At 66.7% G+C, this 53,012-nt stretch carries 48 protein-coding genes and 2 pseudogenes; 30 read left to right on the top strand and 20 right to left on the bottom strand.

Annotated elements, in window-relative coordinates:
- Both AC1DKV_RS27240 and ppnP read left to right on the top strand, forming a co-directional pair.
- The coding region (locus tag AC1DKV_RS27240; RefSeq protein ID WP_477138389.1) for an adenine nucleotide alpha hydrolase family protein at positions 1 to 460 on the top strand (460 nt) is incomplete at its 5' end.
- A gap of 138 nt (positions 461 to 598) precedes the next feature.
- On the top strand, positions 599 to 910 hold the full coding sequence (gene ppnP, locus AC1DKV_RS27245; protein WP_441618515.1) for a pyrimidine/purine nucleoside phosphorylase: 312 nt from the start codon (positions 599 to 601) through the stop codon (positions 908 to 910).
- Between the two features lie 36 nt (positions 911 to 946).
- On the opposite strand, the gene murB is transcribed toward ppnP, so the two are convergent.
- Positions 947 to 1,963 carry a UDP-N-acetylmuramate dehydrogenase gene (murB, locus tag AC1DKV_RS27250; RefSeq protein ID WP_441618517.1) on the bottom strand — a complete coding sequence of 339 codons (1,017 nt, stop codon included), beginning with the start codon at positions 1,961 to 1,963 and terminating at the stop codon, positions 947 to 949.
- Between the two features lie 156 nt (positions 1,964 to 2,119).
- On the opposite strand from murB, the gene AC1DKV_RS27255 reads away from it, so the two are divergent.
- The gene (locus AC1DKV_RS27255; RefSeq protein WP_441618519.1) at positions 2,120 to 2,605 is read left to right on the top strand and encodes a YajQ family cyclic di-GMP-binding protein; all 486 of its coding nucleotides are present in this window, start codon (positions 2,120 to 2,122) and stop codon (positions 2,603 to 2,605) included.
- 44 nt (positions 2,606 to 2,649) lie between these two features.
- On the opposite strand, the gene AC1DKV_RS27260 is transcribed toward AC1DKV_RS27255, so the two are convergent.
- From AC1DKV_RS27260 to AC1DKV_RS27270, 3 genes are all read right to left on the bottom strand, one after another.
- On the bottom strand, positions 2,650 to 3,099 hold the full coding sequence (locus tag AC1DKV_RS27260) for a DUF192 domain-containing protein (RefSeq protein ID WP_441618521.1): 450 nt from the start codon (positions 3,097 to 3,099) through the stop codon (positions 2,650 to 2,652).
- Between the two features lie 207 nt (positions 3,100 to 3,306).
- Positions 3,307 to 3,528, bottom strand: coding sequence for a hypothetical protein (locus AC1DKV_RS27265; protein WP_441618523.1), 222 nt, complete (start codon positions 3,526 to 3,528; stop codon positions 3,307 to 3,309).
- Between the two features lie 104 nt (positions 3,529 to 3,632).
- Entirely contained in the window at positions 3,633 to 4,289 is a 657-nt protein-coding gene (locus AC1DKV_RS27270; RefSeq protein WP_441618525.1) for a pseudouridine synthase, read from the bottom strand.
- Positions 4,290 to 4,639: 350 nt separating this feature from the next.
- On the opposite strand from AC1DKV_RS27270, the gene icd reads away from it, so the two are divergent.
- Entirely contained in the window at positions 4,640 to 5,890 is a 1,251-nt protein-coding gene (gene icd, locus AC1DKV_RS27275) for an NADP-dependent isocitrate dehydrogenase (protein WP_441618527.1), read from the top strand.
- A gap of 168 nt (positions 5,891 to 6,058) precedes the next feature.
- The gene (locus AC1DKV_RS27280; RefSeq protein WP_441618724.1) at positions 6,059 to 6,520 is read left to right on the top strand and encodes a VOC family protein; all 462 of its coding nucleotides are present in this window, start codon (positions 6,059 to 6,061) and stop codon (positions 6,518 to 6,520) included.
- A 225-nt stretch (positions 6,521 to 6,745) separates the two neighbouring features.
- Here AC1DKV_RS27280 and AC1DKV_RS27285 read toward each other — a convergent pair whose 3' ends face one another.
- Complete coding sequence (locus AC1DKV_RS27285) at positions 6,746 to 6,952, bottom strand: cold-shock protein (protein WP_441618726.1); 207 nt, start codon at positions 6,950 to 6,952, stop codon at positions 6,746 to 6,748.
- A 499-nt stretch (positions 6,953 to 7,451) separates the two neighbouring features.
- Here AC1DKV_RS27285 and clpS point away from each other — a divergent pair, with 499 nt between their 5' ends.
- The 4 genes from clpS (at position 7,452) to AC1DKV_RS27305 (ending at position 12,115) form a co-directional block, all read left to right on the top strand.
- Entirely contained in the window at positions 7,452 to 7,778 is a 327-nt protein-coding gene (gene clpS / locus AC1DKV_RS27290; RefSeq protein ID WP_006157525.1) for an ATP-dependent Clp protease adapter ClpS, read from the top strand.
- Positions 7,775 to 10,078 carry an ATP-dependent Clp protease ATP-binding subunit ClpA gene (gene clpA / locus AC1DKV_RS27295; RefSeq protein ID WP_441618529.1) on the top strand — a complete coding sequence of 768 codons (2,304 nt, stop codon included), beginning with the start codon at positions 7,775 to 7,777 and terminating at the stop codon, positions 10,076 to 10,078. The genes clpS and clpA overlap by 4 nt, the downstream gene beginning before the upstream one ends.
- 146 nt (positions 10,079 to 10,224) lie before the next feature.
- Positions 10,225 to 11,238 (top strand): Bug family tripartite tricarboxylate transporter substrate binding protein, encoded by a 1,014-nt coding sequence (locus AC1DKV_RS27300; protein ID WP_441618531.1) that lies wholly within the window; start codon positions 10,225 to 10,227, stop codon positions 11,236 to 11,238.
- Positions 11,239 to 11,272: 34 nt separating this feature from the next.
- A complete protein-coding gene (locus AC1DKV_RS27305) occupies positions 11,273 to 12,115 on the top strand; it encodes a VOC family protein (protein WP_441618533.1) in 843 nt (280 codons plus the stop codon).
- A 25-nt stretch (positions 12,116 to 12,140) separates the two neighbouring features.
- Here the strand turns inward: AC1DKV_RS27305 and dut are convergent, their stop codons facing one another.
- The 3 genes from dut to coaBC form a co-directional block, all read right to left on the bottom strand.
- Complete coding sequence (gene dut / locus AC1DKV_RS27310) at positions 12,141 to 12,641, bottom strand: dUTP diphosphatase (protein ID WP_441618535.1); 501 nt, start codon at positions 12,639 to 12,641, stop codon at positions 12,141 to 12,143.
- Positions 12,642 to 12,717: 76 nt separating this feature from the next.
- Positions 12,718 to 13,740: an LLM class flavin-dependent oxidoreductase gene (locus tag AC1DKV_RS27315; protein WP_441618537.1), complete on the bottom strand. Its 1,023-nt coding sequence runs from the start codon at positions 13,738 to 13,740 to the stop codon at positions 12,718 to 12,720.
- A gap of 23 nt (positions 13,741 to 13,763) precedes the next feature.
- Positions 13,764 to 14,960 carry a bifunctional phosphopantothenoylcysteine decarboxylase/phosphopantothenate--cysteine ligase CoaBC gene (gene coaBC / locus AC1DKV_RS27320; RefSeq protein ID WP_441618539.1) on the bottom strand — a complete coding sequence of 399 codons (1,197 nt, stop codon included), beginning with the start codon at positions 14,958 to 14,960 and terminating at the stop codon, positions 13,764 to 13,766.
- 185 nt (positions 14,961 to 15,145) lie between these two features.
- On the opposite strand from coaBC, the gene AC1DKV_RS27325 reads away from it, so the two are divergent.
- Entirely contained in the window at positions 15,146 to 15,739 is a 594-nt protein-coding gene (locus AC1DKV_RS27325) for a YdcF family protein (RefSeq protein ID WP_441618541.1), read from the top strand.
- A gap of 32 nt (positions 15,740 to 15,771) precedes the next feature.
- On the opposite strand, the gene lspA is transcribed toward AC1DKV_RS27325, so the two are convergent.
- From lspA to AC1DKV_RS27340, 3 genes are all read right to left on the bottom strand, one after another.
- Entirely contained in the window at positions 15,772 to 16,299 is a 528-nt protein-coding gene (gene lspA / locus AC1DKV_RS27330) for a signal peptidase II (RefSeq protein ID WP_441618543.1), read from the bottom strand.
- The gene (gene ileS, locus AC1DKV_RS27335) at positions 16,299 to 19,178 is read right to left on the bottom strand and encodes an isoleucine--tRNA ligase (RefSeq protein ID WP_441618545.1); all 2,880 of its coding nucleotides are present in this window, start codon (positions 19,176 to 19,178) and stop codon (positions 16,299 to 16,301) included. The genes lspA and ileS overlap by 1 nt, the downstream gene beginning before the upstream one ends.
- A gap of 142 nt (positions 19,179 to 19,320) precedes the next feature.
- Complete coding sequence (locus AC1DKV_RS27340; protein WP_441618547.1) at positions 19,321 to 20,328, bottom strand: bifunctional riboflavin kinase/FAD synthetase; 1,008 nt, start codon at positions 20,326 to 20,328, stop codon at positions 19,321 to 19,323.
- A 148-nt stretch (positions 20,329 to 20,476) separates the two neighbouring features.
- Between AC1DKV_RS27340 and AC1DKV_RS27345 the strand changes: the two genes are divergently transcribed.
- The gene (locus AC1DKV_RS27345; RefSeq protein WP_441618549.1) at positions 20,477 to 22,306 is read left to right on the top strand and encodes a sensor histidine kinase; all 1,830 of its coding nucleotides are present in this window, start codon (positions 20,477 to 20,479) and stop codon (positions 22,304 to 22,306) included.
- A 181-nt stretch (positions 22,307 to 22,487) separates the two neighbouring features.
- Here the strand turns inward: AC1DKV_RS27345 and AC1DKV_RS27350 are convergent, their stop codons facing one another.
- Positions 22,488 to 23,147 (bottom strand): response regulator, encoded by a 660-nt coding sequence (locus AC1DKV_RS27350; protein ID WP_441618551.1) that lies wholly within the window; start codon positions 23,145 to 23,147, stop codon positions 22,488 to 22,490.
- 241 nt (positions 23,148 to 23,388) lie between these two features.
- Between AC1DKV_RS27350 and purN the strand changes: the two genes are divergently transcribed.
- Positions 23,389 to 24,045, top strand: a complete 657-nt coding sequence (gene purN / locus AC1DKV_RS27355) for a phosphoribosylglycinamide formyltransferase (protein ID WP_441618553.1) — start codon at positions 23,389 to 23,391, stop codon at positions 24,043 to 24,045.
- Positions 24,042 to 25,442, top strand: coding sequence for an RsmB/NOP family class I SAM-dependent RNA methyltransferase (locus AC1DKV_RS27360; protein ID WP_441618555.1), 1,401 nt, complete (start codon positions 24,042 to 24,044; stop codon positions 25,440 to 25,442). Before purN ends, AC1DKV_RS27360 begins: the two co-directional genes overlap by 4 nt.
- A gap of 108 nt (positions 25,443 to 25,550) precedes the next feature.
- Here AC1DKV_RS27360 and AC1DKV_RS27365 read toward each other — a convergent pair whose 3' ends face one another.
- Together AC1DKV_RS27365 and AC1DKV_RS27370 are read right to left on the bottom strand one after the other, a co-directional pair.
- Positions 25,551 to 26,345, bottom strand: a complete 795-nt coding sequence (locus tag AC1DKV_RS27365; protein ID WP_441618557.1) for an IclR family transcriptional regulator — start codon at positions 26,343 to 26,345, stop codon at positions 25,551 to 25,553.
- On the bottom strand, positions 26,342 to 27,124 hold the full coding sequence (locus AC1DKV_RS27370; protein WP_441618559.1) for an IclR family transcriptional regulator: 783 nt from the start codon (positions 27,122 to 27,124) through the stop codon (positions 26,342 to 26,344). The genes AC1DKV_RS27365 and AC1DKV_RS27370 overlap by 4 nt, the downstream gene beginning before the upstream one ends.
- 170 nt (positions 27,125 to 27,294) lie before the next feature.
- On the opposite strand from AC1DKV_RS27370, the gene AC1DKV_RS27375 reads away from it, so the two are divergent.
- From AC1DKV_RS27375 to nadC, 9 genes and pseudogenes are all read left to right on the top strand, one after another.
- Positions 27,295 to 28,455 carry an acyl-CoA dehydrogenase family protein gene (locus AC1DKV_RS27375; RefSeq protein ID WP_441618561.1) on the top strand — a complete coding sequence of 387 codons (1,161 nt, stop codon included), beginning with the start codon at positions 27,295 to 27,297 and terminating at the stop codon, positions 28,453 to 28,455.
- Between the two features lie 39 nt (positions 28,456 to 28,494).
- Positions 28,495 to 29,472 carry a Bug family tripartite tricarboxylate transporter substrate binding protein gene (locus AC1DKV_RS27380; RefSeq protein ID WP_441618563.1) on the top strand — a complete coding sequence of 326 codons (978 nt, stop codon included), beginning with the start codon at positions 28,495 to 28,497 and terminating at the stop codon, positions 29,470 to 29,472.
- A 95-nt stretch (positions 29,473 to 29,567) separates the two neighbouring features.
- Positions 29,568 to 30,250 (top strand): annotated as a pseudogene (locus AC1DKV_RS27385) (CoA transferase).
- Between the two features lie 479 nt (positions 30,251 to 30,729).
- Positions 30,730 to 32,379 (top strand): amino acid adenylation domain-containing protein, encoded by a 1,650-nt coding sequence (locus AC1DKV_RS27390; protein ID WP_441618565.1) that lies wholly within the window; start codon positions 30,730 to 30,732, stop codon positions 32,377 to 32,379.
- 54 nt (positions 32,380 to 32,433) lie between these two features.
- Positions 32,434 to 34,179: an alpha/beta hydrolase gene (locus tag AC1DKV_RS27395; protein WP_441618566.1), complete on the top strand. Its 1,746-nt coding sequence runs from the start codon at positions 32,434 to 32,436 to the stop codon at positions 34,177 to 34,179.
- 141 nt (positions 34,180 to 34,320) lie between these two features.
- Positions 34,321 to 35,724, top strand: a complete 1,404-nt coding sequence (locus AC1DKV_RS27400; RefSeq protein WP_441643501.1) for a mechanosensitive ion channel family protein — start codon at positions 34,321 to 34,323, stop codon at positions 35,722 to 35,724.
- 369 nt (positions 35,725 to 36,093) lie between these two features.
- Positions 36,094 to 37,284 carry a DesA family fatty acid desaturase gene (locus AC1DKV_RS27405; protein ID WP_441618570.1) on the top strand — a complete coding sequence of 397 codons (1,191 nt, stop codon included), beginning with the start codon at positions 36,094 to 36,096 and terminating at the stop codon, positions 37,282 to 37,284.
- A gap of 150 nt (positions 37,285 to 37,434) precedes the next feature.
- The gene (gene nadA, locus AC1DKV_RS27410) at positions 37,435 to 38,586 is read left to right on the top strand and encodes a quinolinate synthase NadA (RefSeq protein ID WP_441618572.1); all 1,152 of its coding nucleotides are present in this window, start codon (positions 37,435 to 37,437) and stop codon (positions 38,584 to 38,586) included.
- A 32-nt stretch (positions 38,587 to 38,618) separates the two neighbouring features.
- Entirely contained in the window at positions 38,619 to 39,482 is an 864-nt protein-coding gene (gene nadC, locus AC1DKV_RS27415; protein WP_441618574.1) for a carboxylating nicotinate-nucleotide diphosphorylase, read from the top strand.
- A gap of 111 nt (positions 39,483 to 39,593) precedes the next feature.
- Here the strand turns inward: nadC and nadB are convergent, their stop codons facing one another.
- The 4 genes from nadB to radC form a co-directional block, all read right to left on the bottom strand.
- Complete coding sequence (gene nadB / locus AC1DKV_RS27420; protein ID WP_441618576.1) at positions 39,594 to 41,192, bottom strand: L-aspartate oxidase; 1,599 nt, start codon at positions 41,190 to 41,192, stop codon at positions 39,594 to 39,596.
- Between the two features lie 198 nt (positions 41,193 to 41,390).
- The gene (gene rpmG / locus AC1DKV_RS27425; protein ID WP_006157508.1) at positions 41,391 to 41,561 is read right to left on the bottom strand and encodes a 50S ribosomal protein L33; all 171 of its coding nucleotides are present in this window, start codon (positions 41,559 to 41,561) and stop codon (positions 41,391 to 41,393) included.
- A 13-nt stretch (positions 41,562 to 41,574) separates the two neighbouring features.
- Positions 41,575 to 41,808, bottom strand: coding sequence for a 50S ribosomal protein L28 (gene rpmB, locus AC1DKV_RS27430; RefSeq protein ID WP_006575661.1), 234 nt, complete (start codon positions 41,806 to 41,808; stop codon positions 41,575 to 41,577).
- A gap of 212 nt (positions 41,809 to 42,020) precedes the next feature.
- Complete coding sequence (gene radC, locus AC1DKV_RS27435; protein WP_441618578.1) at positions 42,021 to 42,695, bottom strand: RadC family protein; 675 nt, start codon at positions 42,693 to 42,695, stop codon at positions 42,021 to 42,023.
- Positions 42,696 to 42,806: 111 nt separating this feature from the next.
- On the opposite strand from radC, the gene AC1DKV_RS27440 reads away from it, so the two are divergent.
- The 7 genes from AC1DKV_RS27440 to AC1DKV_RS27470 all read left to right on the top strand — a co-directional run bounded on the left by AC1DKV_RS27440 (position 42,807) and on the right by AC1DKV_RS27470 (position 50,065).
- The gene (locus AC1DKV_RS27440) at positions 42,807 to 43,298 is read left to right on the top strand and encodes an FKBP-type peptidyl-prolyl cis-trans isomerase (RefSeq protein WP_441618580.1); all 492 of its coding nucleotides are present in this window, start codon (positions 42,807 to 42,809) and stop codon (positions 43,296 to 43,298) included.
- A 49-nt stretch (positions 43,299 to 43,347) separates the two neighbouring features.
- Positions 43,348 to 44,304 carry a 4-hydroxy-3-methylbut-2-enyl diphosphate reductase gene (ispH, locus tag AC1DKV_RS27445; RefSeq protein ID WP_441618582.1) on the top strand — a complete coding sequence of 319 codons (957 nt, stop codon included), beginning with the start codon at positions 43,348 to 43,350 and terminating at the stop codon, positions 44,302 to 44,304.
- 726 nt (positions 44,305 to 45,030) lie between these two features.
- The gene (locus AC1DKV_RS27450) at positions 45,031 to 46,236 is read left to right on the top strand and encodes a branched-chain amino acid ABC transporter substrate-binding protein (protein WP_441618584.1); all 1,206 of its coding nucleotides are present in this window, start codon (positions 45,031 to 45,033) and stop codon (positions 46,234 to 46,236) included.
- A 207-nt stretch (positions 46,237 to 46,443) separates the two neighbouring features.
- Positions 46,444 to 47,379: a branched-chain amino acid ABC transporter permease gene (locus AC1DKV_RS27455; RefSeq protein ID WP_441618586.1), complete on the top strand. Its 936-nt coding sequence runs from the start codon at positions 46,444 to 46,446 to the stop codon at positions 47,377 to 47,379.
- Between the two features lie 11 nt (positions 47,380 to 47,390).
- The gene (locus tag AC1DKV_RS27460) at positions 47,391 to 48,548 is read left to right on the top strand and encodes an ABC transporter permease subunit (RefSeq protein WP_441643502.1); all 1,158 of its coding nucleotides are present in this window, start codon (positions 47,391 to 47,393) and stop codon (positions 48,546 to 48,548) included.
- A 13-nt stretch (positions 48,549 to 48,561) separates the two neighbouring features.
- On the top strand, positions 48,562 to 49,338 hold the full coding sequence (locus AC1DKV_RS27465) for an ABC transporter ATP-binding protein (RefSeq protein ID WP_441618590.1): 777 nt from the start codon (positions 48,562 to 48,564) through the stop codon (positions 49,336 to 49,338).
- 10 nt (positions 49,339 to 49,348) lie between these two features.
- Positions 49,349 to 50,065, top strand: coding sequence for an ABC transporter ATP-binding protein (locus tag AC1DKV_RS27470; RefSeq protein WP_441618592.1), 717 nt, complete (start codon positions 49,349 to 49,351; stop codon positions 50,063 to 50,065).
- Positions 50,066 to 50,172: 107 nt separating this feature from the next.
- Here the strand turns inward: AC1DKV_RS27470 and AC1DKV_RS27475 are convergent, their stop codons facing one another.
- Both AC1DKV_RS27475 and AC1DKV_RS27480 read right to left on the bottom strand, forming a co-directional pair.
- Positions 50,173 to 51,360 carry an acetylornithine transaminase gene (locus AC1DKV_RS27475; RefSeq protein WP_441618594.1) on the bottom strand — a complete coding sequence of 396 codons (1,188 nt, stop codon included), beginning with the start codon at positions 51,358 to 51,360 and terminating at the stop codon, positions 50,173 to 50,175.
- A 288-nt stretch (positions 51,361 to 51,648) separates the two neighbouring features.
- The gene (locus tag AC1DKV_RS27480; RefSeq protein WP_441618596.1) at positions 51,649 to 52,704 is read right to left on the bottom strand and encodes a CDP-6-deoxy-delta-3,4-glucoseen reductase; all 1,056 of its coding nucleotides are present in this window, start codon (positions 52,702 to 52,704) and stop codon (positions 51,649 to 51,651) included.
- A 9-nt stretch (positions 52,705 to 52,713) separates the two neighbouring features.
- On the opposite strand from AC1DKV_RS27480, the pseudogene AC1DKV_RS27485 reads away from it, so the two are divergent.
- Positions 52,714 to 53,012: pseudogene (locus AC1DKV_RS27485) on the top strand (SDR family NAD(P)-dependent oxidoreductase); the annotation flags it as partial.

Genomic DNA, 53,012 nt, shown 5'->3' on the forward strand with positions numbered 1-53,012 from the left:
GCACGGCATCGGCCGCCTGGACCTGGTGGAAAACCGCTACGTCGGCATGAAGAGCCGCGGCTGCTACGAAACCCCCGGCGGCACCATCATCCTGAAGGCCCACCGCGCCATCGAGTCGATCACGCTCGACCGCGAAGTCGCGCACCTGAAGGACGACCTGATGCCGCGCTACGCCAGCCTGATCTACAACGGCTACTGGTGGAGCCCGGAGCGCCGCGCGCTGCAGGTCCTGATCGACCATACCCAGGCCAAGGTCAACGGCTGGGTTCGCGTGAAGCTGTACAAGGGCAACGTGATCGTGGTCGCGCGCGATTCGAAGGACACGCTGTTCGACAAGACCATCGCGACCTTCGACGACGACGGCGGCGCCTACAACCAGGCCGACGCCGGCGGCTTCATCAAGCTCAATGCGCTGCGCATGCGCATCGCTGAAAACGCCCGTCGCCAGCGTGGCGAATAAGGCGAGTTGATCCCGCCCCGGCACGGTCCGGGCGTGGCAGCAAGGAAGAGGGGCCGTCACGGCCCCTTTTTTGCGCCGCGCCCGCGTCGCCGTGCCGCCCATCCAGACACCCAGAACCCGCATCAAAGGAGAAAAAGCATGAGCCAGTTCGACAACGTTTCCGTCGTCAAGAAAGCCAACCTCTACTTCGACGGCAAGTGCGTCAGCCACACCGTGCTGTTCCCGGATGGCACCCGCAAGACGCTGGGCGTGATCTTCCCCGCCACGCTGACCTTCGGCACGGGCGCGCCGGAAATCATGGAAATCAACGCGGGCAGCTGCCGCGTGCGCCTGGCGGGCGAGGAGCAATGGAACACGTACGGCGCAGGCCAGCAGTTCAATGTGCCGGGCAACAGCAGCTTCGACATCGACGTGCAGGAAACCCTGGACTACGTCTGCCACTTCGCCTGAAGAACGGCAGCGCAGCCGGGCCCGGCTGCGCCGCTCTTACAGGACGACCGGCTCGGGCTCGATGCGCACGCCAAAGCGCGCCGCCACGGTATCGGCGATGCGGCTTGCCAGCGCCAGCAGTTCCTGCCCGCTGCCGCCGCCGTGGTGCACCAGCACCAGGGCCTGTTTGCCGTAGACGCCGACCGCGCCGTCGCTCAGGCCCTTGAACCCGCACTGGTCGATCAGCCAGCCGGCTGCCAGCTTGTAGCTGCCGTCCGGCTGGGCATGGCTGACCAGGCCGGGGTGCTGCGCCAGCAGCGCATCGCGTTGCCCGGCGCCGACCACCGGATTCTTGAAGAAGCTGCCCGCGTTGCCGATTTCGGCCGGGTCGGGCAGCTTGCGCGAGCGGATGGCGATGACGGCATCGCGGATGCGGCTGGCCGTGGCCGGCGCGGCCGGATCCTGCGCGACTTCCCGCGCGAGCTCCGCGTAGCCGAGCACCGGCTGCCACGGTCGCGGCAGGCGCAGCGTGACGGCGGTGATGATGTAGCGGTCGCGGCCCTCGCCCTTGAACAGGCTGTCGCGATAGGCGAAACGGCACTGGTCCAGCGTCAGGTCGACGAATTCGCCGGCGCGGCGGTCCCATGCGCGCAGGCGCTCGAAGCGCTCGCGCAGTTCCACGCCGTAGGCGCCGATGTTCTGGATCGGCGCGGCGCCCGCCGTGCCGGGAATCAGCGCCAGGTTTTCCAGGCCGGGCATGCCGTCGGCGACCGTGCGGCAGACCAGCGCGTGCCAGTTCTCGCCGGCGCCGGCGGTCACCAGGAAGGTATCGTCGGCCGCGCTCACGGTGTAGCCGGGGATTTCCATCAGCAGGACCAGGGCATCCAGGTCCTGCGTCAGCACCACATTGCTGCCGCCGCCCAGCACCACCAGCGGCAAGCCATGCGCGCGGGGATCCGCCAGCGCATGCAGCAGGTCGGCTTCGCTGCGCACATGGACGGCGAAGCGCGCGCGCACGTCGAATCCGAATGTATTGTGGCGGCGCAGGGGATAAAATTCGTGGAAATCTGCCATGCAAGGGAAAGGTGAAGCGGCGGCCGCGCGGCGGCGCCGGACTGCAGGGTAGGCTGGATTATACGTAAGCGCCGCCATCGGCCTGCCGCTGCGGGCGAACGGCGCTACACCGCAACATCAGCAACATCAGCAACACGCAAGACAAAGGAGAATGCAATGCCGTCGTTTGACGTAGTGTGCGAAGCGAATATGGTCGAGGTGAAGAACTCGGTCGAACAGGCCAACAAGGAGATCACCACCCGTTTCGACTTCAAGGGATCGGACGCCCGGGTCGAGCACAAGGAAAACGAGCTGACCGCCTTCGCCGATGACGATTTCAAGCTCGGCCAGGTCAAGGACGTGCTCATCAGCAAGATGGCCAAGCGCAATGTGGACGTGCGCTTCCTCGACTACGGCAAGACCGACAAGATCAGTGGCGACAAGGTCAAGCAGGTCATCACCATCAAGAAGGGCGTCACCGGCGACCTGGCCAAGAAGATCGTGCGGATGATCAAGGACAGCAAGATCAAGGTGCAGGCCAGCATCCAGGGCGATGCGGTGCGCGTGTCCGGCACCAAGCGCGACGACCTGCAGAGCGTGATCGCCCTGCTGCGCAAGGACGTTCCCGAGGCGCCGCTGGACTTCAACAACTTCCGCGACTGATCTCGTCGCAGGGCGCGGCGGCCGGACCGCCGCGCCCTGCGCCTTCAGCGCGGCTGCGGCAGGCCGCCGATCTTCGCGCCGGCCTTCAGGCCCTTCTGCGCAAACCATCCCTTGTTCATTTCCAGCGCATAGCGCACGGCTGCGCGCGGGCAATGGTTGTCTTCCGTCTGCGGCGCCATGTCCTCGATATTGACGATGGCGCCATCATCGGCGAGGAAGGCGATCGACAGCGGCAGGTCGGTGTTCTTCATCCAGAAGCAATGCCCTGCCTTCTCCTCGAAGACAAAGAGCATGCCCTCGTTGGCGGGCATGGTCTTGCGGTACATCAGCCCGAGTTCGCGGGATTCCGGCGTGGCGGCAATCTCCGCCTTGATCGCGTACATGCCTGCGGTGAGCTGCCTGACCGGCAGGCTGGCCTGCGCCTGGGCAAACGCGGAAGTCAGGGCGGCAACGGCGCAGCCGCCGGCGAGAAGTAACGGGAGGACAGGGCGCATGAAAGGGAGGCGGCGTATGACGGGTTCAGGACAGCCGCCAGCATAACGCAGCTGCGAGGCGGGCGGCTGGCTCGCATATTTCGCCGCGTTGCACGGGCGTGCCACGCGCGCGGCACGCCGGGGCGGACAACAAAAAAGGCAGGCACCCGACGGGCAGCCTGCCTCTCTCATGCCGGACCCAAAGGACCCGGCGTGCCAGCAATGCGCTTACTGGGGAGCAGCTTCGGTCTTGGCAGCCGGAGCAGCCTTGGTCTTGTTGTGAGCGTGCTTCTTGTGGGTCTTCTTGGTGCTCTTGGTCGCGGGCTTTGCGGCCGGAGCTTCAGCTGCCGGTGCTGCGGCAGCCGGTGCTGCCGGTGCGGGAGCGGCGGCTTGGGCGAAAGCGCCGGTGGCGAACAGGCCGGCAACCAGAGCAGCGATCAGTTTGTTCATGCTATCTACCTTGGAAGGTTGAATTCGATTCGAAAGAGTGACTCGTATGCGACGCGTCAGTGTCAAAAACGAAACCGAGTGGTGAGTCGTTGACCTTCTCTCTGTTAATTTTTGTAACTTCCTGGGCGGGGGCGCGCGGGGCGCCGTCCCTGAGGGGCGGCGGACCCGCCTGGTGCGCCTGCGCGTGGCGAGCCCGGGGTGTCGAGGCCAAGGTCCGCGGGCGCGATTTCGCGCCATTGTCCCGGCGCCAGCCCGAGCGTGCGCAGGTCGAGCGCGCCGATCTTCAGCCGCACCAGCCGCAGGGTGGGAAAGCCCACCGCCGCCGTCATGCGCCGCACCTGCCGGTTTTTCCCTTCGCGGATCTCCAGCTCCAGCCACTGCGTCGGGATGGCGGCGCGAAACCGCACCGGCGGATTGCGCGGCCACAGGAAGACGGGCTCCTCGATGCAGCGCGCCCGTGCCGGCAGCGTGCGGAAATCGCCAAGATCGACGCCCTCGCGCAGGCGCGCGAGCGCTTGGTCTTGCGGAATGTTCTCCACCTGGGCCAGGTAGGTCTTCGGCAACTTATGGTGTGGATCCGCGATACGCGCCTGCAGGGCGCCATCATCGGTCAGTAGCAGCAGGCCCTCGCTGTCGGCGTCGAGCCGGCCCGCCGGATACACGCCGGGCAGCGCCACGCAGTCGGCCAGCGTCGGCCGCGTGGGGTGGGCGGAAAACTGGCTCATGGTGCCGAAGGGCTTGTTCAGGGCAATCAGGGTCATGCGGATACGAGGAAACGGTGCAGGCCGGGCGCCCGCCGGCGCCAGTATGCCGCAGCCGGGCGCCCGGTTGCGGGGCGGTGGCAGGATTCGGGGGTGCCGCGGAGATGGCGGATCATGAAATTTTGCTGCATAATACAAAACGGTCTTATGTCTTATATAAGACCAAATTTTGCACATAGGGATAGAGGATTTGCGCGCACCGGGGTGCGCGCGGACGCTCCGTCGTGATGCGACGCAGCATCGTGGCCATGCCGTTCCCCGTTAAAATGCCCCCGCGCGTCACCCACATCTCGCCGTCCGGTCACGGGCCTGGCGGCAGTTTCAATCCCCCGTTCCGCACTGGAGACGTCATGTATCAACACATCAAGGTTCCGGCCGGCGAAAAGATCACGGTCAACCAGGATTTTTCGCTGAATGTTCCGGACAATCCGATCATTCCCTTTATCGAGGGTGACGGGACGGGCCTGGACATCACCCCGGTGATGATCAAGGTGGTTGACGCTGCCGTGGCCAAGGCCTACGCAGGCAAGCGCAAGATTTCCTGGATGGAGATCTACGCCGGCGAGAAGTCCACCAAGGTGTACGGTCCCGATGTCTGGCTGCCGGAAGAAACCCTCGCGGCCCTGAAGGAATACGTGGTGTCGATCAAGGGCCCGCTGACAACGCCGGTCGGCGGCGGCATCCGTTCGCTGAACGTAGCGCTGCGCCAGCAACTGGACCTGTACGTCTGTCTGCGCCCGGTCGCCTATTTCAAGGGCGTGCCTTCGCCGGTGCGCGAGCCGCAGAAGATCGACATGGTCATCTTCCGCGAGAACTCGGAAGACATCTACGCCGGCATCGAATGGGAAGCCGAAAGCGACCAGGCCAAGAAGCTGATCGCCTTCCTGCAGAATGAAATGGGCGTCAAGAAGATCCGTTTCCCGGACACCTCCGGGATCGGCGTCAAGCCGGTTTCCCGCCAGGGCACCCAGCGCCTGGTGCGCAAGGCGATCCAGTACGCGATCGACAACGACAAGCCGTCGGTGACCATCGTGCACAAGGGCAACATCATGAAGTTCACCGAAGGTGGCTTCCGTGACTGGGCCTACGAACTGGCGCAGAAGGAGTTCGGTGCGGAACTGATCGACGGCGGCCCGTGGTGCAAGTTCAAGAACCCGAAGACCGGCCGCGAGATCGTGATCAAGGACGCCATTGCCGACGCCTTCCTGCAGCAGATCCTGCTGCGCCCGGCCGAGTACTCGGTGATCGCCACGCTGAACCTGAACGGCGACTACATCTCCGACGCGCTGGCCGCGCAGGTCGGCGGCATCGGCATTGCCCCCGGCGCCAATCTGTCGGACTCCGTGGCCATGTTCGAAGCGACCCACGGCACCGCGCCGAAGTATGCCGGCAAGGACTACGTGAACCCGGGTTCCGAAATCCTTTCCGCCGAAATGATGCTGCGCCACATGGGCTGGACCGAAGCTGCCGACCTGATCATCGCGTCGATGGAGAAATCGATCCTGTCGAAAAAGGTCACTTATGACTTCGCCCGCCTGCTGGAAGGCGCGACCCAGGTGTCGTGCTCGGGCTTTGGCCAGGTCTTGATCGACAATATGTAAGCGGCTGCCGGCCTCCGCGCCGCCCAGGCGCCGCCGCACACCGACCAACCCCGGTCCCGCGCAAGCAGGCCCGGGGTTTTTTCATGAGGCCGCGCCGGGCCGCCTTGCAATCGGGCAGGGCGTTACCTAGCTTGTTCAGTGTCGAGGGAAACTGCCCGGGGAGGCATGATGGAAGATCCGTTCCGGCGCGCGGCCTTCGGCTCCGCGCTCTATTACCGCGACCCGCTCGCGGCCCTGGACTGGCTGGAAAAGGCGTTCGGCTTCGAGCGCGCCATGGTCATCACCGACCGCGAAGGCAAGCTGGTCCATTCCGAGATGCGCTTCGGCGGCGGCTATATCATGATCGGCAGCGCCTGGACGGATTACACCGCCAGTCCCGCCGCGGCAGGCGGCATGAACACGCAGTCGGTCCATGTTCACTTGCTGGAGGGGATCGATGCCCACTGCGAGCGGGCGCGGGCCGCCGGCGCGGAAATCGTCAGGGAACCGGCAGACCAGTTCTACGGCGACCGGGTCTATGGCGCGCGGGATCCCGAAGGCCATGTCTGGACCTTTGGCCAGACCGTGCGCGCGGTCACGCGGGAGGCGGCCGAGCAGGCCAGCGGGCTGCACATCGAGGGCTGGGTGTAGCGCGGCGCATGGCAAACAAAAAGCCCGGCATTGACCTGACCGGGCTTTTTGACGGATGCGTTGCGTACTGCTGTTCAGCCTGCTTTTCCGTCCATGGCGCGCTGGCTGTCTAGGCCAGGCGATGTCCGGGGGGCGCGGACCGATCCCGTTCCGGGGAGAGCTTCCCCCGCATCCTTTCGTGGCCGCCTCGCGCTCTGTCGGCGGGTGCGGCCGCGCACAGAGGCCTCAGGCGCCGTCCTGGATATTGGTGGCTTGTTTGCCCTTGGGCCCCTGGATGACTTCGAAGGACACGCGCTGACCCTCTTTCAGGGTCTTGAAGCCACTCATCTGGATGGCCGAAAAGTGCGCAAACAGTTCCTCTTCGCCGTCGTCCGGCTTGATGAACCCAAAGCCCTTGGCGTCATTGAACCATTTGACGATACCGCTTGCCATAAACTCCCCCAACAGAAAAAGCAGGATACGAGCGGGGGAAAGCGCCGCGGCCAGCCGGGCACCCGGCATGCGGCCTCGCGCTCGGACCGGTCAGACCGGGCCGGGCACGATGGCACGACTTGCGGGTACCGCGTGGCGGCCAGTTTCTGTATCTGACTCGCCGCCGCCGGATTCGTGGGCCTCCCTGCTCACGGATCACCCAGGTCCGGCTTGTTGCTTTGGCTCGCGTAACCAGACGTGAATGTGCGAACGATTCTTCTGTCAAACCTGACCCCTGTCAAGTTGGCAGATTCCCCACTCCCCGTAGGGTGTGGCGGGAAAGGAACGGCGGTCGGTGGTATTTTGGAGGGGACTGGAGCCCGGCAGCGCCGCGGCTCCCGCGAGGTGTACCCGGATGCATTCGGCATCTCCGGAATTTCGACGGTCGCTGCATCGGCCTCTTGAATCCGGCGTCTTTTCCCCAAATTGCAGAGTTGTGCGTAAGGGTTAGAATAAAGCCATGGCTACACGGCTGGCAAATGTCCCACAACGCGAAGCAGGCACCGTACTGGAGCGGAAAGAGCAGGCGCTCAAGCCGCCCGCGATGTACAAGGTCCTGCTGCTGAATGACGACTTCACCCCGATGGAGTTCGTCGTGATGATCCTGCAGCAGTATTTCAGCAGGGACCGGGAGACGGCGACGCAGATCATGCTGACCGTCCACCGGGAAGGCAAGGGGGTTTGCGGTATCTATACCAGGGATATCGCGGCGACGAAGGTCGAGCTGGTGTCAACGCACGCGCGGCAGGCGGGTCATCCGTTGCAGTGCGTGATGGAGGAAGCATGATTGCGCAAGAATTGGAAGTCAGCCTGCACATGGCGTTTGTTGAAGCGCGGCAGGCACGCCACGAGTTCATTACCGTGGAGCACCTGCTATTGGCGTTGCTTGACAACCCCACGGCAGCGGAAGTCTTGCGCGCCTGCGCAGCCAATATCGAGGATCTGCGCACCAGTCTGAAGAATTTCATCGCGGACAACACCCCGGTGGTGCCCGGCACCGACGAGGTGGATACCCAGCCCACGCTGGGTTTCCAGCGCGTGATCCAGCGCGCCATCATGCACGTTCAGTCCACTTCGAACGGCAAGAAGGAAGTGACCGGCGCCAATGTGCTGGTCGCGATCTTCGGCGAGAAGGACTCGCACGCGGTGTACTACCTCCAGCAGCAGGGCGTGACGCGGCTGGATGTGGTCAATTTCATCAGCCATGGTATCCGCAAGGACCAGGCCGAGCCGGCCAAGCATGGCGACGGCACGGCCGAGGGCGAGGGCGGCGATGGCAAGGAAAGCCCGCTGGAGCAGTTCACCCAGAACCTGAACGTGCTGGCCAAGGCCGGCAAGATCGATCCGCTGATCGGCCGCGAGAGCGAAGTCGAGCGCGTGGTTCAGGTGCTGTGCCGCCGGCGCAAGAACAACCCGCTGCTGGTGGGCGAGGCCGGCGTAGGCAAGACCGCCATCGCGGAAGGCCTGGCGTGGCGCATCACCAAGAACGAAGTGCCCGACATCCTGGAAAAGGCGGTCGTGTACTCGCTCGACATGGGCGCGCTGCTGGCCGGCACCAAGTACCGCGGCGATTTCGAGCAGCGCCTCAAGGGCGTGCTCAAGTCGCTCAAGGACAATCCGAACGCGATCCTGTTCATCGACGAGATCCACACGCTGATCGGCGCGGGCGCCGCTTCGGGCGGCACGCTGGACGCCAGCAACCTGCTCAAGCCGGCGCTGTCGTCGGGCCAGCTCAAGTGCATCGGCGCGACCACCTTCACGGAATACCGCGGCATCTTCGAGAAAGACGCGGCACTGTCGCGCCGCTTCCAGAAGATCGACGTGGTGGAGCCGTCGGTCGACCAGACCGTGCAGATCCTGCGCGGCCTGAAGTCGCGCTTCGAGGAGCACCACGGCGTCAAGTACGCGGCGGCGGCGCTGACTGCCGCAGCCGAGCTGTCGGCCCGCTTCATCACCGACCGCCACCTGCCGGACAAGGCCATCGATGTGATCGACGAGGCAGGCGCCGCGCAGCGCATCCTGCCGAAGTCCAAGCAGAAGAAGACCATCGGCAAGAGCGAGATCGAGGACATCGTTTCGCGCATCGCCCGCATCCCGCCGCAGAGCGTCAACCAGGACGACCGCAGCAAGCTGCAGACCCTGGACCGCGACCTGAAGTCGGTGGTGTTCGGCCAGGATCCCGCCATCGAGGCACTGGCTTCGGCCATCAAGATGTCGCGCGCTGGCCTGGGCAAGACCGACAAGCCGATCGGCTCCTTCCTGTTCTCGGGCCCGACCGGCGTCGGCAAGACCGAAGTCGCCAAGCAGCTCGCCTTCATCATGGGCATCGAGCTGCTGCGCTTCGACATGTCCGAATACATGGAGCGCCATGCGGTGAGCCGGCTGATCGGCGCGCCCCCGGGCTACGTCGGCTTCGACCAGGGCGGCCTGCTGACCGAGGCCGTCACCAAGAAGCCGCACTGCGTGCTGCTGCTGGACGAAATCGAGAAGGCGCATCCGGATATCTTCAATATCCTGCTGCAGGTGATGGACCATGGCGCGCTGACCGACAACAACGGTCGCCGAGCCGACTTCCGCAACGTGATCATCATCATGACCACCAATGCGGGAGCCGAGACCATGAACCGCGCCACCATCGGCTTCACCTCGTCGCGCGAGCAAGGCGACGAGATGGCCGACATCAAGCGCATGTTCACGCCGGAGTTCCGCAACCGCCTGGACGCCATGATCAGCTTCCGCTCGCTGGACGAGGAAATCATCCTGCGCGTGGTCGACAAGTTCCTGATGCAGCTCGAGGAACAGCTCCACGAGAAGAAGGTGGAAGCCAGCTTCAGCGAGAAACTGCGCAAGTTCCTGGCGAAGAAGGGCTTCGATCCGCTGATGGGTGCGCGGCCGATGCAGCGCCTGATCCAGGACCTGATCCGCAAGGCGCTGGCCGACGAACTGCTGTTCGGCAAGCTGGTTTCGGGCGGCAAGGTCGTGGTCGATCTCGACGAGCAGGACCAGATCAAGCTGGACTTCGCGGAGGCTGCGGCCGAACCGCCGGAACCGCCGGAGGCGCCGGAAAACGAGAAGGCAGAAGTCTGAGGCGTGTGGACGGCGGCCGGGCCGTCGTCTGCAATCCGTGCTATCCTCGGGCAAAATACAGGGCGGCAGCAATGCCGCCCTTTTTGTTATGGCCGGGTGCGACTGCCGCTGCAGCCGCGCGAGCCCGCCATTCGCCTGAGTACCCGATGTCCCGACCCGATTGCTCGCGGCTGCGCCGCCTGCTCCTCAAATCGCTGCCGCTGGGCGCGATGCCCCTGATTCCCGTGCCCGGCCTGGCCGCCGCCGGTGGCGAAGCCGCAATCGGCGGTGCCGGCCACCCGATCTCGATGGTGCTGCCTTTCCCCCCGGGCGGCAGCGTCGACATCGTCGCCCGCCAGCTCCAGCCTGGCCTCAAGAGCCTGCTGGGCCAGACCGTGGTGATCGACAACAAGCCAGGCGCGGGTGGCCTGATCGCATCCAGCACGGTGGCGCGCGCCAAGCCGGACGGCACCACCTTGCTGATGGCGTTCGATACCCACGCGATCAACCCGTTTGCCTACAAGCACCTGCCTTACGACACCTTCCGCGATTTCACGCCGATCTCGCAGCTGGTGCGCTTCCCTCTTGTGATTGCGGCCAATCCCTCGCTGCCCGCCTCCAATGTGAAGGAGTTGGTGCAGATGGCGCGCGAGAAGCCGGAGAGCATCCACTATGCGTCGTCGGGCATCGGCAGCCTGAACCAGCTGGCTGCGGAAGCCCTGGCGACGGAAGCCGGGGTGCGTTTCCTCCATGTTCCATACAAAGGGGGTGGCCCGGCGGTACAGGCCGTGCTGTCCAACGAAGTCGACGTCTTTTTCTCGAGCTATGCCGCCGTGCAGGCGCACGTGGCGGCCAAGACGGTCAAGCTGCTGGGCGTGACCGGCACCACGCGCCTGCGCCAGTTCCCGCAACTGCCCACCGTGAGCGAGCAGGGCTACCGTGGCTTCGAGGCCTATTCCTGGATCGGCGTGTTCGGCCCGGCCGGCTTGCCCGAGGCGACGGTGATGCGGCTGCACGATGCGCTGGTGCGCGCGCTGCGCCAGCAGCGCGTGATGGACGCGCTGGCCACGCAGGGGTTCGAGATCGTCGGTGGCAGCCCCGCCGAACTCGCCAGCCTGGTGCGGCACGAGCACGACAAATGGCAGGCCGTGGCGCGCAAGGCCAATATCCAGTTCGATTGATGACAGAGATTTGCAGAGAATTGCCGAGGCAGCGATGACGACGGAACCGCTAGACCATGCCGTGATGGTGTGCCCAGACCTCGATGCCGCGGCGCAGGCGTGGCGCGGGCTCGGCTTTACCTTGACGCCGCGCGGCTACCATACGCTCGGCTCGCAAAACCATTGCGTGATGCTGGGGAGCGACTATCTCGAATTGCTGCATGTCACGGCCCCCAGCCCCACGCGGCAGTATTACTGGGATGCCCAGCAAGCCGGCGGCGGATGCGCGGCGTTGTCCTGCAAGAGCGCCGACAGCTTCGAGGCCTCGGCGCAACTGCGTCGCGGCGGCTGGCACACCTCGGATCCGATCGAATTCTCGCGCCCGGTGCGCCTGGACGACGGCAGCGAGCATCCTGCCACGTTCCGCGTCACCGCCATCGACGACGCTCCCGGCGCCCGCTTTTTCTTGTGCGAGCACCGCACCCCGGAGTTGCTGTGGCGCCCCGAATGGACCACGCACGCCAACGGCGCCACCGGTATCGCCGCGATGTTCCTGGTGGTCGCGCCGGCGCTGGTGGAAGCGGCTGGCCGCGCCTATGCCGAACTCACCGGCGGCGAGATGACGCAGCTCAGCGATCACATCTGCAGCCTGGCGCTGGATGGCGCCACGCTGGTGGTGACCACGCCGCAGGCGCTGCCGGCCGCCACCGGCACGGAGCACGTCCGGCGCGCGGTGCCGGGCTATGCGGCCATCCGGCTGAGCACCGGCGACCTGGCCGCGGCTCGCGCGGGCTGGCGCGCCGCCGGCGTGGGCGCACTGGACCTGGGCCCCGAAGAAAGCCTGATACCGGCCTCGGTGGCCGGCGGCGTGGCGCTGCTGTTCGAACAGGCGCGCTGAGCGCGCCGGATCCCTGCCGGGGCGCTCAGGCGCCCTTGCCGGCGTGATGCACGCCGGTCGAGCCGAATCCGCCCGCGCCGCGCGCGGTGTCGGCGGAGAAATCTTCCACCGTCTTGAACACCGGCCGCAGCACCGGCACGAACATCATCTGCGCGATGCGCTCGCCCGGCTGGATCACGATCGGCTCGGTGCCGGGCGCGTTGCGGTTCCATACGCTGACCATGATCGGGCCCTGGTAGTCTGCATCGATCACACCGATGGAATTGCCCAGCACGAGTCCCTTCTTGTGGCCCAGCCCCGAGCGCGGCGCGATGGTGGCCGCCATATAGGGGTTGGCCATGTGCACGGCAAAGCCGGCCGGCACCAGTTGCGCCGGCGTGCCGGGCTCGATGGCCAGCGGCGCGTCCAGGCAGGCGTGCAGGTCGATCGCCGCCGCCATGTCGCTCTGGTAGGCGGGCAGGCCCCACTCGTGCAGGCGTGCGTCGAGCACCTTGATTTCGACGGTGGGGTTCGCTTCGATGGTCATGGCTGGTCGGTTCCGGAAAACTAAAAACGTTGGCAACCCGAGATGATAGCCGAGCGGACCCGGACGGCCACCGGACTCAGGCCGCCGGGAGCGCGAAGGCCTGCGCCAGCAGCTCGTAGGTGCGCAGCCGCGCCGCATAGCTCGCGGCCACGCTCAGCACCACCAGTTCATCGGCCTCGAAGCGCTCGCGCAGGTCCAGCATGCGCTGCGCCACCTGCTCCGGCGTGCCGCAAATGGTGCGCGGGCGCTCGCGCTCGACGATCAGGCGGTCGCGTTCCGTCAGTTCGTGCTGTGCGGCCTGCGCCAGCGAAGGGATCGGCGCGTTGACGCCATAGGCCATCTGCAGCCGGCGCAGGTCCACGGCGCGCTCCAGCTCCGCGGCCTCGGCTTCGGTGTCGGCGCAGATCACGAAGATCGCCGCCGCGCTGTACGGCCGCTCTTCATAGGCGGGCGCGAAATCCTCGCGGTAATGGCGCGCCACCGCGTGGCCCATATGCGGATTGATGAAATGGGCGAAGGCGAAACGCAGCCCCAGCCGGGCCGCCAGCGCGCCGCCGTAGTCGCTCGAACCCAGCACCCAGAGCTCGGGCCGGGTATCGATCTCCGGCTGCAGCACCACGCCCTCGGCGACATGTCCCGGCGGCACTTCGCCGCGCACCAGCCAGGACAGATCCTGCACCTGCTCGGCAAAGCGGTCGCCGCGGTTGTAGTCGCCCATCGCCACCGCCTGCGCGGTGCGCATGTCGCCGCCCGGCGCGCGGCCCACGCCGAGGTCGATGCGGCCGGGGAACAGGCCCTCCAGCATGCGGAATTGCTCTGCCACCTTGAAGGGACTGTAGTAGGGCAGCATCACGCCGCCCGAGCCCAGCCGGATCCGTTGCGTGACGCTGCCCAGGCGCGCCAGCATGACTTCCGGCGCGGGGTTGCACACGCCGCGCAGGCCGTGGTGCTCGGCGCACCAGTAGCGCGTGTAGCCGAGCGCATCGGCGGCCTGGGCCAGATCCACCGTGGCGGCCAGTGCATCGCGCGCGCTATGGCCCGCGATGACCGGGCTCTGGTCCAGCACCGAGAGGCGCAGCTTGGGTTTGCTTTCTGACATGGTCGGGGCTCGTGCGAGGGGGTTCAGCCGCGGGCGGGCAGGCGCTGGCCGATGGCCGCGACAAGGTCGCGCGCCAGCGTCAGCTTGTCGGCGCGCGGCAGGCGCGTCATGCCCTTGGCATCGAACAGCACGATCTCGTTGTCGTCCAGGCCAAAGGTGTGGTGGCCGATATTGCCTACCAGCAAGGGCACGTTCTTGCGCTGGCGCTTTTGTTCGCCGTACTGCTCGAGCTTCTCGCTCTCGGCGGCGAATCCCACGCAGTAGGGCGCGTCCGGCCGCGCGGCCACGGCGGCGAGGATGTCCGGGTTCTGCACGAATTGCAGCGTCGGCGTGTCGGTGTCGTTGGCTTTCTTGAGCTTCTGCGTGGCCACCTCGGCCGGGCGCCAGTCGGCCACGGCCGCCACGGCGATGAACACGTCGGCGGCGGGCAGGCTCGCCAGCACCGCGTCGTGCATCTGCTGGGCGCTTTCCACGTTGGTGCGCGCCACGCCGCGCGGCGTCGGCTGGGCGGTCGGGCCGGCCACCAGGATCACGTCGGCGCCGGCCTCGCGGGCCGCGCGCGCAATGGCGAAGCCCATCTTGCCGGACGAGCGGTTGGTGATGCCGCGCACCGGGTCGATGGCCTCGAAGGTGGGTCCGGCGGTGATCACCACGCGGCGCCCGGAAAGCGGCTTGGGCTGGAAGAATGCGACGATGTCCTCCACCAGCTCCGCCGGCTCCAGCATGCGGCCGTCGCCGACTTCGCCGCAGGCCTGGTCGCCACTGCCCGGGCCCAGCACCGTCACGCCGTCGGCGCGCAGCTGCGCGGCATTGCGCTGGGTCGCCGGTGCCGCCCACATCTGCCGGTTCATGGCGGGTGCCACCAGCAGCGGGCAGTCGCGCGCGATGCACAGCGTGGACAGCAGGTCGTCGCACAGGCCGTGGGCCAGCCGTGCAAGGAAATCGGTGGAGGCGGGCGCGATCACGATGGCGTCGGCTTCGCGCGAGAGGTCGATATGGGCCATGTTGTTGCCCACGCGCGCGTCCCATTGCGAGGTAAACACCGTGCGGCCGGACAGCGCCTGCATGGTGACCGGGGTGATGAACTGGGTGGCGGCCTCGGTCATGACCACCTGCACGGTGGCGCCGGCCTTGGTCAGCAGGCGGACCAGCTCGGCCGATTTATAGCAGGCGATGCCGCCGGTCATGCCAAGGACGAGATGCTTGCCTCGCAGATCCATGGATATGCTCTTTGCTCGAAGTTGTGATCCGGGTGCCGCGGCCGGGTTGCCCATCGATTGCATTCCGCCGCGCCGGAGAAACGTCAATAATACCGGCTTGCCCGCGTGCGCGTTGGCGGGCGCGCCGTCACCGGCGCTCCCGCCCCCGTTGCCGCCTCTGCCGAGCCACCTTCCTCGCCGTCCTCATGTCGCCACGTCCCTTGTTTCGCCAGCACCGCCCGCAGCGGCCCCTGCGCCTGCAGAACCTGATCCTGCTGTTGCTGGCCTGCGCGCTGGCGCTCGCCGTGCTGCTGCTGGCCTTCGCCAGGCAATGGCTGCCGCGCGAGGACGTACCGGCGCGGGCGGACTGGATCGTGGTGCTGGGCGGGGAGTCGGGCGAGCGCGTGATCGGCGCGGCGGAGCTGTACCACGCCGGCGTGGCGCCCTTCGTGTTCGTCACCGGCACCGGAGACTGCCTGTTGAACGTGCGCCGGCTGGTCATGGCCGGTGTGCCGCGCGGGCGTATCGGCTACGAGTGCTTTTCGCGCAGCACCATGGAAAACGCCCGCATGACGCGGGCGCAACTGGAGCGCTTCGCGCCCCGCCAGGCGGTGCTGGTGACCAGCTGGTATCACACCAGCCGGGCCCTGCAATCGTTCCGCCAGACCTGGGGCGAGGTCGAGTGGGGCGCTCATGGCGTCTATCCCGGCGCGAGCCTGACGAACTCGCTGGTGATCTACGAGGGCAGCGCCGTGCTTGCCGAATACCTCAAGCATGCCTGGTACGCGATCCGCTATTGAGCGGGGCGCGTGCCTGCCGCCGGCGGCCGCCCTCAGTGGCGGCGCACGCGGCGCAGTTCATCGACGATCAGCAGCACCGCGCCCACCGTGATGGCGCAGTCCGCCACGTTGAACGCGGGCCAGTGGTAGTTGCGCATGTGGAAGTCGAGGAAGTCGATCACATGGCCGTAGGCCACCCGGTCCACCACGTTGCCGATGGCGCCGCCCAGGATCAGCGAGATCGCGAAGCAGAACAGGCGCTGGCCGGTGTGGCGGTACAGCATCCACACGATGAACAGTCCCACCACCACGCCGAGCCCGGTGAAGAACCAGCGCTGCCAGCCGCCGGCGTCGGCCAGGAAGCTGAACGCCGCGCCCTTGTTGTAGACCAGCACCAGGTTGAAGAAGCCGGTCACGGGACGCGACTCGCCGTAGGCGAAGGTCCGGACGATGACGATCTTGAAGAACTGGTCGAGCACGATCACCAGCAGGGCGAACGCCAGCCACAGCAGCGGCGTGGTGCTGCTGCCCTTGCTGGCGCGCTTGGTGCCGCGCGCGCTACGCGTGGTGGTGGTGGCCATCAGGCGTGGCTCCTGTGTTCACCGGCGCCGAACAGGTTGCTGTCGCAGCGGCCGCAGAGGGTAGGGTGGGCCGGGTCGCGGCCGACGTCGGCGCGGTAGTGCCAGCAACGCTCGCACTTGGCGTGCACCGACGGCGTGACCGTGACCAGCAGGTCGCCGCCTTCCGGCGCGGGCGCCACCTTGGCGGCGGAGGTCAGCAGCACGAAGCGCAGGTCGTCGGCCAGGCTTTGCAGCGCGGCCAGCACGGGGCCGCCGGCCTGGATGGTGACCTCGGCCTGCAGCGACGAGCCGATCTCGCCGTCCACGCGCACCGACTCCAGTTGCTTGGTGACTTCCGCGCGTACTTCGCGGATGGCGTGCCACTTCTGCAGCAGCTCGTCGGCCTGGTCGACCGCCGGCACCTCGTAGTAGGTGCTGGTGAAGATGGTGTCGCGGTGCTCGGTGCCGTGGCCGAAGATCTGCCAGGCTTCCTCGGCGGTGAACGAGAGGAAGGGCGCCATCCAGTGCAGCATGGCCTGGGTGATGTGGTAGATCGCGTTCTGCGCGGCGCGGCGCTCCTTGGAGCCGGCGGCCGTGGTGTAGAGGCGGTCCTTGAGCACGTCGAGGTAGAAGCCGCCGAGGTCTTCCGAGCAGAACGTCTGCAGCTTGGCCACCACCGGGTGGAACTCGTAGCCGTCGTAGTGCGACAGGATCTCGCGCTGCAGGCGGTCGGCCAGCGCCACCGCGTAGCGGTCGATCTCCAGCCATTCCGACACCGGCAGCGCATGCTGCGCGTGGTCGTAGTCGGCCAGGTTGGCCAGCAGGAAGCGCAGCGTGTTGCGGATGCGGCGATAGCCCTCCACCACGCGCTTGAGGATCTCGTCGGAGATCGACAGTTCGCCGGAGTAGTCGGTCGAAGCCACCCACAGGCGGATGATCTCGGCGCCCATCTTGTTCGACACATCCTGCGGCGAGACCGTGTTGCCGACCGACTTCGACATCTTGCGGCCTTCGCCGTCCACGGTGAAGCCGTGCGTCAGCAGCGCCTTGTAGGGCGGCTTGCCATACAGCATCGAGGCGGTCAGCAGCGAGGAGTGGAACCAGCCGCGGTGCTGGTCCGAGCCTTCCAGGTACAGGTCCGCCAGGCGGCCTTCGGGCAGGTCGGCCGACGGATCGTACAGGTCTTCCCGGTGCGAGCTGCGGATCACGCTCCAGTGCGTGGTGCCGGAGTCGAACCAGACATCGAGCGTGTCGCGGTTCTTCTCATAGAGGGCGGCCTCGTCGCCGAGCAACTCCTTCGGGTCCAGCGTCTGCCAGGCTTCGATGCCGTGCTGCTCCACGCGCCTGGCCACTTCTTCCAGCAGTTCCGGCGTGCGCGGGTGCAGCGCGCCGGTTTCCTTGTGCAGGAAGAAGGCCATCGGCACGCCCCACTGGCGCTGGCGCGACAGGGTCCAGTCGGGCCGGTTGGCGATCATGTTGTGCAGGCGCTGCTTGCCCCAGGCGGGGAAGAACTCGGTAGCCTCGATGCCGGCCAGCGCGGTCTCGCGCAGGGTGGGGCCATCGTCGACCGGGTCCACGTCCATGCCCGCGAACCACTGCGAGGTGGCGCGGTAGATGATCGGCGTCTTGTGGCGCCAGCAATGCATGTAGCTGTGGGTGTACTTGTGCGAGTTGAACAGGTTGCCCGAGGCCTTGAGCGTGTCCACGATCTTCGGGTTGGCGTCCCAGATCTTCTCGCCGCCGAACAGCGCCAGGGTGCTGGCGTAGACGCCGTCGCCCATCACCGGGCTGATGATGTCGGCGTCCTTCATGCCGTGCGCCTTGCACGACTGGAAGTCTTCCACGCCGTAGGCCGGCGCCGAGTGCACGATGCCGGTGCCGGTATCGGTGGTGACGTAGTCGCCCAGGTAGACCGGCGAGAGGCGGTCGTAGCCCGCGTCCATCTTGGCCAGCGGATGGTGGAAGCGGATCTCCGACAGCGCCGCGCCGGTGGTGGTGGCCAGCACGCTGCCTTCGAGCTCGTAGACCTTGAGCTGTTCCTCGACACGCTCGGTGGCCAGGATCAGGTAGCCGCGCGGCGTGTCGACCAGCGCGTACTCCACTTCCGGGTGCACGTTGAGCGCCTGGTTGGACGGGATGGTCCACGGCGTGGTGGTCCAGATCACGATCCAGCCGGGCTTGGCGGCCAGCTGTGCCGCGGGCAGCTTGAACGCATGCGCGAGCTTGTCGGCCTCGGCGAAGGGGAAGCCCACGTCGATCGAGAGGTCGGTCTTGTCCTTGTACTCGACCTCGGCCTCGGCCAGCGCCGAGCCGCAGTCGAAGCACCAGTTCACCGGCTTGAGGCCGCGGAACACGTAGCCTTTTTCCATGATCTTGCCCAGCGCGCGCAGCTCGTCGGCTTCGTTGCTGTAGTTCATGGTCAGGTAGGGGTGTTCCCAGTCGCCCAGCACGCCCAGGCGCTCGAAGTCCAGCTTCTGGCGGGCGATCTGTTCGGTGGCGTAGGCGCGCGCCTTCGACTGGACTTCCTGCACCGGCAGGCCCTTGCCGAACTGCTTTTCGATCTGGATCTCGATCGGCATGCCGTGGCAGTCCCAGCCCGGCACGTAGACCGCGTCGAGGCCGGACAGGCCGCGCGCCTTGACGATCATGTCCTTGAGGATCTTGTTGACGGCGTGGCCGATGTGGATGTCGCCATTGGCGTACGGCGGGCCGTCGTGCAGGATGAACTTCTTGGCGCCTTTGCGGGCGGCCCGGATCTTCTTGTAGATCTGCTTTTCCTGCCACTGCTTGACCCACAGCGGCTCGCGCTTGGGCAGGTCGCCGCGCATCGGGAAGGGGGTCTCGAGCAGGTTGACCGGATACTTGCTTTTTTCGGGCTTGGCGCGTTTGTCGTTGGACATGTCGATTCTCGGGGCAATTCGGTTGCCGCGCGGGGCACTAGCTCGGCTGGGTGCGGGCGCGCGGTACGGCGTGGGCAGGCTGCGGGGAAGCCACGGTTTTGAAGGGGTAGCGACCCGGGTCCCGCTGCGCGGGAACGGGGCGCTAGCTAATTCGGTCGGTGGCGGAAGTGGCGAAGTCGCGCCCGCCCGCTGCCAGCGTGGTGCCCGCGGGCGAGCCCGGCGCGGTCAGGCCGAAGAAGGCGCGGGCGTCCGCGCTGTCCTTGGCGATGGCCGCGGTCAGCGCTTCGAGGCCGTCGAAGCGGGCCTCGTCGCGCAGCTTCTTCATGAATTCGACCCGCACCAGCTTGCCGTAGATGCTCTCGCTGAAGTCGAACAGGTGGACTTCCAGCAGGACCCGGCCGGCATCCTCGATGGTCGGGCGCACGCCGATGCTGGCCACGCCCGGTACCGGATGCTCGCCCAGCCCGTGCACCTGCACCACGAAGATGCCGCTGACCGCCGGCCGCTTGTGGGAGATGCGCAGGTTGAGGGTGGGGAAACCGAGGTCGCGCCCCAGCTTGCGGCCATGGATCACGTGGCCGCTGATGGCGTAGCCGTGGCCGAGCAGGCGGCGCGCATGCTCGAGATCGCCGTCGGCCAGCGCCTGGCGCACCGCGGAGCTGGAGATGCGCACGCCGCCTTCGGAGACCGAACCCATCTGTTCCACGTCGAAGCCGAACTGGCCGCCGGCCTGCTGCAGGTAGGCAAAGTCGCCGGCACGCTTGGCACCGAAGCGGAAATCGTCGCCGACCAGCAGCCAGCGCGTGTGCAGGCCATGCCAGAGCACGTTCTCCACGAACGCTTGCGGAGACTGGGCGGCGAAATGGGCGTTGAAATGCTCGACGACGACGCGGTCGACCCCGTTGCGGCGCAGGCTCTCGAGCTTGTCGCGCAGCAGCGCGATGCGCGTGGGCGCCTTGTCCGGGGTGAAGAACTCGCGCGGGTGCGGCTCGAAGGTCATCACGCACAGCGGCAGGCCGCGCGCGTCTGCCGCCGCGCGCGCGCGGGCGAGCAGCGACTGGTGGCCACGGTGGACACCGTCGAAATTGCCGATGGTGAGGGCGCAGGGCGCACGGCTCTCGGCATTGGGCAGGCCACGGAAGACTTTCACGAGGACGGCGTCAGGCGTTCGGATAAAGCGAGCATTATAAGGCGAATGGGGGGCAAGTTTCGCCCGGCCGCGCCGCAGCGGGGCCGGGAGCTGGCGTTTTTGTGCACGGATCGACCCATCGGCGTGGCGCCGCGCCCCAAAAGGCGGCATGATACGGCGGATCGCTTCCGACGCCCCAGCCCTTCCCTTGATCGCGCTGCTCAACCGAATCCTGCCGCCGCCAGGGCCTCCGCTCGATACCGACACGCGGGCCAAGCTGCTGGCGACCATCCACCGCGTCTCTCCCACCGCCATCGTCGCCTCGCTGGTGCTGCCGGTCCTGACCGCGATCGCCTTCTGGTCCGCTGCCGACCATGCCGCGCTGCTGGGCTGGTGCGGCGTGATGCTGGTGTTGACCACCGCTACGGGCTGGTTCTATTTCGGCTACCTGCGCGACGGCGCCACCATGAGCCGCTCGGCGCATACGCGCAAGTGGTGGGCCAATATGCGGGCAATGGCCTTCCTGACCGGCCTGACCTGGGGCAGCTCCGCCCTGCTGCATCTCTTTACCGGCTCGACCGTGTTCTCCAGCGTGCTGTACCTGCTGGCGCTCGGCGTGCTGGCGGGCGGGGTCACCGCCCAGTCGCCGGTGCCGTCGAACCTGGTCTACGCCGGCGTCCCGATCCTGGTGCCCAATATCCTGCTGGCCGACTATGCATTTCCCGGTCACGGCACCTACGTGCAACTGCTGCTGATGGTCTACGCCATCATGCTCACGCGCCATGCGCTGAACCTGCAGCGCACGCTGGTGCGGGCGATCCAGCTCGAAAGCGACAGCCGGCGACTGGCCAAGCAGTTCCAGGAAGAAAAGGAAAGGGCGCTGCACGCCAGCGAGGAGAAATCCCGCTTCCTCGCCGCCGCCAGCCATGACCTGCGCCAGCCCGTGCATGCGCTCGTGATGCTGGTCGAGGCGCTGCGCGCGCGCAACAAGTCGTCTTCGCTGCATCCGCTGGTCGAGCAGGTGGCGGCCGGCACCCAGACCATCGACCTGCTGTTCCGCTCGCTGCTGGACCTGTCCAAGCTCGAAGGCCGCAAGGTGTTGCCCACGCTGGAGCCGTGCGAACTCGGCCATCTCATCAACGAGGTGATGAGCCAGTTCGCCGCGGATGCGCGCGAAAGCGGGCTGACGCTGACGCCGCGCGTGCCTGAGGAACTGTATGCCATGGCCGAGCCGGTGCTGCTGCGCCGCGCGCTGTTCAACCTGGTGCAGAACGCGCTGCGCTACACGCGCCGCGGCGGCGTGCTGGTGACCGCGCGCGAGCGCCGCAAGCATATCCGCGTGGAGGTGTGGGACACCGGCGCCGGCATCACGCCGGAGCACCTGCCCGATATCTTCTCGCCTTACTACCAGGTGCATAACCCGCAGCGCGATCCGTCCCAGGGGCTGGGGCTGGGGCTGGCCATCTTCAAGGAGTGCGTGCGCCTGATGCGCGGCACCTATGGTGTGCGCTCGGTGCCGGGGCGGGGGTCGGTATTCTGGTTCTCGCTGGCGCCGGTGGAGGCCGAGACCGTCGCCACGATCCGGGCCGTGCGCGCCTCGGCGCAGGCCGAGGACGCCAAGCCGGACCGCCTGCGCGGCACCGTGCTGGTGGTGGACGACGATACGCAGATCCGCAAGGCCTGGATCGCGCTGATGGAAGCCTGGGGTATCGAGGTAGCCTGCGCGGCCCACGGCGCGGACGCCGACCACCTGTTCGGGCAGGGGCTCAAGCCGGACATCATCTTCTGCGACCTGCGCCTGCCTGGCAGCGAGAATGGCCTGGACCTGCTCGAGCGCTGGCAGAACACGCAGCCGCAGGCGCGCAGCGCGCTGTTGTCCGGCGACCTGAAATCCGACGCGCTGGCGGCGGCCGAGGAAGCCGGCTACTTCGTGCTGCCCAAGCCGGTCGATCCGGCGGCGCTGCGCCTGTTGCTGCGGCGCTGGCTGCGCCCGGCCTGACAGGCGCCATCGGAAGGTCCCGGCGCCGCGTTACGCGGCCACGGCCAGCGCCGTTTGCAAAGTTGCACGCCCAGCGCTTCGCCTTGTTCCGAACATTCCGATCATGCAGATATCCGATCGCGCTGATCGAGTTGATCGTGCTGATCGTGCTTCCCGGCCCGATCCGCCGGGCTTCGTGCGCTTACTGGCGCAGGCGGAACCGCTCCATGCGCGACATCACCTGCATGCGCGTGCGCACGCCGAGCCGTTGCAGGATGGCCGAGACGTGTTCCTTGACGGTGTTCTCGGTCAGTCCCAGGCGCCGTGCGATGACCTTGTTGGGCAGGCCTTCGAGCACCAGCGCGAGCACCGAGCCCTGGCGCGGGGTCAGCCCCAGTTCGGCCGGAGTGACAGGAATGCCGTGGGCCGGCCCGAAGGACTGGGCGCGGCCGTTGAGGGCTTCGTCGGAGGGGAAGGAGGTGTCGCCCGCCAGCACCTTGCGTACCGCCGCGGTGAAGGCATTGGCGTCGAGGTGCTTGCCGACGAAGCCGTAGGCGGCCAGCGCGCGCGCACGGCCCACGATCTCGGGCGTGGCTTCGGCCGACATGAAGATGAAGCGCGCGGAGGGGACCAGCGTCTTGAGCGCCTGCATGGCATCGAAGCCGGTGCCGTCCGTCAGCCAGATATCGAGCAGCACGATGTCCGGGCGCAACCCCTGTTGCAAGGTGGTGAGCGCCTCCTTGGCGCTCCCGGCGGCATGGACCGCGACGTCGGGCATCACTTCCGCCAGGAAGGCGGTGGTGCCGGACAAGGCCATTGGATGATCATCGACCACCAGCAAGGTCGGTGCAGCGTTCGACATGCGATATCCCGTCTAATTTCTCACTTCGTCCTTGTTGTCACTTGAAGCCGCGTGAAACGGTCTGCGCGTGGACGATAGCAGCCACTCTAGCAGAGCGGGCGAGGCGTCACAATCATGCGACAAGGAACACCGTTGCGCGCAGGCCATGCAAATCGTTGCGCCGACGGGGGTTTAGCGTGTTTTAAGTGCCTAATGCGCTCGCTTTGGTCGTGTACGGGTCCTCCCTTGGTAGAATTGCGCGATGAAAAATATCGTTATCCTGATTTCAGGGCGTGGCTCCAACATGGAAGCCATCGTCCGCGCCTGTGCCGCCGAGGGCTGGCCGGCGCGCGTGGCGGCCGTCCTGTCCAACCGGCCTGATGCCGAAGGCCTGCAGTTCGCCGCCGATCATGGCGTGCCGACCGGCGTGGTCGATCACAAGAAATATGCAGATCGCGCCTCTTTTGACGCGGCGCTCGGTGCTGCCATCGATGCCCATGCCCCCGATCTGGTCGTGCTGGCCGGCTTCATGCGTATCCTGACGCCGGGGTTTGTCGACAAATATGCGGGGCGCATGCTGAATATCCATCCTTCGCTGCTGCCTTGCTTTCCCGGCATGCATACGCATCGCCAGGCCATCGAGGCAGGCGTCAAAGTGCATGGCGCAAGCGTCCATTTCGTCACACCCGAGCTCGATCACGGCCCGGTGATCGTCCAGGCCGCGCTCGACGTGCTGCCCGGCGACACGCCCGAGAGCCTGGCCGAGCGCCTGTTGCCGGCCGAACACGCAATCTACCCGCGCGCAGTGCGCTGGTTCGTCGAGGACCGGCTGCGCGTGCATGCCGGCGTGGTCAGCGTCGACCCCGCCGAATCCCAGCTTTTCACGGCCTTTGCTGCCGCTAAGGAGGTGCAGTCATGAGCCGGAATACCGCAGGGGCACGCCAGCCCGTCCGCAACAAGCGCAAGGCCACGCCGATCCGCCAGGCCGCGCGCACCAGCGACAGCCGCGACGGCCACGCGCCGCAGCAGGGCCGCGCGCCGCACGGCGGCCTGCACGCCGTCCATATCCAGCACATCGACCGCCTGCTGGGCAAGGTGCTGATGTTCACGCGCCCGTCCGACGTGGTGGTGAGCTATTACTTCCGCGAAAACCCGAAACTGGGGCACCGCGAGCGCGGCATCATCGCCGAAGCCGTGTTCGCGGTGTTGCGCCGGCGGGTCGAGTTCTCGCAGTTCGCCGCTTCCGGCACGGGCGCCTCGCAGCGCCGCCTCGCCCTGCTGGGCCTGGCAGCCACGCTCGGCCGCGACGTGCTGACCCCCTTCCTGCTGCCCGAGGAAGGCGAGTGGCTGGACCGGCTGACCACCATCGAACGCGCCAGCCTGGCCCCGCGCGTGCGCGCCAACCTGCCCGAGTGGCTGTTCGACGAGCTCGCGGCGCGCCACGACGCGGCCTTCGTCGAAGCGCTGGGCGATGCCTGGCTGCGCCCGGCTCCGCTGGACCTGCGCGCCAACCTGGCCAAGACCTCGCGCGAAGCCGCGCTGGCCGAGCTGGAGGCCGCAGGCCTGAAGGCCGAGGCCACGCCGATGGCGCCCGCGGGCATCCGCCTGGCTGGCAAGCCTGCGCTGAACCAGCTGCCCTTGTTCGTCAATGGCCTGGTCGAAGTGCAGGATGAAGGCAGCCAGTTGCTGTGCAACCTGGTTGCACCCAAGCGCGGCGAGATGGTGGTCGATTTCTGCGCGGGCGCGGGCGGCAAGACGCTGGCGCTGGGCGCGCTGATGCGCTCGACCGGCCGTCTCTACGCATTCGACGTGTCCGAGAAGCGGTTGGCCAACCTCAAGCCGCGCCTGGCGCGCAGCGGGCTGTCCAACGTGCATCCGGTGCAGATCGATTCCGAGCACGACGCCAAGATCAAGCGCCTGGCCGGCAAGATCGACCGCGTGCTGGTGGACGCGCCCTGCAGCGGCCTCGGCACGCTGCGGCGCAATCCGGACCTGAAGTGGCGCCAGTCGCCGCAGTCGGTGCTGGAGCTGACCGCCAAGCAGGCATCGATCCTCGAGTCCGCCGCGCGCCTGGTGAAGGTCGGCGGGCGCGTGGTCTATGCCACCTGCAGCGTGCTGGAGGCCGAGAACGAGGGCATCGTGCGCGGTTTCCTCGGCTCGCATCCGGGCTTCCGCCTGGTGCCGGCCTCGCAGGTGCTGGCCGAGCAGAAGATCGTGGTGCCGGGCTTGCCCGAGGATGCCGAAATGCTGGCGCTCTATCCGCACGTGCACCAGACCGACGGCTTCTTTGCCGCAGTGCTGGAGCGCGTCAGTTAAGCGTTGGCCAGGGTTGGCCCGGGTTAGCCGGGCTTAGCCGGCGTCCTGTCACCGGCGTCCTGTCGCCGGTGACAGGACAGGGACGCTGCCACGCAGCGTCTCTGTCGTTCAGCGCATCCCGAGCAGGCCTTCGACCGTCTGCACCAGCGTCACCAGCCGGGGCGCCACGTCCTTCTCGACCGCGGCGAAGCTGCCCGCGCGTGCCGGCACCCCGCAGTTGAGCACGAGCAGTTGCGCGTCCACGGGTTGCAGCAAAGGCACCGCGAAGCCGTACACCTCATCGCGCCATTCGCCGCGGTTGATGCAATAGCCGCGCCGCGCAAAATCCTGCCGGGCTCTTTCCGCCGCCGGTGCGAGTCGCCGGAACATCTCCGGATCCTCCAGCCTGAGCCGGTTGAGCACCGCCGTGCGCTCCGCGGCCGGCGCGCGGGCCAGCCAGGCGCGCCCGATCGCCGTGGCGAGCATGGGCAGCGCCGCGCCGATATCGGGCGTGACCACCAGGCTGTCGGTCGAGCGCGCGGTCTCCACGTAGATCATCCGCGTGCGCTCGCGCATGCCCAGCGACACGGCGCCACCGACGTGGTCGGCGAGCGCTTTCATCAGCGGTCGCGCGATCTGGCGGACCTGCATGCCCGCCAGCAGCGGATAGCCCATCGACACCACGGCAGCACCTAGCCGGTACTTGCCCAGCGCCGCATCGTGGCGCAGGTAGCCCAGCGCGCAGAGCGTGTGCGTGAGCCGCGCCACGGTGGATTTCGACAGGCCCGCGCGCCGCGCGAAGTCTGCGTTGCCGAGCAGGGCCTCGCCGGGCCGGTAGGCCAGCAGGATGTCGATGCCGCGGGCCAGCGTGCTGGCGAACTGGCGGTCGCGTTCGCCGGTTTGCCCTGCAGGCTGCATCGTCATGCCTTTGCCAGTGCGGCTTCGACGCCGTGCACCAGCCGCAGCAGCCGCGGGCCCATGTCGCGTTCGAGCTTGCGCGGCGCCATGCGCGCGCCGGGCACGCCGCAGTTGAACACCAGGATCTCCCCGTCGATCGGCTCGTGCATCGGCACCGCGACCGCATGCACGTCTGACTGCCATTCGCCGCGCGCAAGACAGAAGCCTCGCGTGGCCAGGTCGTGCGCGGCCTCTTCCAGCGCCGCGCCGTGTTCGCGCCACTGCGCGGGCTCGGTCTCGCGCAAGGCCGCGAGCACGCTCTCTCGTGCATCTTGCGGCGCCCGGCACAGCCAGGCGCGGCCCATCGCCGTGGCCAGCATCGGCAGCGTGGCGCCGATGTCGGGCCGGAACGCGATGGCTTCATGGCCGCGACTGGTTTCCACATAGACCATCTCCAAGCGGTCGCGCAGGCCGAGCGAGACCGAGCCGCCGACGCGGTCGGCGAGCGCTTTCATCAGCGGCCGCGCCAGCTGCCGCACGCGCATGCTGGCCAGCAGCGGATAGCCGAGCGACAGCGTGGTGGTGCCGAGCCGGTAGCGACGCAGTTCGCCGTCGTAGTGCAGCAGCCCGCGCGCGGCCAGCGTGTAGGTGAGGCGCGAGATCGTGGCCTTGGACAGCCCGGTGCGTTCGGCCAGCTCCTTGTTGCTCAGCACCGGCTCGCCCATGCGGAAGCACTGCAGCAGCGCCAGCCCGTGCGCCAGCGTGGTGGCGAAGGCCGGATCGGGATGATGCGGGCGGCTTGGCATGAATGGGCGGCAGGGCTGTGGGGAACGAGCCTCCATCATAGCCATCGCCGCCTCGCGCGGCGGATCTGGGGTTCAAGATAGCGAAACAACGGTCCTGTTTCCGCGCGCCGCTTACTACGCTGCTTCGCACACCGTCCCCCCAGGGCGGAAAGAACAGTGGAGACAGACAGATGATCAGGGACCCGGAAACCTTCCAGCCTTTCCTGGCGGAGCTGCGCCGTTTCGTGCGCGAACGGCTGGTGCCGCGCGAGGCCGAGGTGGCCGCGCGCGACGAGGTGCCGGCGGCACTGGTGCGCGAGATGGCCGGGGCCGGCCTGTTCGGCTATTCCATTCCGGAGGCCTACGGCGGCGCGGGCATGACCACCGAGGAACTGGTGCTGGCCGCCATCGAGCTGTCGCAGTGCTCGGTGGCGTTCCGCGCGCGCGTCGGCACCAATACCGGCATCGGCTCGGAAGCGCTGGTGGCCGACGGCACGCCCGAGCAGAAGCAGCGCTACCTGCCGCTGCTGGCCAGCGGCGCGCTCACCGGCGCCTTCGCGCTCACCGAGCCCGAGGCCGGCTCGGACGCCACAGCGCTGCGTACTTCCGCGCGCCGCGAGGGCGATCACTACGTGCTCAACGGCAGCAAGTGCTTCATCACCAATGCGCCCATCGCCGGCTTGTTTACCGTGCTGGCGCGCACCGACCCGGAGCGCGGCGGCGCCGCCGGCATCTCCGCGTTCCTGGTCGAGCGCGACACGCCGGGCCTGAGCACCGGCCAGCCGTACCAGAAGATGGGGCAGGCCGGATCGCCCGTGTCCGAAGTGCATTTCCAGGATTGCCGCGTGCCGGCCGCCAGCCTGATCGGTGGCGAGGAAGGGCAGGGCTTCCGCACCGCGATGAAGGTGCTCAACAAGCAACGCATCCACCTGGCGGCACTGTGCACGGGGCCCGCCATCCGCATGCTCGACGAAGCCGTGCGCTTCGTCAGCGAGCGCCGCCAGTTCGGCCAGCCGCTGGCCGATTTCCAGCTCGTGCAGGCCCTGATCGCCGACTGCCAGACCGAGATCCACGCCGCGCGCGCGCTGGTTCTGGAAACGGCGCGCGCACGCGACCGCGGCGAGGACGTGACCATGCAGGCGTCGATCTGCAAATACTTTGCGTCCGAAATGTGCGGTCGGGTGGCGGACCGCTGCGTGCAGATGTTCGGTGGCTACGGCTATATCGCCGATTTCGGCATCGAGCGTTTCTATCGCGACGTGCGGCTGTTCCGCCTCTACGAAGGCACCAGCCAGATCCACCAGCTCAATATCGCCAAGCGCACGCTCGCGCTTGCCGCCGCGCGCGGCTGAGCCTGCCCGCGGCGTGCGCCCATCGTCCGAGGAGACACCATGATCAAACACATTCTCGCCGCCCTGCCCATGCTGCTGGGCGCGCTGGTCCCGCTGCGGCCCGCGCTGGCGGACGCGCCGTATCCCGGCAAGGTGATCCGGCTGGTGGTGCCGTTCGCGCCCGGCGGCTCCACCGACATCCTGGCGCGGCTGTTGTCGGAGCGCCTCAAGGACGAACTCGGCCAGACGGTGATCGTGGAGAACCGGCCCGGCGCCGGCGGCAATATCGGCGCAGAGCTCGTCGCGCGCGCGGCGCCGGACGGCTACACGCTGCTGCTGGCCGCCGCCGGTCCCACGGTGATCAATCCCAGTCTCTACGCCAAGATGCCGTTCGACCCGGCGCGCGACCTGGCACCCGTGGTCATGCTGGTGCGCGAGCACAACCTGATGGTGGTGAACGCGGGCCTGCCGGTGCGCAACCTGAAGGAATTCATCGCCTATGCCAAGGCGCATCCCGCGCAGCTCAGTTTCGGCTCGCCCGGCAATGGCTCGCCGGCCCAGCTCGGCGGCGAGCTGTTCAACCAGCTCACCGGCCTCAAGCTCCAGCACGTGCCCTACAAGGGCAGCGGCCCGGCGGTGGCCGACCTCATCGCCGGCCACATCAACCTCATGATCGACAACATGCCCGCGCTGATGCCGCATATGCAATCCGGCAAGCTGCGCGCGCTGGCGGTGGCGAGCGAGCAGCGCGCAAGCGCGCTGCCGGACGTGCCGACCGCCGAGCAAGCCGGCGTCAAGGGCTTCGTGGTGACCGCATGGAAGGGCCTGATGGCACCGGCCGGCACGCCACCGGCGGTGATCGCAAGGCTGAACCAGGCGAGCGTGAAGATCCTGGCGTCGCAGGCCATGCGCAAGCGCCTTGCCGATCTCGGCGCCGAGCCGGTCGGCAACACGCCGGAACAGTTCGCCGCGCAGATCCGCAACGATTCGCGCTGGTGGGCCGCGTTGGTCAAGTCGACCGGCACCACGCTGGATTGAGGGCCGTCACGATGCATGCCGCCACCTCTGCCGCCACCTCTTGCGCCGCCGCGCCTGCCGCGCTGCCCGGGCCTGCGGGCAACCCTGAGAAAGACATGACACAAGACAGCGCTCAACAGCCTTCCCGCCGCGCCGGCCCGCTGGCCGGCATCCGCATCCTCGACATGGCCACCGTGGTGGCCGCGCCGTTCGCAAGCACGCTGTGCGCCGACATGGGCGCCGACGTGGTCAAGCTGGAGCTGCCCGACGGCTCGGACCCGCTGCGCGGGCTGGCGCCGGTCAAGGGCGATCTGTCGCTCTACTGGAAGATCACCAACCGCGGCAAGCGCTGGTGGCGTCGTCCGACCCGATCTTCCGGCGCCTGTGCGCCGCGCTCGGGCAGCCGGCGATGGCGCAGGACGCGCGCTACGCCAGCAATCCTTCGCGCGTGCGCCATATCGATGCGCTCGACGCAGAGATCGCCACCTGGTTCGCCGCGCATGCCTATGCGGACGCCGCCGCCACGCTGGCGGCGCACGAGGTTCCGTTCAGCAAGATCTTCACCATCGCCGATATCCTGGACGACCCCCACTTCCAGGCGCGCGGGGCCGTCGTGCGCCTGCCCGATCCCGACCTCGGCACCGTGCCGGCGCCCTGCGTGGTGCCGCGCTTTTCCGGACACGACGCGCCTGCGCCGCGCAGCGGCCCCGGAGTCGGCGAGCACAACGCGGATATCTATGGCGCGCTCGGGCTGACGCAGGAGTCCTTGCGGACGCTGCGCGGGCAGGGCGTGATCTGAACTGTCGGGCACGTCACAATCGGCTGGCGAATGTCTGTGCGCACTGCCTGTTTCGGTGGACTAAGCCGTCTGGCGGAAGGGCCGGCGTGCCCATCGCGCAGTCGTCCTGCCACCATCGCCCGGTGCCGGCGGCCGCTTACGGGCCGCGCCTCGCGTGACAATGGCGAAACGAGCCGCGGGCCGCGGCGTGCGCCGCCGCGCCACGGCATATGACGCTGCGGCGTTTTGGCCCCAGCGTGCGATTGGCCACACGCCTATCCGCCATTCGGACTACCCCCTTGTAGGTATAGGTTCAATACATTGAAAGCATCGCAGCTTGTTTTGAATTGCGAAGCGGCATACCTTGGCAGGACAGCGCGGCGCCGTGAAAGCAATGGCGGGCGATAGAGCACGGCCCTGCGAGCCGGTGCCATTTCAGTGGGGAAGCAGTCGTGCCGGCGTCTTCCCGGGCCGGTACCCAGGGGTGGGAGGCAGGCAGGATGCTGCACGCATTTTTCTTCAATTCGGCCGCGCAGAGCCCGGCTGATCATGCATTGTGGGTCGAGGGGCGCTATTACACCTACGAGGAAGTCCGCGCCCGTGCGCAAGGCGTCAGCGCCGCGCTGACCCCGTTTGCCGGCGGCGCGAACCGCAACTGCATCCTTTTCGCGCATCGCAGCGCGTGCGCCTACGCCGGCCTGCTCGGCGTGCTGGCCGCCGGCATGGCCTACGTGCCGATCCACCCGCGCTTTCCCGCTGCGCGCAACGCGGCCATCGTGGCGCGCTCCGGTGCGCGCGTCATGCTGGTCGACCATGTCTGCGCGCCGCAACTGGCCGCGCTCATGCCGCTGCTGCCGCCGGACCTGCGCATCGTCATGCTCGATGCGCAAGCGTGGGATTCTCCGGGCGGCGACCCACAACATGCGCCGACCCCGTCCGCGCCATTCGTTCACGATCCGCCGCCCTGGCCGGCCCTCGTCGCGCAGGATGACCTGGCCTACCTGATCTTCACCTCGGGCACCAGCGGGCCGCCCAAGGGGGTCATGATCCCGCACGGCAGCGCAGTGGCTTACGTCAGCGCGCACATGCAGCGCTATCCTTGCGAGCCCGGCGGCCGCTTCAGCCAGTTCGCCGATCTCACCTTCGATTTTTCCGTGCACGACGTGCATGTGTGCTGGGCCACCGGCGGCTGCCTCTATGTGCCGGCGCTGCAGGATCCGCTCTACCTGGCGGGCTTCATCCGCGAGCACCAGATCACCCACTGGGCCAGCGTGCCCTCCGTCCTGGCTTTGCTGCAGCAGTTCCGCAAGCTGGCGCCGGGTGCCTTTCCAAGCGTGAAGATGACCTTGATGGGCGGCGAGGCGCTGCCCAAGACGCTTGCCCAGGCATGGTCGCAGGCAGCGCCGAACACGCGCATCGTCAATGGCTACGGCCCCACGGAAACGACGGTCATCGTGCTGACCTTCGAGCTGACGCCGGCATTTCTCGCGGATGCATCGCGCCCCGCGGTGCCGCTGGGCCAGCCCTACCCGGGCATCGAGGTCGTGGTGGCCGACAAGTATCTCGTGCCGGTGCCAGCGGGCGCGCGAGGTGAACTGCTGGTCGGCGGCCTGCAACTGGCGAGCGGCTACCTGTCGGACAACCCGCTCGACGACACGCGCTTCTTTGCGCGCGCCTATCCCGGGCGCAGCTATCGCCGCTGGTACCGCACCGGCGATGCCGTGAGCGCGTCGCCCGATGGCCTGCTTTACCACGGGCGCATCGATACGCAGGTCAAGATCCGTGGCAATCGCATCGAACTGCAGGAGATCGAACAGGTCGTGCAGGCCGCCAGCGGCAGCGCCCAGTGTGCGGTGCTGGCGTGGCCGCTGGACGAGGCCGGCAAGCCGGTTGGCCTGGTGGCATTCGTGCTGGCGCCCGCTGCCGAGGCCCAGGGGGCAAGGGGCGCGCGCACGGCGCGTATCCGCCACGCCTGCAAGCAAAGCCTGCCGGTCTATGCACGGCCCGACCGCATCGTGTGTCTCGACGACTTTCCGGTCAACGTGAACGGCAAGATCGATCGCGCCCTGTTGCTGGCCCGGTACGAGCGCCTGGCTGGTGGCAAAGAAGGGGGGAACGAGCGCCGCCGCAATGACGCCCTTGCGCTCTGATATCCGCATGTTCCCGTCGTACCCGCGGGCCCCCGGCGCGCACGGAGTTCGTCCATGACGCCTTTGCATTTCAACGGATGTTTCGGCTGGTATCACGCCGCGCGCGGTCCGCGCGCGCTGCTGGTGTGCAACGCGATCGGCCACGAGGCCTTGTGGACCCATGCCGGCCTGGCACGCCTGGCCGAGCAGCTGGCGGCGCAGGGCGTGCCGGTGCTGCGGTTCGACTATCCCGGGACCGGGGATTCGGGCGAATGCGATGCCGGCGATGAAGCGCCGCCGTCCTGCGTCGATTCGTGCGTGGCGTCGATCGGCGGGGCAGGCAAGCTGCTGCTGCGCTTGTCCGGCGCGCGCGAGATCGTACTGCTCGGCGTGCGTGGCGGGGCATCGCTGGCCGCGCTGGCGGCCGCGCGTCGCGCGGGCGGGCTCGACGTCGCCGGGCTGGCGCTGCTCGCGCCCGTGGCGCAGGGGCGCATGCTGGTGCGCGAGATGAAGATGATCGCGCAGACCTGGCGCTCGCTGGCCGGGCGCGCGGTGGAGCAGACGGCGCCGGGGCACCGGCAGGACGGCACGGACATCCTTGGCATTCATTTCCCGGCGGCTGCCATCGACGCGTTCGCGCGGATTGATCTGCTGGAGGCCGGGCGCGCGCCGGCGCCGCATGTTTTCATTGCCGGTGCGGCGCAGGGCGAACCGCTGGCGCGGCACTATGCCGCGCTGGGCGCGCGGGTCCGCACGGCGCCGTTTCCCGAAGTGGTCGGCTGGCTGCAGGATCCGCTGTACTGCACGCCACCCGACGCGACCTTCGCGGCCGTCTCAGACTGGTTCGCTGCCCTGGCGCCGGCCGGCGGTAGCGTCGGGCAAGGGCATCGCGCGGCGGCGGCACGCCTTGCCGTGGCCGCAGTGGAACCCTGCCTGCGCGCGGGCGACTGGGTGGAAACGCCGGTCCGCTTTGGCCAGGGCCTGTTCGGCATGCTGTGCGAGCCGCGCGCCCAGCGGCTCGAGCGGCCGGCCGTGCTGATCAACAATTCGGGAGGCACGCACCATGTGGGCGCCGGTCGCGGCAGCGTCATGCTGGCGCGGCAACTTGCCGCGCACGGCATTGCCTCGTTCCGCATCGATGTGCGTGGCATCGGCGATGCATCGGTCGGCGCGCAGGCGGTGCCGGCCGTACCTGCCGATCCGGATGGCTATCTCGATGCGGTGACCGCCTGCGACTGGCTGCAGGCCCACGGGCACCGGGAAATCGTGACGTTCGGCGTGAGCTACGGTGCGAATGTCAGCCTGCATGCAGCCGCGGCCCATCCCGGCGTGGTGGGGGCCGTCCTGGTGAACCTGCAGCGCCTGCTGCGCAGGGAGACCTTTACCCGGCCACGCTGGCTGATCCATGGCCGCAGCGCGCCCACGGAGCAAGAGGGCGGGGCCGGCTTCGACGCCGCCACGGTCTTGCCCAGGCCGGCGCCGCCGGAGCAGCAGGAGATCGAGGCCCTGCTGCGCGCGCTCGATGCGCGCGGCACGGTCCTGCGCCTGCTGTTCGGCCCGGCGGATCCCGGGCCATTCGAGCTGGCCCGTTTTTTCGGGCCGAAGCTGGAAGGCCTGGCCGGGTTCGCGCAACTGCAGATCGAGACCGTCGAAGGCCTTGACCATGGCATGCTGAATCCGCCGGGGCGCGCGCGCGTGATCGACTATTGCGTCAGTCTGCTGTGCGGCCCCTTTCATCCGGGCTCGGACTTGCCGGCGCGGCTGCAGCGCGCGGCCGAACCGTGGCGCCGCGAGCCGGGCTGCCGGGGACGGTGCGGCTGAGGGTCCCGACCCCGCAGCACGGCGCGTGCAGGCCGCGGGCGGCTAGAATGGCTGGTTTCCGACGGGCAGGGCGCCAGGCGCCTTGCCTGCCCGCCGGCCCGCGCCGATTGCATCCGCGTGCCCGGCCAGCCACGCCTGAGCATGAATCCGAATCCCTTGAACGAACTCCATGTGGCGCATCCGGCTTTTGGCCGGATGCTCGACGACCTCATCCGCGATGCCGGCGGCCCCGGCTTCATCTGGCAACTGGTGGTGCTGGCCGGCTGCCTCGCCGTGGCCTGGCCGCTGGCGCGGCTGGTGGTGAAGCGGCTGGAAGCCCGCTACGACGGCTCCAGCTTTGCCTTGCGTTTCGCCGCCTCGAGCCTCGAGCGCGCCATGTTCCCGCTGTTCGGCTGGCTTCTGGTGATGGCCGCGCGCTTCGGGCTGGAGCAACTGATGTCGGCCAGCGTGCTGCGGCTGGCGCTGGTGCCGCTGTTCGGCATCACCTTCCTGTATTTCGCCTTCTATATCCTGCGGCGCGTGCTGTCCGGCAATGGCCAGCTGCACGGCATGCTGCTGCTGGTGGAAAAGGTGCTGACCACGCTGGTATGGGTGGCCATGGCGCTCTATGTGCTTGGTGTGCTGTGGGAGGTGGTCGGCTGGATGGAATCCATCCGCTTCTCCGTCGGCGGCAAGCAGAAGATCAACCTGGCCGACACGCTGGTGGCGGTGGTGTGGATCCTGCTCACCGTGCTGGTGGCGATGTGGTTCGGCTCGTGGCTCGAAGAGCGCCTGATGCGGTCCCGTGGGCTGGACAGCAACCTGAAAGTGGTTCTGACGCGACTTTCCAAGGCCTTGCTCCTGCTGGTCTCGCTGCTGCTGAGCCTTTCGCTGGTCGGTATCGACCTCACCGTGCTGTCGGTATTCGGCGGCGCGCTCGGCGTGGGCCTGGGCCTGGGCTTGCAGAAGATCGCCAGCAATTACATCTCGGGATTCATCATCCTCCTGGATCACTCGGTCAAGCTCGGCGACCAGATCACGGTGGATAAATTCAGCGGCACGGTCTCGCAGATCCGCACGCGCTACACCGTGGTCCGCAACGGTGACGGCGAAACCCTGGTGCCGAACGAACAACTGGTGGCGCAGGCGGTCCAGAACCATTCGTTCTCCAACACCAATGTGCGCGTGGCGACACGTGTGCAGGCTGATTACGCCGCCGATCCGGAGACGGTGCTCGCCCTGCTGGTGGAAGCCGCCCAGGGAATTCCCCGCCTGCTGGCCGAACCGGCGCCCTCGGCGTTTCTGGTGCTGTTCGCCGACAATGGCATCGAATACGAGCTGGCAGGCTATATTGCCGATCCGCAGAACGGCAAGCTGGGGGTCCAGTCAGCGATGAACCGGGCAATTTGGCGCAAATTCCGGGAACATGGGATCTCGATCCCCTACCCCCAGCGCGAGGTGCGCGTCCTTGGGCGCGAGGCAGCGGTTGACGGCAATGAACCGGAAAAAGTCGCAAACAAGACGCTTTCGGCGTCTCCCGGGGTTGTGGTGGGCAGTGCGAACTGAACTTTCGCGGGGCGTTTGGGGCACCTTGCGGAACGTTATGTGTTGCTTGACATCAAACTCGGGGAAAAACGGATGTTCCCTTGTTGGCGTTCCGGTAGAATCATAGTAGTTGCGGGTTCCGAGTTTTCGACCTCCCGCCCCCACACCAGACAGCCGCCAGATTGCAGCGGCTCGTGCCAGTCCCGCCGGGAGGCAGCATCTGCCCACGGCGCCAGACGCGCATGCCATGGGGGCTCCGGCGAGTGCCGGGGTTTCAGGCAGACGCCATACGACGCAATCACTGAGTTTGCAGTCCTTTTTCTGCACCCTGTTTGCGGCCCGCCGTGTCGTGCCGCGATGAATGCACCTGTTTAACCGACGGAGAACAGTTTGTTCGACACTATTCTTGACTGGGCCTCGAACGGCCTTGCCAACTGGTCCTGGTGGGAGATCGTGATCTACACCCTGGTGGTGACGCACATCACCATCGCGGGCGTCACCATCTACCTGCACCGCTGCATGGCGCACCGGTCGCTGGATCTGCACCCGATTGCTTCGCATTTCTTCCGCTTCTGGCTGTGGCTGACCACCGGGATGGTCACCAAGGAGTGGACCGCCATCCACCGCAAGCACCACGCCAAGTGCGAGACCGAGGACGATCCGCACAGCCCGCAGACCCGCGGCATCCGCAAGGTGCTGCTGGAAGGCGCGGAACTCTATCGCGCCGAGTCCAAGAACAAGGAAACCGTCGCCAAGTTCGGTCACGGCACGCCCAACGACTGGGTCGAGCGCAATGTGTACTCGCGCTTCGGCTGGCAAGGCGTGGGCCTGATGCTGATCATCGACGTGGCGCTGTTCGGCGTGATCGGCCTGACCGTGTGGGCCGTGCAGATGCTGTGGATCCCGATCCATGCCGCCGGCATCATCAATGGTCTTGGCCACTGGTGGGGCTATCGCAATTACGATTGCGAGGACGCTTCGACCAATGTCTCGTTCTGGGGCATCATCATCGGCGGCGAAGAACTGCACAACAACCACCACACCTACCCGACCTCGGCCAAGTTCTCGGTCAAGTGGTACGAGTTCGATATCGGCTGGGGTTATATCCGCGCGATGCAGGCGGTCGGCCTGGCCAAGGTCAAGAAGACCCCGCCCAAGGCACGCCTGGTGGATGCCCGCCCGGTGGACCACAACACGCTGGAAGCCATCATCGCCAACCGCTACGACGTGATGGCGCGCTACGCCAAGGCCGTCAAGAGCGCCTACAAGCAGGAACTGGAAAAGCTGAAGGAAGCCCGCGTGGCGGAATACAGCAGCTTCAAGCCGGCGCGCAAGTGGTTCCACCGCGAGGAAGCCAAGCTGGCCGATCCGCAGCGCAAGCAGCTGGCCAGCATCGTGGAGCAGAACAAGTCGCTGCACACCTTCGTGGAAATGCGCCGCGAACTGGCCGCGATCTGGGGCCGTTCCAACCTGACGCGCGAACAGCTTCTGCAGCAGCTGCAAGCCTGGTGCCATCGCGCCGAGGCAAGCGGCATCCAGGCCCTGCATGACTTTTCGCTGCGCCTGCGCCGCTACGCATGATGGCTGTCGTGGCCTGAAGCCCGAGCCGGCGTGGCTGCTACAAAGCACCGCGCCCAAAAGCCCCGCCCATGGCGGGGCTTTTGTTTTAGTTAAACTCCCCCATGTACAGGCCGGCGGCATGATGCGCGGCGGCCAAGAGGAGTATCGGAGATGACCCCCCAAACGATAAAGACCGTCGAGTTCGAGAAACCGAATATTTCGACGGAGTCCCCCGACGGCGCCAGCTGCGTCGCCCATGCCTGGGCGAAAGTACCGCCAGTGCTCTCCAGCGGCGAGCGCACTGCGCTCAAGACGCGCATCAGGGAGCTGCTCAAGGCGCGCAACGCTGTCCTGGTCGCGCACTATTACGTCGATGCCGACCTGCAGGACCTGGCGGAGGAAACCGGCGGCTGCGTGTCGGATTCGCTCGAAATGGCGCGCTTCGGCCGCGACCATCCGGCCAAGACGCTGGTGGTGGCGGGCGTGCGCTTCATGGGCGAGACCGCCAAGATCCTGAGCCCGGAAAAGACCGTGCTGATGCCGGACCTGGACGCGACCTGCTCGCTGGACCTGGGTTGCCCGGCCGACGAGTTCGCGGCGTTCTGCGACGCGCACCCCGACCGTACCGTGGTGGTCTACGCCAATACCAGCGCCGCCGTGAAGGCGCGCGCGGACTGGATGGTGACGTCCAGCATCGGCCTGAAGATCGTCGAGCACCTGCACGCGCGCGGCGAGAAGATCCTGTGGGCGCCGGACAAGCACCTCGGCAGCTATATCCAGAAGCAGACCGGCGCCGACATGCTGCTGTGGCAGGGCTCCTGCCTGGTGCATGACGAATTCAAGGGCATCGAGCTGGACCTGCTGCGCCGCGAATTCCCCAAGGCCAAGATCCTGGTGCACCCGGAATCGCCGGCAAACGTGGTGGAGCAGGCCGATGTCGTCGGCTCCACTTCGCAGCTGATCGCGGCCGCGCGGGAACTGGACGCCACCGAGTTCATCGTCGCCACCGACAACGGCATCCTGCACAAGATGCGCATGGCAGCGCCGGGCAAGCATTTCATCGAAGCGCCCACCGCCGGCAACAGCGCCACCTGCAAGAGTTGCGCGCACTGCCCGTGGATGGCCATGAACGCGTTGACCAACCTGGCCGAGGTGCTCGAGCACGGCCACAACGAAATTCACGTCGATGCATCGATCGGCCGGCAGGCGGTGACCTGCATCGACCGCATGCTCGACTTCGCCGCCCAGCAGAAGGCCAATGTGCGCCCGCGCGCGGATCTCGCCGCCGAGCAGGCATTGTTCAAGGGAATCGGTCCGGCATGAGCGACGCAAGCAAAACGAACAATACGAGCAGCATGAACGCCAACCGCGTCTTCGATAGCTTCGGTCCGGCGCTCGTCGAGGCGCTGCAGGCCAATGTGCGCGCCGCCATTGACGAGGACGTCGGCAGCGGCGACCTGACTGGCCTGCTGGTGCCCGAGGGCAAGCCCGCGCACGCGCGCGTGATCGTGCGCGAGCAGGCTGTGCTGTGCGGCCAGGCCTGGTTCGAGGCGTGCATGAGCGCCATCGATCCGGCGCTCGAGGTGCACTGGCTGCAGGCAGAAGGTGCGCGCATGGCGGCCGATTCCGTGGTGTGCGAGATTGCGGGCCCGGCGCGTTCGTTGCTGACCGCCGAACGCCCGTCGCTGAATTTCCTGCAGTTGCTGTCCGGCGTGGCCACCGCCACGCGGCGTTACGCCGATATCATCGAGGGCACCCGCGCGCGCGTGCTCGACACGCGCAAGACGCTGCCCGGCCTGCGCCTGGCGCAGAAGTACGCGGTGCGCATGGGCGGCGGCGAAAACCAGCGGCTGGCACTGTACGACGGCATCCTGATCAAGGAGAACCACATTGCCGCCGCCGGCAGCATCACCGCGGCGATGCAGGCGGCGCTGGCGCTCCAGGCCGGCGTGTCGGTGCAGGTGGAAGTGGAAACCCTGGCGGAGCTGGAGGAAGCGCTGGCCGCCGGTGCAAAGTCGATCCTGATCGACAACTTCACCGTGGCGATGATGCATGACGCCGTGCGCATCAATGATGGACGTGCGCTGCTGGAAGTCTCGGGCGGGGTCAATGCCGACACCATCCGCGTTTTTGCCGAAACCGGCGTGGACCGGATCTCGGTCGGTGCGCTGACAAAGGATGTGCGGGCGACGGACTACTCGCTGCGGATCCTGGCCTGAGCGCGGCCGGCCACGCTTCGCTTCCATCCTCTGCCTTCGAGGAAGAGGGCGGGGGAAGGGTGGCCTGGCGGGGCTTAGTTCGGCAGCTTCGCTGCCGGACGCAACGCTTTCCTACTTCCCTCGCTCCCGCTTGAATTCCGGCTGCATGACCGTCGGCAGCGCCTTGGGCAAGGTCTCCGGATAATCCCGGCTGTAGTGCAGGCCGCGGCTCTCGTGGCGCGAATAGGCGCTATCGACGATCAGCGATGCCACCTCGACCAGGTTGCGCAGTTCCAGCAGGTCGCGCGTCACGCGGAAATTGGCGTAGTACTCGGCGATTTCCTCGCGCAGCAGGCTGATGCGATGCTGCGCGCGTTCGAGCCGCTTGCTGGTGCGCACGATGCCGACGTAGTTCCACATCATGCGGCGCAGTTCGTCCCAATTGTGCGACACCACGACTTCCTCGTCGGCATCCGCCACGCGGCTCTCATCCCACTTCGGCAGGGCAATGTCCGGCTGGCCGGCCTTGTCCTGCGAGGCGATATCGAGGGCCGCGGCGCGCCCGATCACCATGCATTCCAGCAGTGAGTTCGAAGCCAAGCGGTTCGCGCCGTGCAAGCCGGTGCAGCCGGTCTCGCCCACGGCATACAGGTTGGTCAGGTCAGTGCGGCCGGTGGTGTCGGTCACCACGCCGCCGCAGGTGTAGTGCGCAGCAGGCACCACCGGGATCGGCTCGCGCGTGATGTCGATGCCCAGTTCCAGGCAGCGCGCGTGGATGGTGGGAAAGTGCTCGCGCAGGAAGGACTCAGGCTGGTGGCTGATGTCGAGGTGCACATAGTCCAGGCCGCGCTTCTTCATTTCGAAGTCGATCGCGCGCGCCACCACGTCGCGCGGAGCCAGTTCGGCGCGCTCGTCATGCTCGGGCATGAAGCGCGTGCCGTCGGGCAGCTTCAGCAGGCCGCCTTCGCCGCGCACCGCTTCCGAGATCAGGAAGGACTTGGCGTAAGGGTGATAGAGGCAGGTCGGGTGGAACTGGATGAACTCCATGTTCGAGACCCGGCAGCCCGCCCGCCATGCCATCGCGATGCCGTCGCCGGTGGCCGTGTCGGGATTGGTGGTGTAGAGATAGACCTTGCCCGCGCCGCCGGTGGCCAGCACCGTGTGGGTGGCGGTGATGGTGCGCACTTCACCGCTGGCATCGTCCAGCACGTAGAGGCCGTAGCAGCGATTGCCCGGCATGCCGAGCTTGCGCGAAGTGATCAGGTCTACCGCGAAGTGATCCTCGATCACGGTGATGTTCGGGTGCCGGCGCGCCTGCTCGGTGAGCGTGGTCACCACCGCGTGCCCGGTAGCGTCCGCCGCGTGGATGATGCGGCGGCGGCTGTGGCCGCCTTCGCGCGTCAGGTGGAAACCCAGTTCGGCCTGGTCGTCGCGCGTGAACGGCACGCCACGGTCGATCAGCCACTGGATCGCCTCGCGCCCATGCTCCACGATGAAGCGCGTGGCACCGTCATCGCACAGCCCGGCACCGGCCACCAGCGTGTCCTGGGTGTGCTCGTCATGACTGTCGCCGGAATCCAGCACGGCCGCGATGCCGCCCTGGGCCCAGTCGCTGGCGCCCTGCGTCATGGCGCGTTTGCAGATAATGACAACCCGATGGGTGTCGGCCAGTTGCAGCGCGACCGTCAGACCGGCCAGTCCGCTGCCGACAATGGCGACATCGAAGTTCATGATGCGAGAGACGCGCGCGCGAAACGCGGTCGGGAGGCAGGAAAGCTGGAAAGTGTACACCCGCCGCGACTTTGCGTGGGGCACCGCGGGCATCCCCGCGATTGACGGCCATTGCAGGCCCGAAAAAGCAAAAACCCCGCAGATGCGGGGTTTTTACAGACATGCCGCGCGAATCGGCATGCGGAAAGCCAGGATCAATTACTTGATCTTGGTTTCCTTGTACGACACATGCTTGCGGGCGACGGGATCGAACTTCATGATCTCCATCTTTTCCGGCATGGTGCGCTTGTTCTTGGTGGTCGTGTAGAAGTGACCCGTACCTGCAGTCGACTCCAACTTGATCTTATCGCGTCCGCCTTTGCTGGCCATGATGTACTCCTAATTAGACTTCGCCGCGTGCGCGCAGGTCGGCGAGCACGGAGTCGATGCCTTTCTTGTCGATCAGGCGCAGGCCGGCGTTCGAGACGCGCAGGCTCACCCAGCGGTTTTCCGATTCAACAAAGAAACGACGATTCTGCAGGTTGGGCAGAAAACGGCGCTTGGTCTTGTTGTTTGCGTGGGAAACGTTGTTGCCGACCATCGGCGCTTTCCCGGTCACTTGACAGACGCGTGCCATGAAGCACTCCTAACTCTTCTATTCGTGGACAATGTTCGCAACAGATCAACAAAAGGCGCGCGGCCCGGACTGCAGCGGTTAAGACTTCAGCAAAACGAGCATTATAGACCGGAAAACCTCAACCGATCAATGCCTTCCGTGGTTTACCGTGCACAGATGCCACATTGGTGGCGTCTGCTGCACAATCAGCCGGCGCATATGGCCCATCACCATCAGAGTTCGCCATGTTCCGCGAACGAGTGGATGGTGGTGCCCGCCACGATGAAGTGGTCGAGCACCTTCACGTCGATCAGGGCCAGCGAGCGTGTGAGCGAGCGGGTCATGGCCAGATCGGCCCCACTCGGCAGTGCATTGCCCGACGGATGGTTGTGCGCGACGATCACGGAGGCCGCATTATGCAGCAAAGCCTGGCGCGCCACCTCACGCGGATAGACACTGGTCTGCGTCAGGCTGCCGCGGAACAGCTCTTCGCTGGCCAGCAGCCGGTTGCGCGCATCGAGGAACAGGCACATGAAGACCTCATGCGGGTGTGCCGCCAGCGTCAGGCGCAGGTAGTCGCGCACCGCCGCCGGTGAATCGAGGCCGCCCGGCAGGGCAAGCCGCTCGGCCAGGGCGCGCCGGGTGAGCTCCTGGGCGGCCTGCAACTGGGCATACTTGGCCGCGCCCATGCCCTTGATCCGGGCGAATTCGTCGGTCCCGGCGGAAAAAAGGCCGCTCAGCGTGCCGAAGTCGTTCAGCAGCTCCCGCGCCAGGTCGACCGCGCTCTTGCCGGCCACGCCCACGCGCAGGAAGACGGCGAGCAGTTCGGCGTCCGAAAGCGCCGTGGCACCGTCGCGCAGCAGTTTTTCGCGCGGGCGTTCGCTGCTGGGCCAGTCCGTAATGCGCATGACACGATCCCCCCGTGAGAATGGAACTGCATGGCGGTGCACGCCGGGCGCAGACAAGGCGGCGCGCGGTCGAGTCGCTTACAATACGGGTTGTCGACAGGTTGAGCACCCATGAATTTGCAAACTTTTGCGTCAGGGCCGCAGGACGGCGCCGCTGACGGTCGCAAGACCGTGCAGCCGGACTCCTTCCTGACCCTGCACTACAGCATTTCCCTCGAGAACGGCACGGAAATCGTCAGCACGTTCGAAGAGAAGCCCGCAACGCTGCTGCTGGGCCAGGGGCAGTTCGCGCCCACCCTGGAGCAAGCCCTGCTGGGCATGCCCGAGGGCGAGCGCATGACTTACCGCCTGGCGCCCGAGCACGCGTTCGGCCCGCGCAACCCGGAGCTGCTGCAACGGGTCTCGCTGAACACGCTGCGTGAAAACAGTTCGTTTGAAGAGGACTACACCCCGGGCGACCTGGTCGAGTTCAACGCGCCCGGCGGCGGCAAGTACGCCGGGGTGCTCAAGGAAATCGGCGAGACCTCGGCCCTGTTCGATTTCAACCACCCGCTCGCCGGACAGACTATCTTGTTCGACGTCCAGCTGATCGGCATTCTCTGATGCTGAACCAGGCCGGCCCAGCGCCGGCCGCATTGAACTGAATTCCTGCATGTCCGAACTCACCACAGCCGCCGATGCCGAGATCCTGATGGCGCAGCCCCGCGGCTTCTGCGCCGGCGTGGATCGCGCCATCGAGATCGTCGAGCGTGCCCTTGCCCGCTACGGCGCACCGATCTACGTGCGCCACGAGATTGTCCACAATGCCTATGTGGTGGAGGACCTGCGCCGCAAGGGTGCGATCTTCGTACAGGAACTCGAGGAAGTGCCGTCCGGCTCCACCGTCATCTTCAGCGCGCACGGCGTGTCCAAGGAAGTGCGTGCCGATGCGACCGTGCGCGGCCTCAACGTGTTCGACGCCACCTGTCCGCTGGTGACCAAGGTGCACGTCGAAGTGGGCAAGATGCGCGCCGAGGGTTGCGAGATCATCATGATCGGCCACGCCGGTCACCCCGAGGTCGAGGGCACCATGGGCCAGACCGAAGGCGGCATGCTGCTGGTCGAGTCCGCCGCCGATGTGGCCAGGCTGGAGGTGTCCAATCCGGATCGCCTGGCCTTCGTGACCCAGACCACGCTGTCGGTGGACGAGACGGTGGAGATCGTCGCCGCGCTCAAGGCGCGTTTCCCGCAGATCCGCGAGCCCAAGAAGCAGGATATCTGCTATGCCACGCAGAATCGCCAGGACGCGGTGAAGTTCATGGCGCCGCAGGTCGAGGTCGTGATCGTGGTGGGCAGCCCCAACAGCTCGAACTCCAACCGCCTGCGCGAACTGGCCGAGCGCCTGGGCGTGCCGGCCTACATGATCGATTCACCCGACCAGCTCCAGCCGGAATGGGTGGAAGGCAAGCGCCGCATCGGCCTGACCGCCGGCGCGTCGGCGCCCGAAGCGCTGGCGCAGTCCATCGTCGAACGCCTGCGCCTGCTTGGCGTGCGCAATGTGCGCGCGCTCGACGGCATCGAGGAAAAGATGTCGTTCCCCCTGCCGCGCGGCCTGGTCACGCCGGCCTGATCGCTGCCGCGATCGCTGGCATGGCCCGCTCCGGGCCATGCCAGCGCGCCGGCGCAACGCGCCGCGCGCCCCCTTGAGTCTCTTCCGTTTCCCTCGCTGGTTTCCTCCGCTGCGCTGCATGCGTGACGCCGTGCCGCATTCCGTCGGCGGCGCAGACGCCGTGCGCGCGGGCCATCCGCCTTGCCTCATGCCAATGCGCGGCCCCAGTGCCGAAGTGCACCGATATATTGCACGGGTATATCGCCGTCCAACACGCAATAATGCACAATCGCGGTGCGTCGTTTTCTTATGCTTGTCTGAACTATAAGACAAATTAGGGAATTCCCTAGAATTAGGAGTTTCCCTATTATGGTGCCGGACAAATAGCGTCTTCTATTAGGAGAGGCAGAGGCGGGCTCATATTAAATGAAACGCCTATTTAATACGGCTGGCCCGGGAGTGATGCAAACGCTGCAAAAGCCATGTGCGGGCAAAGGCGGGCACGAATCTTGTTAGTTACGAAGGCTAGCCCACAAGTAGGCGGGAATTGCCCCAATCTGTGCATTGGGGAAATTCCCTAGCTCATTTCGTGGGTTAATCATTCAGGTTGTTGCGTCGCATATTGCATCCGCAAAAAAAGGGGATACAATTCGCGCGTTTCAAATTGAAACTAAACTAAGGCGGTTCAGGGGAAACGTCCGGGGGGCGTTGGTTTACCCTGATCATGTGAATCCTAGGAGATCACTCATGCAAATCACGTTTGCCAAGATTCTGCCGATCGCAGCCGCAGTGGCGCTGGTTACTGCTTGCGGCAAGAAAGAAGAAAAGCCGGCTGACGCGGCAGCGTCCGCACCTGCAGCCGCAGCGGCACCCGCTGCCGGCGCCGGCGAAACCGTAGTCAAGATCGGCCACGCGGCTCCGCTCACCGGCGGTATCGCCCACCTTGGCAAGGACAATGAAAACGGCGCCCGCCTGGCCGTCGAAGAAGTCAACAAGGCAGGCCTGGAGATCAACGGCAAGAAGATCAAGCTCGAACTGGTCGGCGAAGACGACGCGGGCGATCCGAAGACCGGCACCTCCGTGGCGCAGAAGCTGGTCGACGAGAAGGTCGTGGCCGTGGTCGGCCACCTGAACTCGGGCGTATCGATCCCGGCCTCCAAGATCTACAGCGATGCCGGCATCGTCCAGATCTCGCCGTCGTCGACCAACCCCGACTACACCAAGCAAGGCTTCAAGACCACGTTCCGCGTGGTCGCGACCGACGCCCAGCAAGGTCCGGCACTGGCCAACTACGCCACCAAGAGCCTGCACGCCAAGACCGTGGCCATCGTCGACGACGCCACCGCCTACGGCAAGGGCCTGGCCGACGAGTTCGAGAAGACCGCCAAGGCTTCGGGCGTGAACGTGGTGGCGCGTGAAGCCACCAACGACAAGGCCACCGACTTCAAGGCCATTCTGACCAAGATCAAGGGCAAGAAGCCGGACGTGATCATGTACGGCGGCATGGACGCCACCGGCGGCCCGTTCGCCAAGCAGGCCAAGGAACTCGGCATCGGCGCCAAGATCGTTGGCGGCGACGGCGTGTGTACCGACAAGGTGGCCGAACTGGCTGGCGATGCCGTGTCCAACATCATCTGCTCGGAAGCCGGTCTGGCTCTGTCGAAGATGGAGCAGGGCGCCGACTTCGACAAGCGCTACCAGGCTCGCTTCAACGCGCCGGTGCAGATCTACGCACCGTTCACCTATGACGCCGTGATGGTCATCGTCGACGCCATGAAGCGCGCCAACTCGACCGAACCGGCTGCCATCCTGGCCGAAGTGCCCAAGACGAACTACAAGGGCCTGATCGGCAACATCGCCTTCGACGAGAAGGGCGACATGAAGGAAGGCACGATCACCCTTTACGAGTACAAGGACAAGAAAAAGACCGTCCTCGACGTCGTGAAGATGTAATCCGGGCTTACCGGCCCATCCGAACGGCACCGCGAGCACTTTGCGGTGCCGTTTTTTTAGCCTCGCCAAACGTACAGCATCCTTACCATGGGTGAACTAGGCAGGCCGCTTACCAGCACATAAACACACTACCAAACCACTCACACACCACCGTCCGCCCGGCAACCACTCCATGCCGCGGGACTTCGGACGGAGCAAGGAGTTTTCATGGATATCTTTATCCAGCAGATCGTGAATGGTCTGGTGCTCGGCAGCATCTATGCGCTGATTGCACTTGGCTACACCATGGTCTACGGCATTCTCGGGATCATCAACTTCGCCCACGGCGACGTCCTGATGATCGGCGCGCTGACCGCCCTCTCAGCCATTCTCGGCATCCAGAAAATCGCCCCGGGCCTGCCCGAGTGGCTCACCCTCGTCATTGCCACGCTGATCGCCATGCCGGTCTGCGCGGTGCTCGCGTACACCATCGAGCGGGTTGCCTACCGGCCGTTGCGCAATGCGCCGCGGCTCGCCCCGCTGATCACCGCCATCGGCGTATCCATCATCCTGCAGACGATGGGCATGCTGATCTGGTCGCGCAACCCGCTCACCTTCCCGCAACTGCTGCCGTCGGAGCCGATCGATATCGGGTCGACCGGCGCGACGATCACGGGCAAGGAAATGGTCATCATCGGCATGGCCGTGATGGTCATGGCCGGCCTGCTGGCCCTGGTCAACCGCACCAAGCTCGGCCGCGCGATGCGCGCCACCGCCGAGAACCAGAAGGTGGCGGGCCTGATGGGCGTGAACCCGAACTTCGTGATCTCCGCCACCTTCATGATCGGCGCCACGCTGGCCGCGCTGGCCGGCGTGATGATGGCCACCAACTACGGTAACGCCCACTTCTACATGGGCTTCATCCCGGGCCTGAAGGCGTTCACCGCCGCGGTGCTGGGCGGCATCGGCAACCTCGCCGGCGCCATGGTCGGCGGCATGCTGCTGGGCCTGATCGAAGCGCTGGGCGCCGGCTATATCGGCGACCTCACCAACGGAGTATTCGGCTCCAACTACCAGGACGTGTTCGCCTTCATCGTGCTGATCATCGTCCTTGTCTTCCGACCGTCCGGCATCATGGGCGAGCGGGTTTCCGAACGCGCCTGAGGAGAGAATCCATGAATGCCCCGATTCCATCCACGGCGCAACCCGCGCCGCTGACCAAGACGCCGGCCAAGACCATGGCCGCGCTGCTTGCCTTCCTGGTGATCGCCCTGTGCGCGCCGTTCCTCGTGCAGACGCTGGGCGGCAACTACTGGGTGCGCGTGCTCGACTTCGCGCTGATCTACATCATGCTGGCCCTGGGCCTGAACATCGTGGTGGGCTTCGCCGGCCTGCTCGATCTCGGCTACATCGCCTTCTATGCGGTCGGTGCCTACCTGATGGCGCTGCTCGGCTCGCCGCACCTGGCCAACCAGTTCGAATGGATCCACAACCTGTTCCCGAACGGGTTGCACCTGTCGATGTGGTTCGTCCTGCCGATCGCCGTGGCGGTGGCGGCCACGTTCGGCGTGCTGCTCGGCGCACCAACGCTCAAGCTGCGCGGTGACTACCTGGCCATCGTGACGCTGGGCTTCGGCGAGATCATCCGCATTTTCATGAACAACCTCGATCGCCCGATCAACATCACGAACGGGCCGAAGGGGATCACCGCGGTGGACCCGGTCCATATCTTCGGCTTCGATTTCTCGAAGTCGCACGAGATCTTCGGGCTCAAGTTCACGCCGGTGTTCATGTACTACTACCTGCTGGTGGTGCTGGTGATCGCCATCGTGTTCATCTGCCTGCGCTTGCAGAACTCGCGCATCGGCCGCGCCTTCGTGGCCATCCGCGAGGACGAGATCGCCGCCAAGGCGATGGGCATCAACACCCGCAACATCAAGCTGCTGGCCTTTGCCATGGGCGCGTCGTTCGGCGGCGCGTCGGGCGCGGTGTTCGGCGCGTTCCAGGGCTTCGTCTCGCCGGAATCGTTCGTGCTGTGGGAGTCGATCTACATCCTCGCCATCGTGGTGCTGGGCGGCATGGGCCATATCCCGGGCGTGATCCTGGGCGGCATCCTGCTGGTCGGCTTCCAGGAGCTGCTGCGTGTCGTGGCCGAGCCGGTACAGCGCCTGATCTTCGGCCACGCCATCGTCGACGCCGAAGTGCTGCGCCAGTTGCTGTTCGGCCTGGCGCTGGTGGGCGTGATGCTGTATCGCCCGGCCGGCCTGTGGCCGTCGCCGCGCAAGGAAGACCGCCCGGTGGTTCGCCGTCCGGGCAGTGTCGGCCGTTTCTGACCAGGAGGATGAGATGAGCAATGGAAACTTCCTCCTGTCGGTACAGGGGGTCAACAAGCGATTCGGCGGGCTTCAGGCCCTGTGCGAAGTGGGCCTGCAGATCAATCCGGGCGAGATCTACGGACTGATCGGTCCCAACGGCGCCGGCAAGACCACGTTCTTCAACGTGATCACCGGCCTCTACACGCCGGACTCGGGCGAGTTCACGCTGGGTGGCGAGCCCTACCAGCCCACCGCCGTGCATGAGGTGGCCAAGGCGGGCATTGCCCGCACGTTCCAGAACATCCGCCTGTTCGGCGAGATGACCGCGCTGGAAAACGTCATGGTGGGCCGCCACGTGCGCACCAAGGCCGGCCTGTTCGGCGCCATCTTCCGTCCGCCGCAGGTGCGGCGCGAGGAGGAGGGCATCGAGGACATGGCGCACGACCTGCTCGAGTACGTAGGCATCGGCAAGTACGCCAACTTCACCGCGCGCAACCTCTCGTACGGCCACCAGCGCCGCCTCGAGATCGCACGCGCCCTCGCCACCGAACCCAAGCTGCTCGCGCTCGACGAGCCGGCGGCCGGCATGAACGCCACCGAGAAGGTGGAGCTGCGCGGGCTGCTCGACAAGATCCGCTCGGATGGCAGGACCATCCTGCTGATCGAGCACGATGTGAAGCTGGTGATGGGCCTGTGCAACCGCCTGACCGTGCTCGACTACGGCAAGGTGATCGCACAGGGCCTGCCGCAAGAGGTCCAGAGCAATCCAGCGGTGATCGAGGCTTACCTCGGTACGGCGGCGCACTGAGGGCGAGACGATGAAAGACACACTACTGAAGATTTCCGGCCTCAAGGTGGCCTACGGCGGCATCCAGGCCGTCAAGGGCATCGACCTCGAGATCCGCGAAGGCGAGCTCGTCACGCTGATCGGCGCCAACGGCGCCGGCAAGACCACCACCATGAAGGCCATCACCGGCCTGCAGGGCTGGGCCGGCGGCGATGTCGAGTACATGGGCAAGTCCATCAAGGGCGTGCCCAGCTACAAGCTGCTCAAGCAGGGGCTGGCGATGGTGCCGGAAGGCCGCGGCGTGTTCGCGCGCATGACCATCACCGAGAACCTGCAGATGGGCGCGTACACGCGTGACGACGAGGGCGGCATCAAGTCCGACATCGACCGCATGTTCGGCATCTTCCCGCGCCTGAAGGAGCGCGCCAACCAGCTCGCCGGCACCATGTCCGGCGGCGAGCAGCAGATGCTGGCGATGGCGCGCGCGCTGATGAGCCAGCCCAAGCTGCTGCTGCTGGACGAGCCGTCGATGGGCCTCTCGCCGATCATGGTCGAGAAGATCTTCGAGGTCGTGCGCGCGGTGTCGGCGCAGGGCGTGACCGTGCTGCTCGTCGAGCAGAACGCGCGCCTGGCGCTGCAGGCCGCGCATCGCGGCTACGTGATGGAGTCCGGCCTGGTCACCATGAGCGGCGACGCCAAGCAGATGCTGGACGATCCGAAGGTGAGGGCGGCTTACCTGGGCGAGTGATCGTCCGCGCCGCGCCATGAAAAAGCCCCGCAGCGATGAACTGCGGGGCTTTTTCTTTCTGTGCCGGCCTGCGCCGGCCGCGGCCGGCGCGGCGACGCAGCCGCGGCTCAGGCCAGCTTCTTGAGCAGCGTGCGCAGCATGCCGATCATCTGGTCGATCTCTTCGGTGGTGACGTTCAGCGCGGGCATGAAGCGCAGCAGGTTGGGGCGCGGCGAATTCAGCAGCAGGCCTTGCGGCTGCATGTCGCGCGCTTCTTCCACGATCTGCGGGCCGATGTCCTTGTCCAGCACCAGCGCGCGCAGCAGGCCTTCGCCGCGTTCGCCGCCCAGGCCGAACTCGGACGACAGCGCCAGCAACTGCTCGCGCAAGTAGGCGCCTTTCTCCTGCACGCTCTGCAGGAAGCCGGGCGCGCTCAACTGCGCCATCACGGCGCTGCCGACCGCGGTCATCACCGGGTTGCCATTGTAGGTGCCGCCCTGGTCGCCGGCCTCGAAGCTGGCCACTTCGGCCTTGCACAGCAGGGCCGCCAGCGGCACGCCGCCGCCGATGCCCTTGCCCAGCGTCATGATGTCCGGCTCCACGCCCGACAGCACGTACGCGAACATCGGGCCGCAGCGCCCGCAGCCGGTCTGCACTTCATCGACGATGAACAGCAGCTTGTGCTTGTCGGCCAGCTTGCGCAGGCCCTGCATGAATTCGCGCGAGGCGGGGATCACGCCGCCTTCGCCCTGCACCGGTTCGAGCATGATGCCCACGGTCTTGTCGGTGATCAGCTTCTCCACCGAGGCCAGGTCGTTGAGGTCCGCCTTGGGGAAGCCCGGCACCTGCGGGGCGAAGATGGTGTCCCAGCCGGCCTTGCCCGACGCGCTCATGGTGGCGAGCGTGCGGCCATGGAAGCTGTGGTCCATGGTGATGATCTCGTACGCGCCGTCCTTGTGCTTGCGGCCCCATTTGCGTGCCAGCTTGATCGCGCCTTCGTTGGCCTCGGCGCCGCTGTTGGTGAAGAAGACCTTGTCGAAGCAGCTGCTGTCGGTGAGCTGCCTGGCCAGCCTGAGCATGGGCTCGTTGTAGAACGCCGGGCTCGGGTTGAACAGCTTTTGCGATTGCGCCACCAGCGCATCGATCATGCCCTGGTTTGAGTGTCCCAGGCAATTGACCGCCCAGCCTTGCACGAAGTCCAGGTATCGCTTGCCGTTATGGTCCGTGAGCCACGAGCCCTTGCCTTCGGTGAAGACCAGTTCGGGCCGGTTGGTGATGTACATCAGGGATTGGACGGGATACTCAGCAAATGCCATGGCGGACTCCAAGGGTCGGCGTGAAACAGGGGAGAGGAGAGGGAACCGGCACGCGCAAGAACGCGCGCAAAAACAAAAAGCCACGGGGGTTGCCCGTGGCTTGTCGATCTGAACAAAAGCGATGGACGGTCAGCCGCGCGGCACCCCGGTGGGGAGCATCGTACGGAAGCTGCGTCGGACCATAGCGTAGTTCATGGCGGCAAATATAAGGCGCATGCGCCCGGCTGTCAAAACGAATTTTCAACGGGCCGGGCATTGTTGTCGCGCTGGGACTGCGTCCGGTGGCGCTCAGGCCGCCGGGGCCGGGTGCATGTCGGCCTCCGAGGTGAACGAGTCGGCGAAGAAGGCGTCCTCGTGCAGGTCGCAGCGCAGGGAGAAGTCCTTGCGCGCTGCATTGACCATCACCGGCGCGCCGCAGGCGTAGACCTCGAAGCCTGCCATGTCGGGGTGGTCTTCCATCACCGCCTCGTGGACAAAACCGGTGCGGCCGTCCCAGTCGTCGGCGGGCTGCGCGTTCGAGATCACGGGCACGTAGCGGAAGTTGGGCAGATCGCGCGCCCACTGTTCGCACAGCGCGTTCATGTACAGGTCGGCCGGGCGGCGGCCGCCCCAGTACAGCGTCATCGGCCGCGTGATGCCGGTGTAGGCGACGTGCTCGACGATCGCCTTGATCGGCGCGAAGCCCGTGCCCGAAGCCAGCAGGATGATGGGCTTTTCGGAGTCTTCGCGCAGGAAGAAGCTGCCGAGCGGGCCTTCGAAGCGCAGGATGTCGCGCTCCTTCATGACCGGCTGGCCTTCCCTGGCGCCGAACACGTAGTCGGTGAACGTGCCGCCGGGCATATGGCGGAAGTGCAGCTCGATCGGACCCTCCTGGTGCGGCGGCGTGGCGATCGAATAGCTGCGGCGCTTGCCGTCGCGCAGCAGGAACTCCACGTACTGGCCGGCCAGGTACTGCATGCGCTCGGTGGCGGGCAGCTGCAGGCGGGCGATAATGACGTCGTCGGCCACGCGCTCCAGGCTCGCCACGCGGCACGGCACCTTCTTGATGGGGATGTCGCCCGCGCCCTGCACCTCGCGGCATTCGATGGTGATGTCCGAGCTGGCCGTGGCGCAGCAGAACAGCGCACGGCCCTCCGTCTCTTCCTGCGCCGACAGCGCGGAAGCGGCATGATCGCCCTGGACAACGCTGCCGGCGGTGACGCGGCCCTTGCAGGAGCCGCATGCGCCGTTCTTGCAGCCGTAGGGCAGGCCGATGCTGTGGCGCAGGGCCGCCGCGAGGATGGTTTCATCAGCGGCTGCTTCGAACTGGCGCCCGCTGGGCATGACGGTAACTTGGTAAGCCATAATCACTGTATGAGCAAAAATCTGTCGCGACGCCGCCTGGGCCGGCCGCGCCTGCTGATCGTAGGCTGCGGGGACGTGGGCACGCGCTGCCTTCGTATTCTTTCGACGCGCTGGCGCGTCTTTGCCACCACTTCGCAGCCATCGCGCAGCCGTGAGCTGCGCGACAACGGCGCCGTGCCGCTGCTGGCCGACCTGGACCGGCCCGCCACGCTGGCGCGCCTTGCCGGGCTGGCCGGTCGCGTACTGCACCTGGCGCCGCCGCCGGCCAGCGGCGAGGGCGACCCCCGCACCGCGGCGCTGTTGCGCGT

The organism is Cupriavidus sp. 05T41, assembly GCF_056396525.1.

What these genes read in the sequence shown, in the direction of transcription:
- AC1DKV_RS27440 (WP_441618580.1), top strand. Translation starts at nt 42,807, where the DNA reads ATGAATTTGCAAACTTTTGCGTCAGGGCCGCAGGACGGCGCCGCTGAC.
- AC1DKV_RS27305 (WP_441618533.1), top strand. Translation starts at nt 11,273, where the DNA reads ATGACGACGGAACCGCTAGACCATGCCGTGATGGTGTGCCCAGACCTC.
- AC1DKV_RS27390 (WP_441618565.1), top strand. Translation starts at nt 30,730, where the DNA reads ATGCTGCACGCATTTTTCTTCAATTCGGCCGCGCAGAGCCCGGCTGAT.
- AC1DKV_RS27300 (WP_441618531.1), top strand. Translation starts at nt 10,225, where the DNA reads ATGTCCCGACCCGATTGCTCGCGGCTGCGCCGCCTGCTCCTCAAATCG.
- AC1DKV_RS27325 (WP_441618541.1), top strand. Translation starts at nt 15,146, where the DNA reads ATGTCGCCACGTCCCTTGTTTCGCCAGCACCGCCCGCAGCGGCCCCTG.
- nadA (WP_441618572.1), top strand. Translation starts at nt 37,435, where the DNA reads ATGACCCCCCAAACGATAAAGACCGTCGAGTTCGAGAAACCGAATATT.
- AC1DKV_RS27315 (WP_441618537.1), bottom strand. Translation starts at nt 13,740, where the DNA reads ATGTCAGAAAGCAAACCCAAGCTGCGCCTCTCGGTGCTGGACCAGAGC.
- AC1DKV_RS27365 (WP_441618557.1), bottom strand. Translation starts at nt 26,345, where the DNA reads ATGACGATGCAGCCTGCAGGGCAAACCGGCGAACGCGACCGCCAGTTC.
- ispH (WP_441618582.1), top strand. Translation starts at nt 43,348, where the DNA reads ATGTCCGAACTCACCACAGCCGCCGATGCCGAGATCCTGATGGCGCAG.
- AC1DKV_RS27375 (WP_441618561.1), top strand. Translation starts at nt 27,295, where the DNA reads ATGATCAGGGACCCGGAAACCTTCCAGCCTTTCCTGGCGGAGCTGCGC.
- coaBC (WP_441618539.1), bottom strand. Translation starts at nt 14,960, where the DNA reads ATGGATCTGCGAGGCAAGCATCTCGTCCTTGGCATGACCGGCGGCATC.
- radC (WP_441618578.1), bottom strand. Translation starts at nt 42,695, where the DNA reads ATGCGCATTACGGACTGGCCCAGCAGCGAACGCCCGCGCGAAAAACTG.
- AC1DKV_RS27460 (WP_441643502.1), top strand. Translation starts at nt 47,391, where the DNA reads ATGAATGCCCCGATTCCATCCACGGCGCAACCCGCGCCGCTGACCAAG.
- murB (WP_441618517.1), bottom strand. Translation starts at nt 1,963, where the DNA reads ATGGCAGATTTCCACGAATTTTATCCCCTGCGCCGCCACAATACATTC.
- purN (WP_441618553.1), top strand. Translation starts at nt 23,389, where the DNA reads ATGAAAAATATCGTTATCCTGATTTCAGGGCGTGGCTCCAACATGGAA.
- AC1DKV_RS27270 (WP_441618525.1), bottom strand. Translation starts at nt 4,289, where the DNA reads ATGACCCTGATTGCCCTGAACAAGCCCTTCGGCACCATGAGCCAGTTT.
- AC1DKV_RS27370 (WP_441618559.1), bottom strand. Translation starts at nt 27,124, where the DNA reads ATGCCAAGCCGCCCGCATCATCCCGATCCGGCCTTCGCCACCACGCTG.
- AC1DKV_RS27455 (WP_441618586.1), top strand. Translation starts at nt 46,444, where the DNA reads ATGGATATCTTTATCCAGCAGATCGTGAATGGTCTGGTGCTCGGCAGC.
- nadB (WP_441618576.1), bottom strand. Translation starts at nt 41,192, where the DNA reads ATGAACTTCGATGTCGCCATTGTCGGCAGCGGACTGGCCGGTCTGACG.
- AC1DKV_RS27380 (WP_441618563.1), top strand. Translation starts at nt 28,495, where the DNA reads ATGATCAAACACATTCTCGCCGCCCTGCCCATGCTGCTGGGCGCGCTG.
- AC1DKV_RS27260 (WP_441618521.1), bottom strand. Translation starts at nt 3,099, where the DNA reads ATGCGCCCTGTCCTCCCGTTACTTCTCGCCGGCGGCTGCGCCGTTGCC.
- AC1DKV_RS27360 (WP_441618555.1), top strand. Translation starts at nt 24,042, where the DNA reads ATGAGCCGGAATACCGCAGGGGCACGCCAGCCCGTCCGCAACAAGCGC.
- nadC (WP_441618574.1), top strand. Translation starts at nt 38,619, where the DNA reads ATGAACGCCAACCGCGTCTTCGATAGCTTCGGTCCGGCGCTCGTCGAG.
- rpmG (WP_006157508.1), bottom strand. Translation starts at nt 41,561, where the DNA reads ATGGCCAGCAAAGGCGGACGCGATAAGATCAAGTTGGAGTCGACTGCA.
- rpmB (WP_006575661.1), bottom strand. Translation starts at nt 41,808, where the DNA reads ATGGCACGCGTCTGTCAAGTGACCGGGAAAGCGCCGATGGTCGGCAAC.
- AC1DKV_RS27470 (WP_441618592.1), top strand. Translation starts at nt 49,349, where the DNA reads ATGAAAGACACACTACTGAAGATTTCCGGCCTCAAGGTGGCCTACGGC.
- AC1DKV_RS27255 (WP_441618519.1), top strand. Translation starts at nt 2,120, where the DNA reads ATGCCGTCGTTTGACGTAGTGTGCGAAGCGAATATGGTCGAGGTGAAG.
- AC1DKV_RS27345 (WP_441618549.1), top strand. Translation starts at nt 20,477, where the DNA reads ATGATACGGCGGATCGCTTCCGACGCCCCAGCCCTTCCCTTGATCGCG.
- AC1DKV_RS27400 (WP_441643501.1), top strand. Translation starts at nt 34,321, where the DNA reads ATGAATCCGAATCCCTTGAACGAACTCCATGTGGCGCATCCGGCTTTT.
- clpS (WP_006157525.1), top strand. Translation starts at nt 7,452, where the DNA reads ATGGCTACACGGCTGGCAAATGTCCCACAACGCGAAGCAGGCACCGTA.
- icd (WP_441618527.1), top strand. Translation starts at nt 4,640, where the DNA reads ATGTATCAACACATCAAGGTTCCGGCCGGCGAAAAGATCACGGTCAAC.
- AC1DKV_RS27475 (WP_441618594.1), bottom strand. Translation starts at nt 51,360, where the DNA reads ATGGCATTTGCTGAGTATCCCGTCCAATCCCTGATGTACATCACCAAC.
- ppnP (WP_441618515.1), top strand. Translation starts at nt 599, where the DNA reads ATGAGCCAGTTCGACAACGTTTCCGTCGTCAAGAAAGCCAACCTCTAC.
- ileS (WP_441618545.1), bottom strand. Translation starts at nt 19,178, where the DNA reads ATGTCCAACGACAAACGCGCCAAGCCCGAAAAAAGCAAGTATCCGGTC.
- AC1DKV_RS27465 (WP_441618590.1), top strand. Translation starts at nt 48,562, where the DNA reads ATGAGCAATGGAAACTTCCTCCTGTCGGTACAGGGGGTCAACAAGCGA.
- lspA (WP_441618543.1), bottom strand. Translation starts at nt 16,299, where the DNA reads ATGGCCACCACCACCACGCGTAGCGCGCGCGGCACCAAGCGCGCCAGC.
- dut (WP_441618535.1), bottom strand. Translation starts at nt 12,641, where the DNA reads ATGACCATCGAAGCGAACCCCACCGTCGAAATCAAGGTGCTCGACGCA.
- AC1DKV_RS27480 (WP_441618596.1), bottom strand. Translation starts at nt 52,704, where the DNA reads ATGGCTTACCAAGTTACCGTCATGCCCAGCGGGCGCCAGTTCGAAGCA.
- AC1DKV_RS27280 (WP_441618724.1), top strand. Translation starts at nt 6,059, where the DNA reads ATGGAAGATCCGTTCCGGCGCGCGGCCTTCGGCTCCGCGCTCTATTAC.
- AC1DKV_RS27265 (WP_441618523.1), bottom strand. Translation starts at nt 3,528, where the DNA reads ATGAACAAACTGATCGCTGCTCTGGTTGCCGGCCTGTTCGCCACCGGC.
- clpA (WP_441618529.1), top strand. Translation starts at nt 7,775, where the DNA reads ATGATTGCGCAAGAATTGGAAGTCAGCCTGCACATGGCGTTTGTTGAA.
- AC1DKV_RS27395 (WP_441618566.1), top strand. Translation starts at nt 32,434, where the DNA reads ATGACGCCTTTGCATTTCAACGGATGTTTCGGCTGGTATCACGCCGCG.
- AC1DKV_RS27285 (WP_441618726.1), bottom strand. Translation starts at nt 6,952, where the DNA reads ATGGCAAGCGGTATCGTCAAATGGTTCAATGACGCCAAGGGCTTTGGG.
- AC1DKV_RS27350 (WP_441618551.1), bottom strand. Translation starts at nt 23,147, where the DNA reads ATGTCGAACGCTGCACCGACCTTGCTGGTGGTCGATGATCATCCAATG.
- AC1DKV_RS27450 (WP_441618584.1), top strand. Translation starts at nt 45,031, where the DNA reads ATGCAAATCACGTTTGCCAAGATTCTGCCGATCGCAGCCGCAGTGGCG.